Source organism: Arthrobacter sp. ISL-69, from assembly GCF_018613775.1.
In the GTDB taxonomy this organism is placed as follows: Bacteria; Actinomycetota; Actinomycetes; order Actinomycetales; family Micrococcaceae; genus Arthrobacter.
On the sequence record NZ_JAGGPO010000049.1, the window covers coordinates 1 to 54,313 of the forward strand.

At 62.8% G+C, this 54,313-nt stretch carries 51 protein-coding genes, 1 tRNA gene and 7 pseudogenes; 35 read left to right on the forward strand and 24 right to left on the reverse strand.

Annotated features, from left to right (window positions below):
- Window positions 1-183: 183 nt before the first annotated feature.
- Window positions 184-618, reverse strand: a complete 435-nt coding sequence (locus J7I79_RS22585) for a DUF559 domain-containing protein (RefSeq protein WP_214957250.1) — start codon at window positions 616-618, stop codon at window positions 184-186.
- 216 nt (window positions 619-834) lie between these two features.
- On the opposite strand from J7I79_RS22585, the gene J7I79_RS22590 reads away from it, so the two are divergent.
- On the forward strand, window positions 835-1,299 hold the full coding sequence (locus J7I79_RS22590) for a hypothetical protein (RefSeq protein WP_214957252.1): 465 nt from the start codon (window positions 835-837) through the stop codon (window positions 1,297-1,299).
- A 409-nt stretch (window positions 1,300-1,708) separates the two neighbouring features.
- On the opposite strand, the gene J7I79_RS22595 is transcribed toward J7I79_RS22590, so the two are convergent.
- Window positions 1,709-2,500, reverse strand: coding sequence for a ZIP family metal transporter (locus J7I79_RS22595; RefSeq protein WP_214957329.1), 792 nt, complete (start codon window positions 2,498-2,500; stop codon window positions 1,709-1,711).
- 907 nt (window positions 2,501-3,407) lie between these two features.
- On the opposite strand from J7I79_RS22595, the gene J7I79_RS25030 reads away from it, so the two are divergent.
- The 3 genes from J7I79_RS25030 to J7I79_RS25035 all read left to right on the forward strand — a co-directional run bounded on the left by J7I79_RS25030 (window position 3,408) and on the right by J7I79_RS25035 (window position 5,561).
- The gene (locus tag J7I79_RS25030; protein WP_396020240.1) at window positions 3,408-3,704 is read left to right on the forward strand and encodes a hypothetical protein; all 297 of its coding nucleotides are present in this window, start codon (window positions 3,408-3,410) and stop codon (window positions 3,702-3,704) included.
- Between the two features lie 1,174 nt (window positions 3,705-4,878).
- Window positions 4,879-5,034, forward strand: a complete 156-nt coding sequence (locus J7I79_RS22605; protein ID WP_214957253.1) for a hypothetical protein — start codon at window positions 4,879-4,881, stop codon at window positions 5,032-5,034.
- A 212-nt stretch (window positions 5,035-5,246) separates the two neighbouring features.
- Window positions 5,247-5,561: a DUF6308 family protein gene (locus J7I79_RS25035; protein WP_396020241.1), complete on the forward strand. Its 315-nt coding sequence runs from the start codon at window positions 5,247-5,249 to the stop codon at window positions 5,559-5,561.
- A 153-nt stretch (window positions 5,562-5,714) separates the two neighbouring features.
- Here J7I79_RS25035 and J7I79_RS22610 read toward each other — a convergent pair.
- Window positions 5,715-5,791 (reverse strand) — tRNA-Met (locus J7I79_RS22610).
- Between the two features lie 427 nt (window positions 5,792-6,218).
- On the opposite strand from J7I79_RS22610, the gene J7I79_RS22615 reads away from it, so the two are divergent.
- A complete protein-coding gene (locus tag J7I79_RS22615; protein ID WP_251043176.1) occupies window positions 6,219-6,674 on the forward strand; it encodes a glyoxalase in 456 nt (151 codons plus the stop codon).
- A gap of 147 nt (window positions 6,675-6,821) precedes the next feature.
- On the opposite strand, the gene J7I79_RS22620 is transcribed toward J7I79_RS22615, so the two are convergent.
- From J7I79_RS22620 to J7I79_RS22645, 6 genes are all read right to left on the reverse strand, one after another.
- Window positions 6,822-7,481, reverse strand: coding sequence for a PAS and ANTAR domain-containing protein (locus J7I79_RS22620; RefSeq protein WP_214957255.1), 660 nt, complete (start codon window positions 7,479-7,481; stop codon window positions 6,822-6,824).
- 380 nt (window positions 7,482-7,861) lie between these two features.
- Window positions 7,862-8,287: a hypothetical protein gene (locus tag J7I79_RS22625; RefSeq protein ID WP_251043177.1), complete on the reverse strand. Its 426-nt coding sequence runs from the start codon at window positions 8,285-8,287 to the stop codon at window positions 7,862-7,864.
- Between the two features lie 742 nt (window positions 8,288-9,029).
- Window positions 9,030-9,371 (reverse strand): DUF2630 family protein, encoded by a 342-nt coding sequence (locus tag J7I79_RS22630; RefSeq protein ID WP_214957259.1) that lies wholly within the window; start codon window positions 9,369-9,371, stop codon window positions 9,030-9,032.
- Window positions 9,372-9,821: 450 nt separating this feature from the next.
- Entirely contained in the window at window positions 9,822-10,241 is a 420-nt protein-coding gene (locus tag J7I79_RS22635) for a hypothetical protein (protein ID WP_214957261.1), read from the reverse strand.
- Between the two features lie 81 nt (window positions 10,242-10,322).
- Entirely contained in the window at window positions 10,323-11,393 is a 1,071-nt protein-coding gene (locus tag J7I79_RS22640) for a glycosyltransferase family 4 protein (protein WP_214957262.1), read from the reverse strand.
- 509 nt (window positions 11,394-11,902) lie between these two features.
- Entirely contained in the window at window positions 11,903-12,214 is a 312-nt protein-coding gene (locus tag J7I79_RS22645; RefSeq protein WP_214957264.1) for a MerR family transcriptional regulator, read from the reverse strand.
- A 138-nt stretch (window positions 12,215-12,352) separates the two neighbouring features.
- On the opposite strand from J7I79_RS22645, the gene J7I79_RS22650 reads away from it, so the two are divergent.
- The 4 genes from J7I79_RS22650 to J7I79_RS22665 all read left to right on the forward strand — a co-directional run bounded on the left by J7I79_RS22650 (window position 12,353) and on the right by J7I79_RS22665 (window position 14,540).
- Window positions 12,353-12,778 carry an Hsp20/alpha crystallin family protein gene (locus tag J7I79_RS22650; RefSeq protein ID WP_214957266.1) on the forward strand — a complete coding sequence of 142 codons (426 nt, stop codon included), beginning with the start codon at window positions 12,353-12,355 and terminating at the stop codon, window positions 12,776-12,778.
- Between the two features lie 110 nt (window positions 12,779-12,888).
- A complete protein-coding gene (locus tag J7I79_RS22655; protein WP_214957268.1) occupies window positions 12,889-13,266 on the forward strand; it encodes a hypothetical protein in 378 nt (125 codons plus the stop codon).
- 66 nt (window positions 13,267-13,332) lie between these two features.
- Window positions 13,333-13,590: a hypothetical protein gene (locus tag J7I79_RS22660; RefSeq protein ID WP_214957269.1), complete on the forward strand. Its 258-nt coding sequence runs from the start codon at window positions 13,333-13,335 to the stop codon at window positions 13,588-13,590.
- A gap of 689 nt (window positions 13,591-14,279) precedes the next feature.
- On the forward strand, window positions 14,280-14,540 hold the full coding sequence (locus tag J7I79_RS22665) for a hypothetical protein (protein WP_214957271.1): 261 nt from the start codon (window positions 14,280-14,282) through the stop codon (window positions 14,538-14,540).
- A gap of 325 nt (window positions 14,541-14,865) precedes the next feature.
- Here J7I79_RS22665 and J7I79_RS22670 read toward each other — a convergent pair whose 3' ends face one another.
- Window positions 14,866-15,129, reverse strand: a complete 264-nt coding sequence (locus J7I79_RS22670; RefSeq protein WP_214957273.1) for a GlsB/YeaQ/YmgE family stress response membrane protein — start codon at window positions 15,127-15,129, stop codon at window positions 14,866-14,868.
- A 243-nt stretch (window positions 15,130-15,372) separates the two neighbouring features.
- Here J7I79_RS22670 and J7I79_RS22675 point away from each other — a divergent pair, with 243 nt between their 5' ends.
- Window positions 15,373-15,720 carry a helix-turn-helix domain-containing protein gene (locus tag J7I79_RS22675; protein WP_214957275.1) on the forward strand — a complete coding sequence of 116 codons (348 nt, stop codon included), beginning with the start codon at window positions 15,373-15,375 and terminating at the stop codon, window positions 15,718-15,720.
- Window positions 15,721-15,844: 124 nt separating this feature from the next.
- On the opposite strand, the gene J7I79_RS22680 is transcribed toward J7I79_RS22675, so the two are convergent.
- Entirely contained in the window at window positions 15,845-16,249 is a 405-nt protein-coding gene (locus J7I79_RS22680; RefSeq protein ID WP_214957277.1) for a VOC family protein, read from the reverse strand.
- Window positions 16,250-17,633: 1,384 nt separating this feature from the next.
- Here J7I79_RS22680 and J7I79_RS22685 point away from each other — a divergent pair.
- Window positions 17,634-17,822, forward strand: a complete 189-nt coding sequence (locus J7I79_RS22685; protein ID WP_251043178.1) for a hypothetical protein — start codon at window positions 17,634-17,636, stop codon at window positions 17,820-17,822.
- A gap of 307 nt (window positions 17,823-18,129) precedes the next feature.
- Here J7I79_RS22685 and J7I79_RS22690 read toward each other — a convergent pair whose 3' ends face one another.
- Together J7I79_RS22690 and J7I79_RS22695 are read right to left on the reverse strand one after the other, a co-directional pair.
- A complete protein-coding gene (locus J7I79_RS22690) occupies window positions 18,130-18,645 on the reverse strand; it encodes a hypothetical protein (protein ID WP_214957279.1) in 516 nt (171 codons plus the stop codon).
- Window positions 18,642-19,916 carry a serine/threonine-protein kinase gene (locus tag J7I79_RS22695; protein ID WP_214957281.1) on the reverse strand — a complete coding sequence of 425 codons (1,275 nt, stop codon included), beginning with the start codon at window positions 19,914-19,916 and terminating at the stop codon, window positions 18,642-18,644. Before J7I79_RS22695 ends, J7I79_RS22690 begins: the two co-directional genes overlap by 4 nt.
- A 449-nt stretch (window positions 19,917-20,365) precedes the next feature.
- On the opposite strand from J7I79_RS22695, the gene J7I79_RS22700 reads away from it, so the two are divergent.
- The 4 genes and pseudogenes from J7I79_RS22700 to J7I79_RS24820 form a co-directional block, all read left to right on the forward strand.
- Window positions 20,366-20,602, forward strand: coding sequence for a hypothetical protein (locus J7I79_RS22700; protein ID WP_214957282.1), 237 nt, complete (start codon window positions 20,366-20,368; stop codon window positions 20,600-20,602).
- 200 nt (window positions 20,603-20,802) lie between these two features.
- Entirely contained in the window at window positions 20,803-21,033 is a 231-nt protein-coding gene (locus J7I79_RS22705; RefSeq protein WP_214957285.1) for a hypothetical protein, read from the forward strand.
- Window positions 21,034-21,505: 472 nt separating this feature from the next.
- On the forward strand, window positions 21,506-21,871 hold the full coding sequence (locus J7I79_RS22710) for an Lsr2 family protein (RefSeq protein WP_285291503.1): 366 nt from the start codon (window positions 21,506-21,508) through the stop codon (window positions 21,869-21,871).
- A gap of 652 nt (window positions 21,872-22,523) precedes the next feature.
- Window positions 22,524-22,695 (forward strand): annotated as a pseudogene (locus J7I79_RS24820) (helix-turn-helix domain-containing protein); the annotation flags it as partial.
- 177 nt (window positions 22,696-22,872) lie between these two features.
- Here J7I79_RS24820 and J7I79_RS22715 read toward each other — a convergent pair.
- Complete coding sequence (locus J7I79_RS22715; protein ID WP_214957286.1) at window positions 22,873-23,907, reverse strand: AAA family ATPase; 1,035 nt, start codon at window positions 23,905-23,907, stop codon at window positions 22,873-22,875.
- 96 nt (window positions 23,908-24,003) lie between these two features.
- Between J7I79_RS22715 and J7I79_RS24440 the strand changes: the two genes are divergently transcribed.
- Window positions 24,004-24,183, forward strand: coding sequence for a DUF2188 domain-containing protein (locus J7I79_RS24440; protein ID WP_251043179.1), 180 nt, complete (start codon window positions 24,004-24,006; stop codon window positions 24,181-24,183).
- A 406-nt stretch (window positions 24,184-24,589) separates the two neighbouring features.
- Here the strand turns inward: J7I79_RS24440 and J7I79_RS25040 are convergent.
- Window positions 24,590-25,507 (reverse strand): annotated as a pseudogene (locus J7I79_RS25040) (helix-turn-helix transcriptional regulator).
- Between the two features lie 263 nt (window positions 25,508-25,770).
- Window positions 25,771-26,544: an SDR family NAD(P)-dependent oxidoreductase gene (locus J7I79_RS22730; RefSeq protein WP_214957290.1), complete on the reverse strand. Its 774-nt coding sequence runs from the start codon at window positions 26,542-26,544 to the stop codon at window positions 25,771-25,773.
- Window positions 26,545-26,802: 258 nt separating this feature from the next.
- On the opposite strand from J7I79_RS22730, the gene J7I79_RS22735 reads away from it, so the two are divergent.
- The 4 genes from J7I79_RS22735 (at window position 26,803) to J7I79_RS22750 (ending at window position 30,863) form a co-directional block, all read left to right on the forward strand.
- Window positions 26,803-28,140 carry an MFS transporter gene (locus J7I79_RS22735; RefSeq protein WP_214957292.1) on the forward strand — a complete coding sequence of 446 codons (1,338 nt, stop codon included), beginning with the start codon at window positions 26,803-26,805 and terminating at the stop codon, window positions 28,138-28,140.
- Window positions 28,141-28,176: 36 nt separating this feature from the next.
- Entirely contained in the window at window positions 28,177-29,067 is an 891-nt protein-coding gene (locus J7I79_RS22740; RefSeq protein ID WP_214957294.1) for a transketolase, read from the forward strand.
- 1 nt (window position 29,068) lies between these two features.
- Window positions 29,069-30,085, forward strand: coding sequence for a transketolase family protein (locus tag J7I79_RS22745; protein ID WP_214957296.1), 1,017 nt, complete (start codon window positions 29,069-29,071; stop codon window positions 30,083-30,085).
- 118 nt (window positions 30,086-30,203) lie between these two features.
- Window positions 30,204-30,863, forward strand: coding sequence for a GntR family transcriptional regulator (locus J7I79_RS22750; RefSeq protein WP_214957298.1), 660 nt, complete (start codon window positions 30,204-30,206; stop codon window positions 30,861-30,863).
- Window positions 30,864-30,911: 48 nt separating this feature from the next.
- Here the strand turns inward: J7I79_RS22750 and J7I79_RS22755 are convergent.
- Window positions 30,912-31,195, reverse strand: a pseudogene (locus tag J7I79_RS22755) (class II fructose-bisphosphate aldolase); the annotation flags it as partial.
- Between the two features lie 126 nt (window positions 31,196-31,321).
- On the opposite strand from J7I79_RS22755, the gene J7I79_RS22760 reads away from it, so the two are divergent.
- Window positions 31,322-31,543: a molybdenum cofactor biosynthesis protein MoaE gene (locus tag J7I79_RS22760; RefSeq protein ID WP_214957300.1), complete on the forward strand. Its 222-nt coding sequence runs from the start codon at window positions 31,322-31,324 to the stop codon at window positions 31,541-31,543.
- A 622-nt stretch (window positions 31,544-32,165) separates the two neighbouring features.
- On the opposite strand, the gene J7I79_RS22765 is transcribed toward J7I79_RS22760, so the two are convergent.
- Both J7I79_RS22765 and J7I79_RS22770 read right to left on the reverse strand, forming a co-directional pair.
- Complete coding sequence (locus J7I79_RS22765) at window positions 32,166-32,804, reverse strand: LysE family translocator (RefSeq protein ID WP_214957302.1); 639 nt, start codon at window positions 32,802-32,804, stop codon at window positions 32,166-32,168.
- Window positions 32,805-34,068: 1,264 nt separating this feature from the next.
- On the reverse strand, window positions 34,069-34,938 hold the full coding sequence (locus J7I79_RS22770; RefSeq protein WP_214957304.1) for an amidohydrolase: 870 nt from the start codon (window positions 34,936-34,938) through the stop codon (window positions 34,069-34,071).
- 75 nt (window positions 34,939-35,013) lie between these two features.
- On the opposite strand from J7I79_RS22770, the gene J7I79_RS22775 reads away from it, so the two are divergent.
- The 4 genes and pseudogenes from J7I79_RS22775 to J7I79_RS22790 all read left to right on the forward strand — a co-directional run bounded on the left by J7I79_RS22775 (window position 35,014) and on the right by J7I79_RS22790 (window position 40,244).
- Complete coding sequence (locus tag J7I79_RS22775) at window positions 35,014-35,760, forward strand: GntR family transcriptional regulator (RefSeq protein ID WP_214957306.1); 747 nt, start codon at window positions 35,014-35,016, stop codon at window positions 35,758-35,760.
- A gap of 3 nt (window positions 35,761-35,763) precedes the next feature.
- A complete protein-coding gene (locus J7I79_RS22780; RefSeq protein ID WP_214957308.1) occupies window positions 35,764-37,035 on the forward strand; it encodes an SLC13 family permease in 1,272 nt (423 codons plus the stop codon).
- Window positions 37,036-38,673: 1,638 nt separating this feature from the next.
- Window positions 38,674-38,962, forward strand: a pseudogene (locus tag J7I79_RS22785) (AAA family ATPase); the annotation flags it as partial.
- Between the two features lie 16 nt (window positions 38,963-38,978).
- Window positions 38,979-40,244, forward strand: coding sequence for a low temperature requirement protein A (locus J7I79_RS22790; RefSeq protein WP_214957310.1), 1,266 nt, complete (start codon window positions 38,979-38,981; stop codon window positions 40,242-40,244).
- Window positions 40,245-41,732: 1,488 nt separating this feature from the next.
- Here the strand turns inward: J7I79_RS22790 and J7I79_RS24445 are convergent.
- The 4 genes and pseudogenes from J7I79_RS24445 to J7I79_RS24460 form a co-directional block, all read right to left on the reverse strand.
- Entirely contained in the window at window positions 41,733-42,197 is a 465-nt protein-coding gene (locus J7I79_RS24445) for a transposase (protein ID WP_311380653.1), read from the reverse strand.
- 106 nt (window positions 42,198-42,303) lie between these two features.
- Window positions 42,304-42,441: pseudogene (locus tag J7I79_RS24830) on the reverse strand (IS110 family transposase); the annotation flags it as partial.
- A complete protein-coding gene (locus tag J7I79_RS24455; protein ID WP_251043180.1) occupies window positions 42,438-42,668 on the reverse strand; it encodes a hypothetical protein in 231 nt (76 codons plus the stop codon). The pseudogene J7I79_RS24830 and the gene J7I79_RS24455, both read right to left, overlap by 4 nt.
- Before the next feature lie 452 nt (window positions 42,669-43,120).
- Window positions 43,121-43,328 (reverse strand): annotated as a pseudogene (locus tag J7I79_RS24460) (RpiB/LacA/LacB family sugar-phosphate isomerase); the annotation flags it as partial.
- 194 nt (window positions 43,329-43,522) lie between these two features.
- Between J7I79_RS24460 and J7I79_RS22800 the strand changes: the two are divergent.
- From J7I79_RS22800 to J7I79_RS22840, 9 genes are all read left to right on the forward strand, one after another.
- Window positions 43,523-44,401: a transketolase gene (locus J7I79_RS22800; protein WP_214957312.1), complete on the forward strand. Its 879-nt coding sequence runs from the start codon at window positions 43,523-43,525 to the stop codon at window positions 44,399-44,401.
- Window positions 44,398-45,366 carry a transketolase family protein gene (locus J7I79_RS22805; protein ID WP_214957314.1) on the forward strand — a complete coding sequence of 323 codons (969 nt, stop codon included), beginning with the start codon at window positions 44,398-44,400 and terminating at the stop codon, window positions 45,364-45,366. Before J7I79_RS22800 ends, J7I79_RS22805 begins: the two co-directional genes overlap by 4 nt.
- Window positions 45,359-46,909: an FGGY family carbohydrate kinase gene (locus tag J7I79_RS22810; RefSeq protein WP_214957316.1), complete on the forward strand. Its 1,551-nt coding sequence runs from the start codon at window positions 45,359-45,361 to the stop codon at window positions 46,907-46,909. Before J7I79_RS22805 ends, J7I79_RS22810 begins: the two co-directional genes overlap by 8 nt.
- A gap of 3 nt (window positions 46,910-46,912) precedes the next feature.
- Complete coding sequence (locus tag J7I79_RS22815; RefSeq protein WP_214957317.1) at window positions 46,913-47,722, forward strand: SDR family NAD(P)-dependent oxidoreductase; 810 nt, start codon at window positions 46,913-46,915, stop codon at window positions 47,720-47,722.
- 93 nt (window positions 47,723-47,815) lie between these two features.
- Window positions 47,816-48,766 carry an ABC transporter permease gene (locus tag J7I79_RS22820; protein WP_214957319.1) on the forward strand — a complete coding sequence of 317 codons (951 nt, stop codon included), beginning with the start codon at window positions 47,816-47,818 and terminating at the stop codon, window positions 48,764-48,766.
- 61 nt (window positions 48,767-48,827) lie between these two features.
- The gene (locus tag J7I79_RS22825) at window positions 48,828-49,784 is read left to right on the forward strand and encodes a sugar ABC transporter substrate-binding protein (protein ID WP_214957321.1); all 957 of its coding nucleotides are present in this window, start codon (window positions 48,828-48,830) and stop codon (window positions 49,782-49,784) included.
- Between the two features lie 70 nt (window positions 49,785-49,854).
- Window positions 49,855-51,342 carry a sugar ABC transporter ATP-binding protein gene (locus tag J7I79_RS22830; protein WP_214957323.1) on the forward strand — a complete coding sequence of 496 codons (1,488 nt, stop codon included), beginning with the start codon at window positions 49,855-49,857 and terminating at the stop codon, window positions 51,340-51,342.
- Window positions 51,343-51,401: 59 nt separating this feature from the next.
- Window positions 51,402-52,382 (forward strand): sugar-binding transcriptional regulator, encoded by a 981-nt coding sequence (locus J7I79_RS22835; RefSeq protein ID WP_311380654.1) that lies wholly within the window; start codon window positions 51,402-51,404, stop codon window positions 52,380-52,382.
- A gap of 19 nt (window positions 52,383-52,401) precedes the next feature.
- Entirely contained in the window at window positions 52,402-53,172 is a 771-nt protein-coding gene (locus tag J7I79_RS22840; protein ID WP_214957325.1) for an SDR family oxidoreductase, read from the forward strand.
- 23 nt (window positions 53,173-53,195) lie between these two features.
- On the opposite strand, the gene ribB is transcribed toward J7I79_RS22840, so the two are convergent.
- Complete coding sequence (gene ribB, locus J7I79_RS22845; protein ID WP_214957327.1) at window positions 53,196-53,801, reverse strand: 3,4-dihydroxy-2-butanone-4-phosphate synthase; 606 nt, start codon at window positions 53,799-53,801, stop codon at window positions 53,196-53,198.
- Window positions 53,802-53,979: 178 nt separating this feature from the next.
- Here ribB and J7I79_RS22850 point away from each other — a divergent pair.
- Window positions 53,980-54,313 (forward strand): annotated as a pseudogene (locus tag J7I79_RS22850) (transketolase); the annotation flags it as partial.

The window sequence follows — 54,313 nt, forward strand, 5'->3', positions numbered from 1 at the left end:
GAGCACCACCAGTAACACCTGGTCGTCGGACAGCTTGAGACGGCCGGAGCACCACCAGTAACACCTGGTCGTCGGACAGCTTGAGACGGCCGGAGCACCACCAGTAACACGGGGCGGGCAAGTTGAGAGCATCCTTATGCATTCCTTGCCCGCCCCGACCGTTCGGGTCTGCTGCCCGGCCTCTCAGCGCATGCGCTCGGCGAGCTGGTCGAAGAACTCGGCGACCATTTTGTCTGCACCGTCCTTCATCAACTCGGCCCCGCCAAATCGGTAGACCTCGTAGCCGGCGAGCCTGAGCCGTCGGTCCTCGGAGACCATCTCGCTGTAGAGGGCTGGGCTCGCGGTATGGCCGTTCGCGTAGTGCTGCTTCCCGTCGACCTCGAGGACCACGCGATGTCTGCTGGAGAACAGGATGAGGAAGTCCATCCGCTGCCGTGCCAACGGGCTGCCGCTCTGGCCAGCAGATCGACGAGCCGACTGGGGCGCGGGGTCGAAGTGCAGGTAGACCTGTGGGATCAGAGCCGGGATGTCGAACTGGCCGTCCATGTAGCGTTCCGCGTAGGCGTCGAAGACGCGGAGCTCAACCTTGTTGTTAAACCCCCAAGCAGCTCCAGACAACACCGATCTGCGCCAAGTGCGCACCACACTCGGTTGCACCATCACGGCCGCAGCCCGCGAACTTGGCCAATGGCCCTCCAAAATTTCCCTCCTGGAACGGGGCCTCCTCCGCAACGACACTCTGGCCACGCACTACCGCCAATGGTTGACCGAGCAACAGAAAAAGCCCGGTTTGACGCTATAGAAGAAGTAGCATGCCCCGGTTAGGCTGTCCGCATGGGGGAAAATGGGAGTGAAATCTGTTTCGAAAGTGGCAAAGCAACGATGTGGCTTGGCGCTGATGGGATCCTGCACTTGGTCTGGACCAGGAACTCAACGCTCCTGCTCGAGGACGCCGTGGAAGCCATCAAGACCGGCGAGGTGCTAAGCGGAGGACGTAGTCTCCCGCTGCTTGTGGAGATCAACGGTAACCACCTGACACCAGAACTCAGGGAACACACGCTGAAACACGGGACCGCTTCCGCAGTCGCCACCGTCGGCGTGACAAGCACCGATCGGGTACAGGCTGCCTGGATGCGCCGGAACAGCAGCATCCCCCAAGCCTATTTCACCCGCCGTGAAGACGCCGTGGAATGGATCGCCGCGCTCCCACACGAGGGCAGCCCCGGAGCATCAAGATCGTTAAGACTTCCGGACTCAACCGGAAGTGCCACCGCCATGCGCAGCCTCGAACCCTGCTAAAGCCGAAGCCACGAGCCCCGTGGCGGAAGGCCACCAGCCAGGCCCTGACCCCGCCACCCCACACAACCGAATAGGTGCCCGCGGCGCCAGCCAGAGGCCGCGGCCAGTGTCAGAGGGACCCGCGGAGGTCAATGCCCACACATTCAGCAAAAACCCCTCTGACGAGGGGTCATGCGTGCCCGAGGTGGGACTCGAACTGCATTCCAGACCCTGCGAATCCACCCCTCCCCCAGAAACATCGCCAATCCGAGCCAGTCCGGCGCCAGTACGAGCCAGTCCTGAGCCCAAGGTGTGCACATTGTGCACACCGCACATTGACAGTCCGGACGGGGCTGCACCATCTGAAATAGACTGCTTTTCCATCAGCCGGTCCCGGCCCCGTTGCCGCACGAAACGTCGCTAGGACCTCTTACGCCAGGGACAACACAAATGAGAGCACGAAACCCGCCGCCGTGCTCAAGGCCACTGCCGGTCCCCCATGTTCGAACGCCTCCGGCATCAGAGTGTCAGCCAGAGCGGCGATCACTGCTCCGGCCGCGAAGGCCAGCGGCAACGAGATTGTCTGTGGGCTGCTGCCGGAGAGCGGGCCGGCACCGACTACTACGGCAATGACCAGCACCACCGAGCACAGACCCCACAGCCGTATGATGGCGGACGTGGACATGCCTTGGCTGCGCATTGAGGCTGCTCCGACGAGGGCCTCGGGCAGGTTGGAGACGAAGATCGCGGCCAGCAGCGCTAAGCCGCCGGTACCCTCGCCCAAGGAGACGCCGAGCGCGAGATTCTCGGGTACTCCATCAAGCGTGGCGGCGGCCAGCAGAGCCAGACCCGCCGCACCCCGGGTGGACGCCGCCGACGGCGCACGTCCCGTCGCGGCGGCGTCGGTGTCGAGCTTGGGACTGCCCCGGTATTCATCCGCGGGAACGGGGTGCGAACCGGCTTGGGCCCAGCGGTCGAGCAGGGCACTCAACACCGTGAACACCACCGCACCGATGAACAGACCGAACGCGGCGAGCCAAATCCCGCCGCGCTCGAAGGCATCCTCGAATAACTCGAAAGTCAGGGCGGTAATCAGGGCGCCCGCAGCGAAAGACAGAATGATTGCCAGAACGCGCTTTGGCAACTCGAAACGCACACCCACCAAAGCCCCCAGCACTAAAGCACTGGAAGTCACGACACCGAAGAGCAGCGACATCCCCACATCGACATTATGGATGGCTACCGGAATCGAAGACAACAGCGAAACAAAACCTACGGATATCGGACTTTCTCGTGTACTTGAGCCTCACAACGCACCTAACCGCGGCGCAGTCCCAGAGCGGTGGCGGTGTGCCGTCGAACGCGTGCTCGCCCCACGGACGCGGTACTCTAAATCGCAGACCAATTCAGGTGGATGAATGAAAGCCAAGGGCCGTAAAGGCATATTCGGAGCCGACCTGAAGATCCCCTTCGTACGCCAAACCACTGCCCCGGCTGCGACAGGAATCGGTGCACAACCATGCGATCCAATCTGGTCTGCGCTGCTTGCGAATCAGCGGTGGTATTGCTCCGTCAAGGCGGGCCAGGGCACGAGGGCCGGGATGGAACCCCGTGGCATTGCAGCAACCGGAATTGTCCCTACAGCACAAAGCGCACGAAGCCGGCCCTTGACTGGTACCGACGCACCTCGCTAGGTAGAGATTAACCGCGCCGACCCGGCCCAGCACACCATATGGGTACTGTCGATTTCCTGACTTGCACGTTCTCGACAGTCTTCGCGGTGATAAACCAGTTACATCTGTGATCGTCGGGGATTCCATGCCCCCTCGATGCAGGCTGCTACCGGACCCTGGAACCGGCCGGAGGGCTCGGAGTCGACCTCATCGGTCCGGCGCCTGCTGTTCCTAGGCCGCTGATGGCCAAGAAAATGGCCACCCACTCGGGCTACCAGGTTCTAAACTGCGCCTATGCCAGATATGGACGGTGGCCCACCGGGCGCCTGTTGTCGACCGCCTCGCGGCTCGTTGAGCACGCGTGGAACGAGAAGCTGGGCGATATCGGGTTAACCCATGCCGGGGTGATCGCACTGGACGTCTTGGCGGCTAACGGCCCCATGACCCAGTCTTCACTTGCGCAGATCGTCAGGGTGCAGGCCCCAGACCATCGGCAAGACCCTCATGCGCCTGGAGGCGTACGGGTACGTCCGCCGCCAGCGCAGCCGGGCCGACCGCCGCAGCCAGATCGCGTCCATCACCGATGCCGGCACGTCTGCGAGGGAAGAGGCCCGCGATCTTGAACGCTCAGTCCTGGCCAGCGCGGCGGTCGATACCGACGCACTGCGGAGAGAACTGCAGTCCATCGTTCTTGTCCTTTCTGCCCGGGCGGAAGAGACCAGATCGACGACACTGGCGCCCGGAAGCCAGTAGCACTCCCCTCGACGCCTAGCTCCAGTTTGGGCCTCCGGTCCACTCCTGCCCGATGTATCCAACAATCAGGCCCACGTCATTCAGCACGGGCAAGAGGCACCAATGTCACTGGTGGTGCGAAGACCCGCCGGCAAGTGGCAACAGGCAGGAATTCGGGTAACAGGCAATCTTCTGCCGGTCAGGCTGCAGCGTCGGCTCGAACCGTAGCCCTTGTCCCGGGGCTTTTGAGGGAGCACGATGACAGATGACAGGGACGTCCTGCAGACTATCCCAACCGGCGGGAGGACTGATGACCCGGACCAGCGATGTCGCGCCGGTGCCGCAACGGTTGAATGCCGTGAGGGCTCTGGGCGCCGGTGCCCCTCGCGGGCGCAACAGGGACCTCTGCCCCTGAACATGGTCGCGTACCTGTACATGGTCTGGCGGGCCCGGCCGGCCAGCAGCACTCCCGAAGCGACCGTAGAGAAACTGGCCGACCTCACAGGCCTCTCGATCCCGGGCAGCGAGGACGAACGCATGACCCGCATCTCAGGGCTAGGACCTTGGACTCGTGGCCGGTACCGGCGTCGGTGCCGCGCTCGGGTTGGCCCGCGCCGCCGGTTACCGGCCCGGTCTGATCGGCACTTTCCTGACCGCCACGGCCGGCGCCCTTGTCGTCGACAACGGTCCCATGACTGCGCTCGGCGTGACCGATCGTCGCGCCTGGTCGGGCGCAGACTGGCTCAGCGACACTTCCCGCACATGGCCTACGGCATCGCGGCCGCGGCCGCGGCCGCCCTTCTGGCCATGGACCCGCCACCCAGCCGCCGGACCTGACAAGGTACGGCACGACCCCGACAGCGTCGGCTCTCATGAAGTTCCATCCTGGCCGTCAAAGGCACTGCAAGGCACCGGACGCTGCCAGCGCTCGCATTCCCCGCGCAAATACCGGCCAATCCCCGCTCCGTCACACCAACCAGGCTTGAGGCGATCGTCAGAGCAGAGCAAAGCCCGGTGGACTCCATCAATCGTCGCGTCGGTCCTGAATCAACCTTCCATATCCAGGGATAGGGCATTTTCCAATTTTCGGACCAAGGGCCGTGATTGTTGTCTACAAAAGCGTTCTAATGTTGATGATGTGACCGTATAATGACGCTAGCAATGCAAGTCACCTAATTTATGAAAGGACCAACGGATGAAGAAGATTGCCGCAACACTTTTGCTCGGCGGCGTTCTGGCTGTTGCAGGGTTCGCCGCACCAGCCAACGCCGACCCGAAGTCAGACACAACTGTCAGCACCTCCAGCAAGACCGTAACCACGCAGTCCTCCATCGGTTGGTGGCCTAACTAGTTCGGCGAGCAGGCTGCCCCCGGATTTCAGAACCGGGGGCAGTTCCATTTAAGGCAGATGAACTTCTCGAAAGGGAGAAACTGTTGACACCGCCAACTGATTAGTTCGGAGGAGGAATCCTGGAACTGCCGGAAATCCTGAGCGACGAGCGTGTCGAAGATGCCGCCCTGCTCCTTAGACGCCACTACCTCGTCCCAGGCGGCAAGACCGGGATGCTCAGCATCGGCAGTTATTTCGATGAGTGGGCCGGCCGAGGCGACACTCCAGACGTGAGAGACAAGATCACGGACAGCGATCTTGTAGCGGTGTCCATGTTCTCCATCACCTTCCCGGCCAAGGCTGCCGTTGGCCTTCGAAAGCCCGACGTCGTCTTAAACACCCCCCACGGCCAAGCTGCTCGAGCTTTTCGCCGCCCCCGCCGCGACGCTGCTCTCACACATCCAAAGCAACGAGGTCCCGCAACAGATCAGCGAAAACCTGCAGGCGGCCCTGGAAGCCGGGACATGGCCGTGCCTGCGAGATCCTGATGCCAGTCCACGGGGGCGGGAACGAACAGGCCCTGGCTGAACTGATGCAGCAGGCACGCCGGAGAGGTTTATCGGGTCTGAGCGGTCAACCGGGTTTCGCTGTCATTGCACTGTCTGCACGGCCGGCGAAACTGTCGGTCGGGGTCTTTCACATGGTCGCGGGGACAGGATTTGAACCTGTGACCTCTGGGTTATGAGCCCAGCGAGCTACCGAACTGCTCCACCGCGCGTCGCTGGATCAACACTGCCGGCAAAGTGGTGAGCGACTGTCCCGAAAGCGCGGGTTGCGGGGCTGAGGAAACAGGCAACTAAGAAGACGTCACGCCCCAGCTGGGATCACCCACGCCAGCTCACCCCTTGGACAGAGCCCCAGGACCGGATAGCCAGAGCCTGTCTCCTAGATGGCACAGCCAGGTGAGGATGGCGCTAGTCGTGACGGCGGCTCGGTAGGTGATCAGGATTCGTGCGGCAGTGACCGCTGGGCCGTGATTAGTGTGACTGACATGGGAGCCATCGAATTCGTCACGATCGAGGTCGCCGACACCACCGCGGCTGAGGCCTTCTACACCGCCGCCTTCGAGGTGGGCAGCAGGGTGCGGGTGCGGGCATCGCAGGCGCCGACGACCGGCTTCCGCGGGTTTCACCACGTCATCTATCGTGACCCAGCCGTCCACCGTCAACAGCCTCATCGACAGCACCCTCAATTCCGGCGCAACAGTGCTCAAGCCGGCAGCGAAGTCGCTGTGGGGATACGGCGGCGTCGTCCGGGCCCCGCACGGCACGATCTGGACGGTCGCGTCCTCGTCGAAGAAGGACACCGGTCCGGCCAGCCGGCAGATCGATGTGATCGTGCTCCAGCTCGGCGTCACAGATGTGGCCGCAAGCAAGCAGTTCTATCTCGACCACGGCCTGACCGCGGCCAAGAGTTACGGAAGCAGATACGTCGAGTTCAACACCGGTACCATCAAGCTGACGCTCGACAAACGTGGCGCCCTCGCTAAGACCGCCGGCGTTTCACCGGACGGCACCGGGTCGCGCCGGCTCGTGATCGGCAGCGACGCAGGCGCCTTCACCGACTCAGACGGATTCGTCTTGGAACCACCGCTGGACTGAGCTGCACGTTGCGAGCCGGTGCTAGAGCAGGATCCGCTCCCACTGCTCGCCCGTGAACACCCGACCCCGCGAATCCGACTTCACCACAGACTGCTGCGCGCACCACAGAATGCTGCGCGCACCACTGAAGTTATAGCAGACACTGCTCTAGGCCATAGGGGCATTGCGTCTCTGTATGTGGCTACCCTGCATGGCTCGGACGACGGAATCCAGGACGCCGGGACTGTGCGGGCTGTCCGCCACATGCACGAGGTCAGCCGCCACCCGGGCCAGCTTTACGTTGGTGCGGCTGCTGTGGTTCATCAGGATTCTCATGGCCTCGTTGGAGCCGATCAGGAGCCGGCCCATCAGAATGCCCTGCGCCTGGCCGATTACCGTCCGGCTCGCAGTGGCTCCGGCGATGGCCTCCCTGGCAGCCTGCTCAGTTTCCTGGTGGACGGTGGCCGTGAGATCAATCATCACCCCATCCAACGCCGTCACCCGCCCGGCAGCGTCAAGGATTCCTTCCCCGCAGGTCAGCACCCGCCGGACGCGGCTCCGGGAATCAATGATGCGGTGGTAGAGGCAGAAGTAGCCACCTTCCCGCGATATCTGCCTGATGATTTCAGCGGCAGGGTCACGGTCATCGGGGTGCTTATGGGCCAGCAAAAGCTCCACGCTGGGCACAACCTCGCCGGGGCTGAAACCATGCAGACGGAACAACGCCTCCGACCACACAAACGTGTTGGTGGTTATGTTAAGGTGGAAAGTTCCGGCAAGGCACTCACCGGCTCCCAGAGCACTGGAATACGTCAGAGGGCTGGCCATGATTGAGTGTAACGGGCATCCGTGCCCACCGGACACCAACCAGGAACCCCAGTCACAGAATGTGCGAGCCCGCCCGCTCTGGGGCCCGCGGCGACCGTCCGGGACTCGTCGACTCGATGGCCATATCAGAGCGTTGTACCGTCTAATTGCCATGGCCCGCCTATCCCCCATTAGGCGGGCGTTCGTCTACTACTATGACCACTGATGCCGCGCGCCGAGCAGGCAGGCAATAGCCACTGCCCGCCTAACCGAAACATCCAGGGGTCATCAGTTGCTGCAGAGACTCGCGAAATAGCGTCGCAGAAGCGACTGAATGCGCGGATCCTGATGCAGGATGCCTGGCCGGCGTGCTGCATGGCTGCGTACCCGACGAGCCACTTTTACGGGGTGCTGCGAGGGGTGTTCCCGGACTTGCGCCTCCGATCCAGCACGAGAGCGACTGCGATGCCGAACATCCAGACGTCCTTTGCCAGCGCTGTCCCCTTCTGACTGGGGCGGATGCCATCTGGCTCGGTCATTCCGGGAGTCCTCCGATACATGGTCAACATGGATCCGGAGAAGATCCCGAGACCGACTCCGACCAAACGGCTGGGCAGGAAAGGTGCCAGTAGTGCCGCACCGAGGGTCATTTCCGAATAGCTGAGCATCTTGCCGAACGTTTCGGGTCTGATCCGGCTGACTGGCGGAATAACCCTGGCCGCCATTGCCTGGAGCCCTGCCGCACTGTCCTTGTCCAGATTGCGCTTGGCGTAGCCGGCATTCAGGATGAAAGCCCCGGTCGTCAGGCGAAGGGGAATGTGGCTCATTCTTCTCATGTTTGATCCCTCCATAAGGCTCGGTCCCCCTTCACCTGAGCCTAGTTTCACTCCCGCTGCCCCGCCAGACCGCCGTTCGCCACGAGTATTCCGTTGCATACCGACTGGCTCAGCTGGCGTTTTGTCGAACTCCTACAACGTCTCGAACCCGCCCCGCATCCTTGGGACCGGGATACCCTGTGGGACGCTCCCGGACCACCATGTTGCCCGGGAGTAGCATGGAAATGTGGGCGAGGAGGTACCGGTGCCGCTCTCGGAAGAAGAACGCAAGCGGATGGCCGAGCTGGAGCTATGAATGATCCTGAGTTGGCGCGGGAACTGAAATCGGAAAGGTCCATTTTCGGCCCACAATGTCTTCGGTAGCCGCCGGTCTGATCGTGTTAGTCGGCATGCTGCTGATATTGGTCGGGATCTCGACGGTACAGCCCGGCAAATTCTTTCAGTTACTCTGTCAGCGGTTTGGCTTTTGGTCAGAGCCCGGCACCGTGTCCGTCACCGGGTTCCTGGGCTTCGGGGGAATCCGTCTTCTCCGGGAACGACTGGTTCTCCCCCACCTCACCGGGGTGTGCCGGTGGCCTTTCCCCGGGTTTTCGTTCTTTAGTTTGTCGTCCGGGTTTGCACCGTGGGTGGTGTTGCGGCGGGCGGCCGTGCGATCTCCTTCCAGAGTGAGACGGGACACGTTTGGTCAATCCGGAGCCACTTCAGCGCCGACCGCTGCCGCCGTTGAAGGGGGTCAAAGGACAGGCAGGCTTCCGGGTCCCCCTGCCTCCGGAGGGCTGGGAACCGGCCGTGCGGCGCCCGGACAATGTGGCTTCTGGAGCTGACCTTCGTCGTCATGGGCATGGCCTGGCGCGTCTTCGAAAGGGTTGGTCCGGGCCGGGGCTCCTGCCCTGCGGCGGCGCAGCAGGGCCCAGCATTTGTCCAGGTCCTCTTCCAGATCCCGAAGTCTGACCCGGCGCTCCGCGTACGCCTCGTCCGCGTTGTGCGGCCACGATGCCGCGGATTCTTCACGGAGCCGGTGTTCCTCAGTGACCAGCGCCTGAATGCGGTCAAAGATGTCCTGGTTATTATCCATCTACCATTTCCTCCCCGCTTTGGGGACTCGCCCGGCCCGGAACGGAGCGTCAGTGCCCCTGATGTAGGATTGGAACGCTCATTGTGCGCATGAACACCGAATACCGGAAGATCAGGCCAGCGGCGCTGTCCCGGCAGATCCTAGCCCTCACCGGCCGGCTCGAACCCTCGCCACCGCCAACAACCAGCGCCCGTCAAACCCCCAGTCAACGAGGACTGGAACCGCCGACCCAACCGGAGGTTTTCCAATGATGCAACGTATGCTCCTTCGCGGAGGTATTGACATGAGGCAACAGGGGCATCGGGGAGCCTTTTCGGTCTGATGATCCGGATCGCGAGATAGGGGCAGACTCCTGACCGGCGGGATTCACGGCAGTGCCCCGTGGCAAGAAAATCGCCGGTTGAAACGGCAGCGCCGGCTTTGGTAGGGCGGAGCGAACCTCGCCGATGGTCAGGTGTCTTCCGCCGGTTTGACGCTGGTCTCGTCCCGGGGATTCGACTCTCCGGTGGGGCGTTGCGCCAGGGAGTCGTCCGTGCCGGTGTGTGTCCGTCCGGGTTCTTCGCCTTCCTCGCGGATGACGTCCTCTCCTCTGCGCGCCGTGCTTTCGCCGACCCCCTCGGGTGCCTGGTCCGTGGCGCTGTGTTTATCCGGGACCTCCGGGGAGGCGGGGCTCTCGGGGTTCTCCAGTGGCGATTCGCTGCCGAATGCCCGTGCGGTACCTGTCGCAGGTTTCCCCCCGCCTACAGTCCTGCCGTCGTATGGCGGCACTTCGCTGGTACCGATATCGATCTCGCCGCCCGGATCCGGATTAACTCCGCGGGTATAGTCCCCGCCGGCCCGATCGTCTTTAGGTGGTCGTGTCGCTTTCATTGCATCCTCCTAGTGATGGGTGTCCCGTCTTCCATGCCGGTACGGTCATCGTCCGGCGTTCATGAGGAACCTGCCTCCCTGTCAAAGCGGTGCAGCACTCTCCTTCGTCGCTGCTGCAAACGGGGTCGGAGCCGGGCTGCCGATGATCACTTCCTTGTAGAGCTGAAGATGTTCGGAGACCATTCGTCGACTGCTGAAGCGTGTCTCGGCCGCGCGGCGGCATGCACGCCGGTCCAGCCGTCCGGCCATAGTCAGGGCTGCCGCCACTTCGCGGAGTCCGCTGCCCAGGAAGCCGGTGGCCCCGTCGTCGATGATTTCCGGGGCGGAGCCCCGGCGGGTGGCGACGACAGGGGTCCCGGCGGCCAGTGCCTCGATCATGACCATGCCGAAGGGCTCCGGCCACTGTATGGGATTGAGCAAGGCGACAGCACCTCCAAGGAGCGCGTACTTCTCCGCAGTGTTCAGCTCGCCCAGAAATTCCACATCGGGGCCAAGGAGCGGCTCGATAACGGCGCGGAAGTACTCGTGCTCGTCCCGGCTGCACATTTTCGCCCCAATCCGCAACGGCATGCGGGCCAGCCGTGCTGCCCTGATGGCCTGGAGAAGACCCTTGTCCGGATGCATCCGACCCAGAAAGCACGTGTAGCCTCCCTCGCCCTGTCCGACGGGAACCTCGGCGGTGTCGATGCCGTGGTGGATGACGCGGCTGATCCTGACGCCGGGGGCGGAGTTGGCCTGATGGTGTGAAATAGCGATCAGCGAGCAGTCAGCCGTCATCGCCTGGTAGAACCCCTGCGCTGCTCCGGCGAGGGGGCCATGGGCGGTAGCGACAAGAGGCGTATTTGTTGGCCGGTGCCGGTACAGCGGACCGGCCAGCGTATGGTCGTGGACGATATCTACACCGTGCATCGCCTCATAGGCGAAGACAACGTGCCGAAGCTCATCCGCGCACAACCCCGTCCGGCCCGGATCCCCCGCAGCCACCCCGGGAACCTGCCGGACGGGGCAAGTGCTGCCAGCTGCGGCGGCCAGAAGAACCTCGTGCCCGGCAGCGGTCAGCCCCCGGGCCAGCACATCAACGACGGCCTCGATGCCGCCATAGGACGGCGGCGGGACCTGTATCCACGGGGGGGCGATCAGGCCGATACGCATCCTGGCCCACCAGCCGAGATGGTCATACCCTGATGGAGACGCAGCCCTCGCAGGTCACCGGCCTCCCGGGCCGGACCGGCGGGCTCATGATCGGGCTTATTAACGGCTGCCATCAGCTTCCTCCTTCTGGCGAGAACTGCTGCATAAGCTGGCGCGAACAACGGTGTTGCGCCGAAAATTCAACCGCTCCAACTAACATACTAAGCCTACTGATTATTTGCGTCCAGACCCTCCTCAAGCCCCGGGGGCAGCTCCTGCTCTCCAACTTCCGGCTCGGCCAATGAGGCGCACCAAAAAAAGCCTTCCTGAAGAGGCCGCGTGGACCCTTGGTGGCGCCGAGCCTAGGCAACTGGAAACGGAGCCGCGCAACCACGGCAGAAACCTCAAACTGAGCACCGGCCCGTAGCCGCGGCTACGGAAGAGCTAGCGTCCGGAAGGTCCCTTCCCCGTTCCGCCCGTCATCGTGGCGGTCAAACGGCAAGCTTGGGAAATTCCCTCCGTGGCGGACTTCAGGGAGGGGATGAGTGCTTTCGCCGGGCCTTGGCTGCGGCGAGTTCGCGTTCCAGGTGCCGGTTGGTGGCTTCCAGTTCGAGGACTGCCCGGATGCCGGCGAGGTTCAGCCCGTCTTGGAGGAGCGTGCTGATCCGCCGCAGAGTCGCCAGATCCTGTTCGCTGTATAGACGGGTTCCGCCAAGCGTCCTACCCGGCTCCAGCAGGCCCTTGCGCTCGTACAGGCGTAGGTTCTGCTGCCCCATCCCTACCAGTTCAGCCGCCACGGAGATGGCGTAAACCCCCGAAGCGTTGCCGATGTCCGGCTCCATTGGACCCTCCTCAAAAACTCCAACAACCCTCTTGCAACAGTGTCCCACGGGTGCTATAAAAAATCTATCTCAACCACAACAGATAATCCGGTTGGTGAAACTCGAGTCCTACACGATCTGTAAGGAGTGAGGAAGACCATGTTGATGCGAAGCGACCCGTTCCGTGAGCTCGACCGGCTTACCCAGCAGGTCCTCGGCACCACGGCCAGGCCGGCCGCGATGCCGATGGACGCCTGGCAGGAAGGGGAAGAATTCGTTGTTGCTTTCGACCTGCCCGGAGTGGAGGTCGATTCGGTGGACATCGACGTCGAACGTAATGTCCTGACGGTCAGGGCCGAACGCAAAAGCCCGACGGGCGAGAACACCGAGCTCATTGCCGCAGAGCGTCCCCGCGGCGTTTTCAGCCGCCAGCTCATCCTAGGTGACGCCCTCGACGCCGACGCGGTGAAAGCCGGTTACGACGCCGGAGTGCTGACGCTGCGGATCCCGATGGCCGAAAAGGCGAAACCCCGCCGGATCCAGGTCGAAACGAAGAAGAACCAGCGCCAGGAAATCAGCGCCTGACCTGGAGATACCTCGCGCAGGGATGGTCCGGATTCCTCTCGGCTCCCGGACCATCCCGCAGCGGGACGGAGCGCCCGTCCACCGACGCCCATCGCGGGAAGGAGTAGTTCATGAGCGCCTGGCGCCCGTACGACAGCCAGCTGTTGCCGGCATTCTTCGAACGGTTCGAACAACGCTGGGGTAAGGGAACTGCGGCCTTTCTGGACCCCGAAGTCCACGAGCAGCCCCTGCCGCGGGCCCAATGGATCAACCCCGACACCGGTGCGGCCCTCGCCGTAGTCCCCATCTGGACCGAAGACCCGCGCCACCGTTCCTTCGGGGTCTTCTACCTCCCTCCGAACGGGGACATCTGGGTGCTGCGGCCCGGGCTCACCGCCTACACCGAAAGCGGCAAGGCAAACACTCACGAGCAAATCTCCCTCCGCAATGACGCCTTCAGAAAAGCCGTCAGCCACGCGAAGGAATTCATCTACGGCCCCCAGCCCTAAAGGGCATCGGGATTCCACATCGCCCCGGATCCGGGGCATCGGATAACTGGCAGGAAGGGAACTGACATGACCTCAACCCACTTTGACCGGTTCCTCCTCGAATCCCTCACCACCGGGAGGGAAACCGACGCCGGTCTGTGCAAAGACGAGTTGTACGGCCTCTACACCAGCTGGTGCCTGCTAAATCAGGCCAACCCCGAGCCGGCCCGATCACTCTGGGCGGCACTCAAAGAACACCGGATCAACCCCAAGCACAACCGTTTGGCCATGACCGGGACCGCCGCCACCGACTACATTCTCGCCAGCTCCCCCAACCTGGCCTGAGAGAGCGCTGGTGCCGAACGGTTCCACAGCCACGGGTGATCCGGCGGGTTTGGCCCCTCGCGCAGGGGATCTGATTTCAGTCAGGCCTAAAGCTCCTCGTGTCGCTTGCGACCGTGCCCGTACGTTGGGTGTTATCCATCGGCCGCGTGGGCTCAGCGGAGACAGCGCGGCCATTATAGATGGTCCCGTTGGATTTTCATGGGTGCCTTCGCGGGCCGTCGCCTTTCAGCGGATGAGTTGCCCCGACACAGGACGGGGCAACTCGTCTCGTGGGCCGATCCTGCTGCGTTCGCAGGGAACGTAGGATGGTTCCGTCACGGGTGCCCAGCAGGGCAACGCCTTCAGTGATGTGCAGCGCCTGTCCGCGGGCGTGGGAGTGCCACGCGGAACGGGATCCGGGTGCAGCGGACGCGGCTGACCAGCGTGCGCTGATCGGCTTCCCTGGGCACGGCAATCATGTCCGCGCAGACGTCCCCGGTGAACCAATCCGGGGAGCCCTTGGTCGTTGCTGGTTTGGGTTCGATGTTCAGGGAGTGCTCCGATCTGTTTCGCTCAGGCCCATCTCCGTGGAGCCGGTTCCGGTTTCCTGCTCGTGGCTGGCGGCCCAGCTGGCGAGAAGCCGGAGGCGCTCTTCGGAGGGCGAGCCCGGCTCCGCTGTGTAGATGAGGAAGGACAAATCCGGTTCGGTCGTGAGTTCGATGCCGGCCCCCGACGCGCTGCTCTTCGACTTCTCCGACAGTGAATGGCACTTCGGCCTGCAGGGCGCAGTGGAAATGGCCAACGCCTACCCCGCCGCTGACCTGCTACTCCATCACTGGGGCTCCGTCGACGCTCCCGATTTCCCGCCTTTCAACGGCAACCCGGCCGACCTGTACGGCACGGTCGTGAACCCAGAACGAATACGAGTTCTTGCTCCCGGGGAATCGTTCCGACTCACGCCTTCATCGTGAACCCCGGAATAGCCCCGACCAAGCACTCTCCGTCGCACGCCATGAAAGGGGCCTGTTGTCGGCCTTCTCGGGGATCGAGATGGCCCAGTGTTACGCCCTTTCGAGCACAGAGAAATCCTATGTCCGAAGTAATCAGTATCCGGCATGCCGGCTCCGGGCCGCGGACGGCGCCGCGGACCGGGATAAGTCGGTGGTTCCGGCTGCAAGCCGATAGCCGAAGTCGGGCGTAACGACGGGTCCAAAAGCCCGGCCTAATCCCATGGGAAGATTCCACCGACGCCGGGGATCAACGATGCTGGCGGCGAGACTTGCCGGCTCGTCGGGTTTAGACGCGGCTCCTGCGGGTCACGGCCCCAAAGATTGCCAGCACGATCACTGCGCCCAGAATCGACAGCAGCCAGGTCCTGAGGTCAAAGAAGTCACCGAGCCCGCCGCCGAAGATCAGTGAGCCGATCCATCCGCCGAGGATCGCTCCCACGACGCCCAGTACCAGGGTGACCAGCCAGCCGCCGCCCTGCCTGCCTGGAAGTATGGCTTTGGCGATGGCTCCCGCAATCAGGCCGAGCAGGAGAAATCCGAGAAATCCCATGACGCACTTCCTTCCGAAAGGACCATCGGCGCCGCAATGACGCCATGTGCATGATTCAATCAGCATACTTAGCATCTGGCAAGGATCCGGTTTACGATGAAGAACTGAGCCGCGTGCTTGGTGAACTGGACGGTGCAGCCCGAATGCGGTCCGCAGCTCTTCTGTCCGTCCGCCATAGAGGGCACTCAATGCGTTTGCGGCAATCTGACCGGCTAAAAGGATTCAACCTGGGGGATCGTGGAGATGAACGACGCCAAGGCATTGAAGGTAATCGGAGCCCTCGTCCGGGAACATCGTCTCCGGCTGGGTCACTCCCAGCAGGACTTCGCCGCCCGTATAGGCGTGCGGGCGCCAACGATCCGGTTCTTTGAAAAGGGCTATCGGTGGCCCGGGGATGAAGTGCGCAACAAAATCGAAGCGGGCCTGGGCTGGCGGCCCGGTTCCATCATGAAATTCCGGGATCACGCTCACTCCGCGCCGGGCTTGGATTCCGCCTGGAACACTCTGCGCAGCATCGTGGCGCCTTCGTCGTCGGGAACTGACTCAAACCCTAGTGATGGCCAAGCGGTGACTCCCGAATGCTCGAGCTGAGTGCCCGCCGTCACCGGGGAACAGCAGGGATCTGGCTGAACAATGACCTGTTTGCTCAGCCTCCTCTGGTGGAATCAAATCCCACGCTGGGTCGGGTTTCCGTTCTGGCTAGGCCACGGGCCGCCTAGGACGCAGGCGCATCCAGGTGTGCATCCCTGACGTCAGAGGGCGTGGCTCCCTGGATAACCCAGCGGTTCCCATCCGGGTCAGCGAAGTAAGCGAACAGCACGCCGCCCATGTCCTGGATTTCACTGATGTCGGCCCCGCGGTGCAGTAGCTCAGAGCGCACAGCACTCAGATCGGATACGACGAGCTGCAGCCCTTCGAGGCTGCCCGGGATCATACCGGTCATCCCGGTGCCGATCACGATGGATGCAGCCGAACCAGGCGGAGTCAGTTGCACGACCCTCATCCCGGGGATGTGCTCAACGTCGTGGTCGAGGACAAAGCCCAGTTTCTCGGTATAGAACGATTTCGACCGGGCGACATCGGCAACAGGTACTGGCACAACTTCAAGGCGCATCTCCATGCGTCTCACAGTACCGCCGTACCGCGACGCAGCAACGCCCGACACAGATGGTGGGCAGCACCAAACGAGAGCCACCGCCCTCGTTAATGGGCGGCGCTCCAGTCAAACGGCGGTTGACCGAGGGCCGGCCATCCTGCCGAGCTACGCCTTAGGGTTTGCCTGCAAGAGGACAACGCCTCCGCCCCGGAGCCCAGGTCCTCCCCCGGAAAATGCTTGTAGCCCCGCGGCGCCTGCTGAATCCAAGGTCCTTGCGTCTATGGACGCACAAACTATGAGGATCTGCGCCTGCCGGACGGTCTCAGAGCCCGCAACGCACACGCCAGCATCTGGGCCCCTGCGGCAAGGCCCAACAAAATCATGAAGGAAACGGCTTGGCCGACAAAGATCAGAAAGGCGAAGCCCAGTGTGCGGACGAACGTACGGCCGAAGGAAACGGTGGATATATCCAGCATCAGTAATCGCGCAGATTCATGTGGCCTCCACGCTGACTCGCGCCCTGCGACCATCCTCCCACTTCGACACCGCACCTGAAGGGCACCACGCCATGACAGCCGGCCCGCCGGGGCCGGCGGGCCGCGGACCGCCTCCATGCCAGCCCCTTGACCGACGGTCGGTGGGGAGCCAGTTCCCGATCACGCCGAAGGAACCCGTTAGGTGCGGGCACCTTTCCCCGCCCAGCCGGCCCCCGGCAATGCTCCCCCGGCGGCCCCAACTCTCGCGCGGATCTAATGACCGGCCACGCCGTCTGCGTTCTCCGACGGGATGAACCGGCAAGGTCCACCGTGCCTCCCCGGGCAAGGTGCAGGTGCGGCCTGTGGCCAGATGGACGTTACCGAAGCGCCCCGCGTTGGGCGGGTCTGCCCGGAAGTGAAGATTGTTCGCGTCCAGCCGTGACCGACCCGGTTCCTGGGTCGGAACGGGAGGGAAGGAATTGGTTCGTGGCCGCTCATCTCTCTGCCCTCCCTCTCGGGTTTTGACGATGACAACTTAGACCCGTACCTGAGCGGAAATTTTTGGTCTCCGCCCGGTCCGGCTGCCAAAGGCATAGCCGAGATGAACGCCATGGGTCCCCGGGGAACGTCCAGCCTGTCTCTAGACAGCGGGCCTGTCGGTGACGGTCGAAACCTGAGCCACTGGACGCCAAGCCCACGAAATGGCTCACTTTTCGACCAGCGCTGACAGGGCCCTGATCTCTTGAGATTAGTAACAGTCCCACATCTCTGTGGGTGGGGACCCTTGGCCGCCGGGTGCACGGCGGCAAAGACAGCCGCTGTAGCCGAACGGCGGCACACTGATGCACCCGCGGGAAAGAGTCCGAAATGGCCACCTCGAACTTTGACCGATTCCTTCTAGATGCCACCGTCCCGGATGAAACGCCTACCCCTTGGGGCCGGACTGTCTCTACGACCTGTACACCAGCTGGCGCCTGTTGCACAGCATCACCGCCGTCGGAGACATTACCTTCCGATCCGCGAGGCAGGACCGCGGCATCGATCTGGGCAGCAGCCGGCGGCGGATGACCGGGCCGGCCGTCGCAGACTATATCCTCGCCAGCTACCCTGCGACCGCCTGACCGCATGGGCGCCGGGCGGTCCGGACCGGGATGCCACTTGAGCGTCACTCGGTGAAGTGTGTCGGGATGCACAAAATGCAGGGAGCCGACGCTCAGTTCTGGGAGTACCGGTCGTTTACGGGAGGGTCGGTAGGGATTCCATGAAATCGTTGAACCAAACGAGGTCGGCCAGAATGTTCGCCCCCGTGATGCCGGATGCCGGTGCCGTAGGCGTCCAGGTGAATCGCACCAGGACTCTGGTGTTGCCGGCATCCGCGGGCCACGTCAGCCGTTCTTGCCTTTGCCTTTACCCTCGCTGCCTTTTCCCTCACTGCTCTTTTCCTCGGTGCTTTTTCCCTGCTCCGACGCGGGGACCCTGAGCCGGCAAAGGAGCGGGCGCACGGCTTTCCTGGGCGGTTTTCCCCGCGGCTTCCGCCTCTGCCTTGGCCTTCTCCGCCTCGGCGGAAGCCGCTTCTTCCCCGGCTGATTTCGCCGCCGCCGCGGTCGCAGCGGCTTCAATGGCCACTCTCAGATCGGCCCGGACAGCGGTAATGATGGTCAGGATCCTCTGGCGTCGCTCCTCGGAAACGCGGCCATCGCTGGAGGCTAACGCCAGCTCCGCCTCCAGACTGTCCAGCGCCTGGAGCGCCGTTATGTGATCGTTGGCGGCGGCGGCCTGGCTCACGCCCAGGACCCGTTCCTGGAGCTGGCGGGCGGCATCGCGCTGCAGGCCGGTCTCGGCCGGACCACAGCCGGCCAGCGACACCGCCAGCGCCAGCGCGGTGGCTACCTGGAACAATCCCCGGGCCCGGGAGAGCCTGCCCGTGGAGCGTAAAAGTGTCATGGTTCCACGCTCTTCTGAAGCTCCTGGAGGTGCCCACCCAGTGTGCCGGTGACTGTGGGGTAAGGCACGACGTCGGAGGTCAACTGCGGGGACTGACTCGCCATTAGTGCCGCAGCCCAGCCCGCCAGGGCAAGAAGGATCAGGATGACCACCAATGCGAGCCGCCTGCTGCGGCGTCGGGCGCGGGATGGACGCGGCGGTGTCCTGCGCATTTCCGGGAGCCTACTGAGCTGTCCGCTTGTGCTTATCAGCCGTGGCTGAACGGCGTAATTCGTGGATTCCTCAGTGTTGGGATCTTCGTAGGCCGGCTTTGCGGTGGACAGATCCGCCACGGGCGGCCCGGCTGTGATGGAGGGCGGGCTGACGGGCATGGCCGGGAGTCCTTGCATGGCTTCCGGTGCGAGTTCGCCCGGAGCCGATACCGGGGAGACAAGGGCCTGCCGCAGTGCTACCTCAACATCCGCAGATGCCGGTCGTTCCAGCGGGTCGATGGACGTCATGGACCTGATCAGGTCCGCCCACGCGGCCGGAAGGTCCTCCGGAATTTCTGGAGCGCGGTACAGCCTGGCCACCGCGGATTCCACCGCACTGCCGGGGTACTCCATGGTCTGCTTGACACACTCGAGCAGGACCAGCCCCAGTGAATAGACGTCGGTGGCCGGGGTCAGCGGGGAGCCCATGGCCTGTTCCGGGCTCAGGTACGCCGCGGTCCCCACCATGGCACCGGTGGCTGTCAGGCGTGTCCCGTCAGCGATCCTGGCAATCCCGAAGTCTGTGAGCTTGGCCCTTACCGGCTCCCCCGCGCGTACCTGCACCAGCAGAACATTGGCAGGTTTGACGTCGCGGTGGATGATGCCGAGGCTGTGGACATAGGCCAACGCGTCCGCGATCCCGGCTCCGATCACGGCCAGTTGGTCCAACGAGACCGTGCTGTGCCTGATCCGGGTCCGCAGATCCTGTCCCTCGACCAGTTCCATGGTCAGGAAGGGACGGGGCTCCTCGGGAACGCGCGTATCGATGCCGGCATCGAAAAGCGTCACGAGGCCGGGATGATTCAGTGTCGCCAGCAGCCGGATTTCAGCTTCCTGGCGTTTGAGCTCCTCCGCGTCGGGTGCCTGGGGTGCGAACAGCTTCAGGGCCACGTCTCGGCCCAGATTCTCATCCCGCGCGCAGTAGACGGACGACATACCGCCACGACCGATCACCTCACCGAGCCGATAACGTCCGCCAACCAATTCATACCTGATAGTGCTCGGCGATTCCGCCACCATGACCGCTCCTCCCGGTGCGCTGCGACACTCTAAACACCGAATCAAGCAGTCGACACGCTGAAATCGAAGCAACCACCGCCTCACCCGATGGTCCCGCAAGTTCCAGCATCGTCTGCCGTCAGCATTAATCATAAGCCTACTTAGCAATAGTATCGATCGGCCGGAGGTTAGACAGCGGGAGGCATCCCGGCACGCCACAAAAAGTCGATACCTTCGGCATGAGGCGGGAAAGGCGTCATGTTGGCCCTCCAGCCCTCCGCCCGCGGCGGGACCGGCGCGGGGTCACCGGCGCCCCTGCCTGTAGACAGCCGGGTGGACCGGGCGTACATTCGAGTGAGAATCGGGGAGGTTGTTCGAATCCCCGTCCCTTTCGGTCATTCTGCGCGGCCGGGAGTGTAGCTGCTGTTGCCGTACGGCGGCGCTGACGCAGACGTTGAAACGAGCCTAGAATGACCAGGCACTTCCAGCTTTTCCTTGACGACGCCACGATCTCTGCACACGGTACGGACACCCCGGGCACCAACTGCTTCTACGGACCCGGCGTGGGCCGGTGCCTTTTGCAGGGCCTGCATACGGAGTTCCGTGCCGGTTTACGACGCTACGGGGTCGGTGTCCGGCACAGCCTCCCGCGGATGACCGGACCCGCCGCCGGCTACCTCACCTCCAGCTCTCCGGCCGTGGCCTGAAGATGACTGTCAGTTCCAGCGGCCGCAGCCCGGGAAGCACTCCCCTGCCGCACCCGCTACCGTTGTGCTGCCCCGGATGCCTGACCGATACCGGCCTGGTCATCAGGTCCATCGACTCGCTCCCGGCATCCTCAAAAGATCTGGTGGAAGTAACGTACAGCTGTTCACGCTGCCGGCTCCCCCGGACACATCCAGCCCTTGTGACGGACGTCGCCCGGATACTCAACCGCCCCGGGAAGACACCGGACGTCCTCGTCTTCGGCGACCACTACATTCACTGTGGCCAGCCCATGACACGCGTCGGCTCCGACCTCCGTAACCTCCGCGCCGACACGTACAGCGACAAGAACCCGGACACCACGCTGAGCGTCTACCTCGCCACCCGTGTTCTCCGCTGCGGCTGCGGCTTCCAAGTCGAACTGCCCGCATGACCGCGACCGCCAAACCGGACCCCTAACATTTCTGGTGACTACAGCGCCTCAGCCCGGCACCGTCGTCGAACGGATAAAGCCTTGTTGCCCTGCCTCACGCCGCTCGTGCACCAGGACCATGCCACCGTCCAAGGGCTGTTCCCGTCCCACCCCATGACCAAACGGCAGCCGGTCATGGGTGATCAGAACACACTCGCGCTGAACCTCACCTTTCTAGGGACGCTCGGCGTGGCCGGCGTACTGGTCCCGGGCCAGACACTCCTTTGCGGCGCACTTCTCTCGCGGCATCCATGTTTGCGTGCATAACGTGCGTCAGCACACCGCCGTAGGCGCAGCGGCGTTGTGGGGTGGGCGACAAAGGACCTGCCACTGTGCGCGCAGACCAGCTATCCGCCTGGTGGGCACGACTTGCTTGACCATCACATCGAATAGTGACAATTAGTGAAAACAATTCACCGAATAAGCAACCACGATGCCCGATTTCTTCTCAGCCATGAGTGATAGCCTATTCGGCATGGCAAAACGAGTAATAACAACACTTGAAGATGATCTCGACGGTTCGGAAGCGAGTGAGACGATCACTTTCTCTCTCGACGGCGCTGAATATGAGATTGATCTCAATGATTCCAACGCCAATGAACTACGTGCGGCAATGAACAAATACGTATCCGTTGCACGCCGATCGGCCGGGCGGCCCAGGTCGGCACGGCGGTCCGGGGCGCCCGGCAGTAACGACACCAAGGCCGTCCGCGCATGGGCGTTGGAGAACGGCTTTCCTGTCAGCACCCGAGGCCGGCTCCAGGCTGACGTGTTGGCGCGACATGCAGCTGCACACTAACGAAGTTCTGCCAAGAATCACTGCCCTAAGTGTGTCCGTTTAAACAGAGCGGCCTTGCGCGTCATAATGCAAACAAACAGAATCCGGACCGGACGCTTATCTGCTTTCAGTCCTGATTCCGTATTCACTTGAAATGGCATTAGGCAAAGGCAAGCGATGGGACGATTCGGCCGGATCTAAGGTCGTCTCTCTGCCAGTTTCCCGGGAAACTGCAGAAACACATCAAGCTGCGACGGGGCAGACTAGCGAGGATCTGATGTTCCGGCACGGCCACCCACCCACCATGCTGGACCACTCCTGACCCCGCTCGTGGCGGTCCGCCAATGTCAGGGATGTGGGTGTAGGTGTGGGGCTGGTCCCGGTCGCCGAGCACAATGGCGGGTTTTCCGGCAAGGGCTGCGGGGAAGACCCGGTCGCCGGGGTTGGATTGCGCACGTCCGCGGGGGCCGAAGCAGTCCGAAGCGCGGCCGATGGCGACCTGGACGCGGCCGGCGGTGAGCCGCGAGGAGCTCTTGCGACATCCTGGCCGCCCTGAGCTGCCCTTATTTGGTGTGGGCGTTGTTAGCGCGGTCTTCCGTCAGCGGATGCCCGTCGGGTCGTCCGTACATGTAGTCGTTTTCATTGCTGACCAGGCGGGCACCGCTGCTTTCAGGGCAGGGTCGGTGGCCGCAAACGAATCATGACTGACGTCAAGATCCGCTCCTCGCGGAAACTGCTCAGCCAAGGGACTCCACCAAAAAGAAGTAGCCGCCAGCCTCGGCGTCTCAGTACCAGCGCTGTACCGCTGGGTCCCAGCAACCACCACCGCGGCAGCCAGCGCTTAGCGCGGGTTTGGTGCACGGGACTTCTGACAACCCGATGTCAACAGTCCCCTGCACTCGCCCCTTGCTTCCGCGGGATCCAGTGCAGACGACTTCTGAAACTGACAGGTAGCTGAAAATGACACTTTTTCCCGCTCGGGGGCGGGACGGGCATTCGCCTGACAGCCGCCGCAGATCCGGTCAGACCAGCCAGCGCCACCAGCGTGACTGCTCCGGTTCCGGCGTCGGTTCCGGCTCCGGCTCCTCGCCCAAGGCCAGCGCGGCCTCGACGATGTCGTCCGCGGTGAGCGTCATGACGGCCTCACGATCGAGCGCGTCGAGACTTCGTTCCTCGTCGAGCGACAGCCGCAGCGCCTGGCGGTTGAGCGCCTGCTCGAACAGCGTGCGGGCGAACCGTGCGTTACCGGAGTCCTCGCCCGCGTGGAGCCCGGTGAGGATGCGGCGCAGCATCTGGTCCGCACCCGGCTCCAACGTGTACTCGTGCTGGGCCAGCATCTGGTGGAAGATCGTCTGGAGTGCGTCGACGGAGTAGTCGGGGAACGTGATCTCGCGGGCGAACCGGGAGCGCAGTCCGGGGTTCGAGAGCAGGAAGGACTCCATCAGCCGCGGGTACCCGGCCACGATCACGACCAGGCGGTGGCGGTGGTCCTCCATCCGCTTGAGCAGGACCTCGATCGCCTCGGGGCCGAAGTCCATCCGGCCGTCCTCCGGGGCCAGCGCGTAGGCCTCGTCGATGAACAGGACGCCGTCCAGCGCACGCCGGATCACCCGGTCCGTCTTGATGGCGGTCGCGCCGACGTACTGCCCCACCAGGCCCGAACGGTCGACCTCGACCAGGTGGCCTTTCTGCAGCAGACCGACCGCGCGGTACATCTCGGCCAGGAGCCGCGCCACGGTGGTCTTGCCCGTGCCCGGGTTTCCGAGGAACACCAGATGCTGTGATGTGGCCACCTCAGGCAGGCCGTGCGTCTTACGGCGGGCCTGGACCTGGAGCAGCGCGACGAGGGCCCGCACCTGTTCCTTCACGGTCTCCAGTCCGACCAGAGCGTCGAGCTCGGCCTGCACCTCGGCCAGCGGCCGGGCCGGCCCAGGCCTCGCACCGATGAGATCGCCGACCAGGTCGTCGACGCGCTCCGAACCGGGCAGCTTGAGCTGATCGGCCAGATGGCCGATGGTTTCGCGCAGCTCGTCGAACGGATTGCGGCTGGCAGCCATGCATCCACTGTAGTACTCGATTCCCGACCGGGGTGGGATTGGCCTCACCAGTATCAACTCTCTTTTGGTCGTAGTCACGCGTTCAGGCAGTCTCCGTTGGATAATGCGGGCACTGGCCGTGCTTTCGGTGCTGACTACGGCACCAAGGATGAGGCAGACGCTGCAGGTCGGGACGCTGCCCAGGCCGACAAGGTGGAGCACGTCATCAAGAACCAGGACGGGAAGATCGGCTCCAAGAACCGCTACGGCAATGATCCCCGGAATGTCCCGGGCTGATCCGGCAGTTCACGGCATCGCGCAGCGGTGTCGGTGAAACAAGAAGGGCCGGCTATTGGGCGGTTTCCAACCATCGTCGCAACAGGTTCGGTTCGAAGGTAACAGAGTCTCTGTTAGGCCATTGAAGGGGACCTGCGCGGCTCAGGGCAGCGACGAATTCGACGTGAAAGTTTCTTCCACTAAGACGTCTTCCGCGCGAACGGCCGCCACCAGCAGCCGGGAGGTGTGGCTTCCTGCCTAGGAAAAATCCCTCCCATTCTCGGCCTTCACGCGAAGAGCGAGTCTCTATACGCAAAGCAGATGCCGCTGATCATCGTCCTTGGGCACGGCAATCGGGTCCACTCAGACGTCCCCCCGGTGAACCAGTCCGGGGAGCCTTTGGTCGTTGATGGTTTGGGTTCGATGTTCAGGGAGTGCTCCGATTTGTTTCGCCCAGGCCCGTCTCAGTCGCGGTTGCGGTTGCGGTTTCCTTTTCGTGGCTGGCGGCCCAGCTGGCGAGAAGCCGCAGGCGTTCTTCGGAGGCGAGCCTGGCTCTGCTGTGTAGATGAGGAAGGACAAATCCGGTTCCGTGGTGAGTTCGAGGCCTTCGTAGGTAAGAGTGAGGTCCCCGACGACAGTGTGGTGGAAGGCCTTTTCCCCGGTTCCGTGCCGGCGCACGTTGTGGGCCCCCCAGCGGGCGCGGAACGCGTCGCTGCGCGTGGACAGTTCCCCGATCAGGTCCTGCAGATCCTTGTTATGCGGGTCCCGGCCGGCCTCGGTGCGCATGCCCGCGACCGCGACGTCGGCCGCTGCCTCCCAGTCCGGGTGGAAGATCCGGGCGCGTTCAGGGTCGAGGAAGGTGAACCGGGCCAGGTTTCCCAATCCGGGTGCGGCGAACACGTCCGCCCAGAACGCTTTGCCGAGCGGGTTCACGGCCAGGATGTCCATCCTGCCGTTACGCACGAATGCCGGTCCGGCAGTGACCGCGTCCAGGGCCCGCTGCAATCCCGGCCGAATTGTGGCGGACCTGGCCGTAGGGCGCCTGGGCTTGGCCCAACGGCGCACTGGAGGCGCGCGCGAGGTCGAACAGGTGCGCTCGTTCGGCGTCATCGAGCTGCAGCGCACCGGCGATGGAGTGCAGGACGGCCTCCGAGGCCCCGGAGATGTTGCCGCGTTCGAGCTTGTAGTAGTACTCGACGCTCACGTCGGCAAGCACCGCAACCTCGGCCCGGCGCAACCCGGCTACGCGCCGATGGGCTCCGCCTTCCGGAAGCCCTGCCTGTCCCGGCAGTGAAGAGTGCCCGGCCTTGGTTGCAGTCGGGCGCCAGCCACAGGGCTGAAGAATGAGGCATGGCGTCATCTACCAACCCGGAGCGGACGATTGAAAAATCCTTGAGAATCTCTACCGGGACACCGATGAGGCGGCTCCACTCGTGACAGCGGTACGCGTCGGCATCGCCGGCCAACCTTGCTCCAGACACGGTATCGGTGCTCTGACTTACTGGCCGATCTGACGTATCAGTGATTAGCCACGGCTTCCCCGCAAAATCCGAGGAATCGTTGAGGTCTCTTTGCATGGCCGGCTCTCCTATGCGCGCCCAGCGGCTGTTAGTGGAGGTGGCTTCCGCCGTTGATGTCCACGGTGGTGCCGGTGAGGTAGGCCGAGTCCTCGGAGGACAGGAAGGTGATCACGGCTGCTACTTCTTCGGTGGTGGCGTTGCGGCCCAGGGGGATGCCGGCGTTGATGGCGGCTTCCTGCTCGTCCGTGCTACCCACGCGGATGTTGGTGTCCACGGCGCCCGGCGTGATGGCGTTGACGGTTACGCCGGTGGCGCCGATTTCGCGTGCGAGTGCTTTGGTGAAGCCCAGGATGGCGGCCTTGGCGGCGGAGTAGGGGACCTTGCCGAAGACGCCGCCGCCGCGCTGGGCGGACACGGAGGACATGTTCACGATCCGGCCCCAGCCGCTGGCGATCATGTCCGGCAGGAACGCCTTGGTGACCAGGTAGGTGCCGGTGGCGTTGACGTCCATGACCTTGTGCCAGAGCTCGAGGGTGGTTTCCAGGAACGGCACCGGGGAGGTGATGCCGGCGATGTTTGCCAGGGCCCCGACTGGCGGCAAGTTGCCGGCGGTGACCTCGGCAGCGACGGCGGACTGGGCTGCCGTGACGGAGGCTTCGTTGGCGACGTCGATCTCGTGGCCGAAGGCGGGGACGTTGAATTCGTTGCCGATGTCCGCGGCGACCTTGGCTGACTTCTCGCCGTCGAGGTCCAGGATCACTACGGCCCACCCGAGGTTGGCGTAACGGCGGGCGGTGGTGACGCCGATGCCCCGTTCCGAGGTTGCTCCGGTAAGGACGGCGGTGCGCTGGATGGCGGTCATGATGCTCCTTGATTACTGGTACTAAGGGTTGCTACAAAGGCCACAAGAGGGACTGATCAACGAGTTTTACTGGAAATCAGCGTTGATCCCCCATGGCAGGTGATGTGAATCACTGTAGATCTAATTAGTGTTAACAGTCAACCTCCAACATTGACTGTTGACATTACGGATGACCCGGGTCACACTATTTCCATCAAGTGTTAACCGTCGACAGTGTCGGTGCGGAAGTGCCGTTCACTCTTGAAAGGGATTCAGATAATGAGCAAAGAAGCTCTCAGCATGAGGGGTCCGGTGCACGGCACCAAGGACGCAAGGCGGGTGGCCGTCGGATCCGGCGTCGGCGCTGTCATTGAGACGTACGACTTCATTGGCTTTGGCACCGCGGCGGCGCTGTACTTCGGTACGGCATTCTTCCCCACCGGCGATCCCGTCACCGGCACTCTCGCAGCTTTCGCCACCTTGGGCGTCGGCTTCGCAGCCCGCCCGATCGGTGGCATCATCGGCGGGCACCTCGGCGACAAGGTGGGCCGCAAGCCCGTCCTCGTGGCCTCCTTGATCCTTATGGGCGTGGCAACGTTCATGATCGGCCTGCTCCCCACCTACGAACAGGTTGGCCTGCTCGCTCCAGCCCTGCTGGTCTTCGTCCGGGTGGTCCAGGGCCTGGCCTTCGGTGCGGAGTGGGGGGGCGCCATCCTGATGAGCTACGAGCACGCGCCCTGGAAGTCCAAGGGCAAGTACACCGGCATCGTCCAGGCCGGCTTCCCCGTTGGCCTGCTCCTGGCAAACCTCGTCTTCCTCGTCAGCGTGAACCTCGGCGGCGAACTTGCCTGGCGCGTTCCCTTCCTGGCCAGCATCGTCCTCGTCGCCGTCGGCCTGATCATCCGCGCCAAAGTCCCCGAGTCCCCGGTCTTCGACGAAGTCAAGGAAAGCGGCGCCATCGTCAAATCCCCCATCGTCGAGGTCATCAAGACCGACTGGCGCAACATCGTCAAGGGAATTGGCCTGCGCATCGCGGAGACCGCCGGCTACGCAGTGTCCATCACCTACATGATTTCCTACCTCCACACCCAGCATCTAGCTGACAAGACCCAGACCCTCGTAGCCCTCTGCATCGCCTCCGCCATCGGTATTTTCGCCACCCAGGCCTGGGCCCGCCTGACCGACAGGATCGGCCGACGGCCCCTGTATATCTGGTCTACGGCCTTTGCCTTGCTGTTCGGCATCCCAATGTTCCTGCTGGTGAACACCGGAATGTTTATCGCCATCATCGCCACCGTCGCCATCTCCTACGCCGTCTGCCAGAACTCCCTCGCCGGCGCCCAGGGCGCTTGGTTCCCCGAACTGTTCCAGGCCAAGACCCGCTCCTCCGGGGCCTCGCTGGCCTACCAGATCTCCGCCATGGTCTCCGGCTTCACCCCCTTTATCACCACCCTGCTCTTCGTAAGCCTTGGCTGGATGGGCCCCGCCCTCCTCTTCAGCTTCTACGCCCTGATCGGCCTCTGGGCCGCCGTTGCCACCCGGGAAACCTGGGGCAAGCGCGAACGCGAGCTGGCAGATGAGGCCACTAAAAGCACACCCAACACGGTGAGCGTCTAAATGACCGCCACACACGAAACCAATATGGAGTCAGTTATGTCAGTAGAAGCCGTCCAGGACCGCGCAGCCCAAAACGAGGTGATGAAGGAGCGGGTCGAAAAGATCAGCGCCGCGGCGTACCGTATTCGGCACCACGCCCTGAACATGGGCGAGGTCCAGGGGCAGGGCTACGTGGGCCAGGCCCTTGGTGCAGCTGACATGCTCGCCACCGTCTACGGCGACCAGCTCCGCTTCCGCGCCGAGGATCCGCACTGGGAAGCGCGGGACCGGTTTCTGCTCTCCACCGGGCATTACGCCATCGGCCACTACGCGGCCCTGGCCGAGGCCGGGATCGTCCCGGTTGAGGAACTGGAGACGTACGGTTCTGATGATTCGCGGCTCCCGATGTCCGGGATGTCCACCTATACGCCCGGCATGGAGATCTCCGGCGGCTCCCTCGGGCACGGCCTGCCCATCGCCGTCGGCATGGCCCTGGGCCTCCGCTACCAGGGCTCCAACGCCCGTGTCTATAACTTCCTTTCTGACGGCGAACTGGATGAGGGCTCCACGTGGGAGGCAGCCATGGGCGCGCACCATCACCAGCTGGGCAACCTGACCGCGATGGTGGACATCAACGCCCTGCAGGCCGACGGAAAAACGGACACGGTGCTCCGCACCGAGCCGGTCACCGACAAGTGGGAATCGTTCGGCTGGTACACCCAGCGGGTGGACGGGAACGACGTCGGCGCGCTGCTGGCAGCGTTCGACAACGCAGCCGCCCAAGCCGCCGCCGTCGGACATCCCTCCGTGATCCTGTGCGACACCCAGGTGGGCCGCGGCGTACCGCTGCTCGAACAACGGGAGAAGGCGCACTTCATGCGCATCGAGGAACACGAATGGCAGACCTGCCGCGAGCAGCTGACCGCAGGATACGAAGGGACCGCTTAGCATGAGCACCACAACAACGACGGCGGCCGTGGCCGCACCGAAGCCGAAGCTCAAGACCTCGGCGATGATCGCGTCCTTCGCCGATCCCGGCCAAAAGACCGCATCCGCCCCGTTCGGGCACGCCCTGGTGAAGGCCGCGCAGGAAAACGACAAAATCGTCGGGCTCACCGCAGACCTTGGCAAGTACACCGACATGCACATCTTCGCCAAGGCCTTCCCGGAGCGGTTCTTCCAGATGGGCATGGCTGAGCAGCTGCTCTTCGGCGCCGCGGCAGGCCTGGCCGAGACCGGGCTGGTGCCCTTCGCGTCCACCTACTCGGTGTTCGCCGCCCGGCGTGCCTACGACTTCCTGTGCTTGGACGCCGCCGAGCCGAACCTGAACGTCAACATCGTGGGCGGACTGCCAGGCCTGACCACCGGCTACGGACCCAGCCACCAGGCCACCGAGGACATGGCGATCTTCCGCGGCATGCCCAACCTGACCATCGTTGACCCGTGCGACTCCATCGACCTCGAACAGGCGGTGTCCCAGCTCGCCGCCAGCGACGGACCCACCTACCTGCGGCTGCTCCGCGGCAACGTCCCCACCGTGCTCGACGAATACGACTACACCTTCGAACTCGGCAAGGCCAAGGTGCTGCGCGGCGGCAACGACGTTGTCTTCATCTCCAGCGGCCTCATGACCATGCGTGCCCTGCAGGCAGCCAAGGTATTGGCGGCACACAACGTGGACGTCGCCGTCGTCCACACCCCCACCATCAAACCGTTCGACGCCGCAACGGTACTGGCAGAAATCAACACCGACCGGCTGGCCGTGACCCTGGAGAACCACTCCGTCATCGGCGGCCTGTTCGAAACGGTCGCCTCCGCCGTCGTCACCGCCGGCTTGGGCAAACGCGTAGTTCCCGTGGCGCTGCCGGACCAGTTCCTCGACGCCGGCGCCCTGCCCACCCTCCACGAACGTTACGGCCTGGCCGTGGACCGCATCGTCGCCACGGTCCTCGCCGAACTCGGCTAATCCCCTTGCAGCACAACAGAAAGCACGGCACCGGTCCCCGCCGGTGCCGTGCTTCCTGCCGTAGTAGTATCGGAACACCACTGTAAACAGTCGACTTATGACATTGAGGACGGAAGCCATGGCAGGACTGACAGCCCCACTACTGGGACTGGAAAAGAAAAGCCTACGCGAACAGGCCCTTTCCGCATTGCGGACCGCAATTACCAGCGGTGAACTCGAACCCGGGCGGCATCTGGTGGAGACCGAACTGTCGGAAATGCTGCAGATCAGCCGGGGCACGCTCCGCGAAGCACTGCGCCAGCTGGAACAGGAAGGCCTGCTCTCCGCCGGGTCCCGCGGCCGGCTCTCGGTCCGGCATCTGGACACGAAGGAAATCCGCGACATCTTCGCAGTACGGGCAGCCCTTGAATCACTCGCCGCCAGGACATTGTGCGAGCTTCCCGATCGCGTTCACGTTATCGAGTCCCTTCACCACAAAATTGATGATATGGAGGCGGCTCAGGACAACTCGTTGGAGGAACGGATTGAATCCGACATGGAATTCCACCGGACTCTCTGCCGGCTGACCCGCAACGAAACCCTCCTTCACTCCTGGACCTCACTCGAAGGATCCATCCGGATGTCCATCATGTTCGCCGGCAGGGAAAAGGGCGTGAAGAACATGAGCGTCAACCGCCACCGCGACATCGTTGCCGCCATCGAAACCGGCGACTCCGTCCTGGCCCGCAAAACCATCCTCGAACACATGGACACCGCAGCTGACAACCTGGTGGCATAAACCCCTCACCTGGCATGAAGAGATGAAAGCTGCCCGACGCGCTAGTCACTCGGTATGCAGCGCGATGTTCATACCGCAGTTCTTGGCCACTTCGCGGGCGAAAGCTGCGAAGCCCAGCGAACCGGCTACCATGTCCCTGGTGGAGGCGCCGGACCAAAACGCAGCACCGCCGGTGGAAACCTGGATGATGTCGTCGGACTCAGCGTCGGCGAAGCCGCGCAGCGCAGCGTTCAGTGTCTGCGAGAACGTGACGTTAACGGTAGGAATGCGAAGCCGCCCGCCTTTGCGCGGTCGATCATCTCGGAGTAAGTCTCTGGGGCTGCAATGGGCATGCTGACCCCTATGCTGGGTCGGTGAAGCGCTCGGCGGCGTGTGCGCTGGACCTTTTCGCCGTCCGCCGGGTTCGCTGATGTCGACCGGCTGCTGACGGCTGGGTCAGTCCAGTAGGCACAGCTGCTGTGGGGTGTCGATGTCTTTGCCAACCACGAAAGAGGGCTGGCTGTGTCGCGCTGCACTACTCGGCACAGCCTCACGCAGGTCGAATCATCGCCGAGGTAGCCGAAGAAGTTGCGATAAAATACGACCATGTGAGCATCTGGGTTGTACACCGCGTGGGCTCGTTGCGGATAGGAGACTCAGCGTTGATGGCCGCCGTAGCCTCGGCCCAGTGGGCCGGGTGATGCCCGCCGGTCAAGACCGGACTCCACAGCGGCAGACACGTACCAGTCTCTGTCCTCCTGGGTCGGGAGCCTTTCGAGCAACCGAATGGTTCATCATCATGTTCAGCAGCCCGTTCCGGGACCGCCCATACTGGACGGCCGCCGCGGCATACCAGTCCCGCCCCTCCGGTGTGGCGGCTTTGTCCAGAATCGACCCTGGACCCTGGCGTCTGCGACCCGGGTCTTCAGGGCCTCCAGCAGGTCCGCGTAGTCTGCCGGCAGGTCGATTTCTGAAGACGTCATGCCTCAACCCTACCGATCGGCAAATGTGCCACAGGCCGTGGCACATTTGTCGCAGAACTCCGCTACGGAGCAGCGTCACACGGAGGCTACCACGCTACATATCCCCGTTATCGGCGTTCGAAAATGGGCGGGGAGCGCGGTAAAGGGATGGAATTTCGGTCTTCTCGCTTAGTCCTGCTGACCGAGCCGGCCGACCAAGCCGCCGGGAGCACGAGTGCAACTCCCAGTCACAACCGCTCTGGCCCAAGCACAGATTGCCTGCCAGCGCCCGCGCCATCTCCCGACAAACCGCAGGCTGAAGGGGACGGTTTCGCCTAACAAGCCGGACGCATCGATGCTTTCAGTGTCGGTTACCTGAAACGGCGACAGAAACTCCGACTCCAATGATTGACAGTCCGCCCATGCGCCCGATCGTGGTCATTCGTCCCGGGGATCCCGCCAGCCAGATGCGGGCACGCCCGGCAGCCAACGCCCAGGTCGTGTCCGTCAGGAGCCCGATCACCAGGGGAACGATGCCAAGAAGCAGAATCTGGGCGGATGCGTTGCCCGCGGCGGGATCGATAAATTGAGGTACGACGGCGGTGAACAACACGAAGCTCTTGGGATTGGTGAGCCCGACGATCGTGCCCGTACGAATGGCCGCCCACGGCGACTCAACCAACGGTCCGGTGCCCGCGGTTGCCGACACCGGACGGGCATGCCGGATGGCCTGAATCCCAAGCCACAGCAAATAGGCGATGCCTGCCCACTTGATGGCCTGAAACAGTACCTCGGAACGTTCAAGAAGCGGTCCGAGCCCAAGAGCGACGGTAACCCCAACGAGGTAGCAACCAACGGCGTTGCCAATGACACTGGCCAAAGCGTTCGCGCGTCCGTAGCTCATCGCCCGGCCAACGACGAACATCACACTGGGACCGGGCACCGCAATGAGCACCACACAGGCCAAAGCCATAGCGCCCGCTTGACTGAGAGTTATCATGCCAGCAATTCTACGGGCGAGCTTGCGGCTGGAAGCTGCTGTGCTGGTCATCCGTCGAGCGACCGCTGATGCCAGGTATCGGCCGATATGGCCAGGCATGCCCTGGGCCTCGTTTTGTAGCTAAACCTACTACCGGGGAGATTTACGCATTACAAGGAAGACCTCTAGCCACTAAGGGCACGGGGAGTACTGCCCGCGAGTTGACGAAAGGCTTCTTATCGGCTTGCGGAGGAGCCTCGGGGTCGCGCGCTCGTGCTCGCGCCGGCTCGCGTACCTGGCAGCGCCCCTCCAGTGAGACCACGTCGGCGCCTCACCATTCAGTCATGTAGTCATCCAGCACACAGGCAATGAATGGATGTGACGACCCAGTTACTTAGCGGTATCACTGGACATCTCGCTCCAAATCCACAAAATTTATGTCGTGGAGGCCAGAGCAAACCATGAAAAGTAAATAGCCCCAACCCGGCCGCCGCACTTCAAGAAGGAGGAATCCGGCAACAGCAACTGCCACCAAAAAAGGCCCCCAAAGGGGGCCGTTTGCGTGAACATTTGTGCACACTCAGAGGGCCACAAGCCCCTGACCAGGGAAAACACGTGCCCGAGGTGGGTCGAACCGGACTCCAGGCCTTGCAAACACTGGGAACTCCAGAAAACATCGCCAATCCGGCCCAGTCCGGCCGATGTACGACCCGGTCCGACGGTCAGGGTGTGGACACTGTCCACACCTTCTTTTTGCCCAATTCGTCGGACCGTCCAGAGAACACGCCCCTCCGGGCACGGCAGTTCATTCTTTGTGCCAGATTGCGAACCGCTCTGAATTCCCTCGCTCTCGAGCAGGTGTTCGATCCAATTCGTCAGCTACTTCCTGCGGTTGACGCTGACGGCGGTGCAGGCAGCTATCGCCAACTACGTCTGGTTCCCATCTGCTTTGACGGAGAGTACCCCGTCATCGACTGGTTCGATGAGTGGCGCGTTGAGGACCACGAATAGTCGGAAGAGCGTTTTTACGAAACCCTGAGAGACCCGTCGAGGGACCCGGGCAATGGTGAGACACATTGGAGCTGGCACGTGACGGCTCCTTGTGGCGGCGGGCGTCCGGGGTGTGGGGTGTGGCGTTGAGCGGTGGTTCGCCGCTGATGAGCGGCTGCTGTGATTTGTCCAGGGCTGCGGACCGCCTTACTTACTTCTAGAAGGTTCCTGTCCCTTCCTATGCTGAGTGGGACGGGGGTCTTGCCGGGCGGTGGGTTCCGCCCGGCAAGGGGTCTTAGGCAGCCTCTGTGTCAGTGGACTTGCCGCTGTCGATGACTCCGGGGCTTGGTAATCGGATGGCAGGCCAGTCAAGGAGGGAAGCAGGGTTTGTGGTTAATATGCTCTGAAGAAGATCGTCCCCCGCCAGAGCTTGCGCCCACGCCAAAACTTCCGTGAATGTTTGTTCTTCGTGCCGGGTGAACGGCCAGTCACTGCCGAAGACGAGCCTGTCTGCGCAGCCTCGTTCCAAGAGCTCGGCGAACATCATTTCGGCCTGCTGGCGAGAGGACCGGTACGGGCCAGAGACTTTGACCCAGACATGCTTGAGGGAGGCGAGCTCAAGGACAGTTTGGATGGACTCGGGATACTCCGGTTGCGGAAGTCCGAGGTGGTCTATGACCAGTTTTCCGGGCCAGGTTCGAATGGCGGGAGCGAGATGGAGCCATTGCTGCCCGGAAGCCTGGATTTCCAAGTGCCATCCATGCTTTGCCATCGCGGCAGCTGCGGCTTGCCATTCCAGAGAGAAGAGGTCGGGAAGTGGCTGGCCGATGAGATTCAGCCGGACTCCCCGGATCCCTGCCCCGTCCAGGCTTTCCACTCTCTCGTCGGAAAGTTCGGAGCGGACGTCTCCGGCGGAGACGACGATGACCCCCCGAAGTCTTTCGGGCGCGGCTGCGAGGGCAGATAGGAGATAGCTGTTATCTGATCCCAGGAAGCTCGGCTGTACCAGAACAGCCCGGTCCACACCATTGGCCGTCATCACAGCGAGGTACTGATCCAGGGTGGCCGCATAATCCGGCACGTACCGCGCACCGGCCACCGGGGTAAGTGCGGGCTCAAAAATGTGCGCGTGGGTGTCAATCGAGGCGGGGGGCAGTCCAGGCATGTAGTCACTATAACTGAAACAACTAAACCTTTATAGGACTAGACCTATAAAGGAATTCATTCTAGGCTGTGAGGCATGACACAAGCTTCCAGCTCCCCGGCTTTAGCCCAGACTGATCAGCGACTGCCGCTGCACGCCCGAGTGAAAGATGACCTGATCCGCCGCGTCCGGGCCAACGAATGGGCCAGCACCACACCCTTGCCCCCCGAGTCCGCGCTGGCTGAAGAGTACGGCATCTCAGTGGGAACGCTGCGTCGCGTCCTTGCAGAGCTCGCCGCTGACGCGATCCTGGAACGCCACCAGGGCCGTGGCACCTATGTTCGCCGGGCTACATTCCAGCACTCCCTGTTCCGTTTCTTCCGGATGCACGGAGGGACCGGACAAACTCCCGGCAGCCGCATTCTTGAACGGAACACGCAGGACGCGCCCGCCCACGTGGCCGCAGCTTTGAACGTTCAGGAACGTTCCCTGGTCCTGCACCTGCATCGCCTTCGTTTGTGGCAGGACTCCCCCTTCCTGGTTGAAGACATCTGGGTTCCGCTGCCGCAGTTTCAGCCGATCGCGGACGTCGACCTGAATGAGCTCGGCAGCCTGCTTTATCCGGAATACGAAAAGCGGATCGGCCTGATCATCGGTTCGGCAACCGAGGAACTCTCCGTCACCCAGGCAACAACTAGGCAGGCCGCGCTTCTGAACTGCCAGTCCGCGGACCCGCTCGTCAAAATTAACCGCATCGCACGCACCCACACCGGCGACGTCGCCGAGTACCGCGAGTCCTACGGGCTGGCATCATCATTCCGATACCAAGTGGAGATCAACTAAGCCATGCAAGAACTCGTGGCCGTTTCCGGCCTTGTCCTCATCTTCGGCCTCTCAATGTGGCGCAATATCAACATGGGCGCCGTGGCCTTGGTTGTCGCGTTCTTGCTGGGCGTCCTTTACTTCGGCCAGACAGCATCTGAGATCGCCTCCGGATTCCCAGGCAGCCTCCTGATCACCCTTTTGGGCGTAACCTACCTCTTTGGCATGGCCCGGGCCAACGGCACCATCGACCAAATCGTCGGAGGTGCTGTGGGAGCCGTGCGGGGACGGGTTGCCCTTGTCCCCTGGGTCTTCTTCATCCTCGCCGCCATCATCACCGGCTCAGGCGCACTATCGGCGGCCACCAACGCCATCCTCATCCCCGTTGGCCTTGCGTTCGCCCAGCGCTACCGGATCAACCCTCTATTGGTGGGCCTGTGCATCATCAACGGCACTAACGCCGGCGGGTTCTCCCCCATCGCCGTCTACTACAACATCGTCGAAGGCGTCCTGGACAAGGTCGGAGTCTCAGTTGACCCCGGTCAGCTCTTCCTCTGGACCTTCATCGCCAACGTCGTCATCAACATCGTGGCATTCATCCTGCTCGGAGGACCCGAACTGATGCGCCGCGGACGTGAGGTCGAGACCGCGGATGCCACCACCTCCTACCTCGGCGGGGGTACCGGAACCATCGTGAAAACCGCCACTTGGACGGGACAGAAAATAGTCACAGTGACGCTCATGGTCAGCATTCTCGTGGGCGCTCTGGGCTTCAAGCTCGACGTCGGATTCCTCGCACTCGCGGCCGCCGTGATTCTTTCGGCCCTGTATCCGAAGCACTCCAAAGAGGCGCTCGGACACATCGGCTGGAACGTTATCCTCCTGATCGGCGGAATCGTCACCTACATCAGCATGCTGGAAACAGCCGGCGTTATCAAAGAACTGGCCAACTCCGTCGCGGGCATCGGCACACCCCTTCTTGCCGCGCTCATGATGCTGGTCGTCGCAGGCGTCGTTTCGGCCTTCGCGTCCACTAACGCTATGTTCGTTGTGCTCGTCCCACTGGCAGCCCCGCTGCTCATCACAGGGTCCGTCGGTGTTCTGGGCTTCGTGATCGCGCTCTGCATCGCCGCCACGGCTGTCGATTCCAGCCCCTTCTCGACCGGCGGCGCGCTGGTCGTCGCCAACACCGAGGAAGAAAAACGCGAAAAGACCTTCCGCGGCATGATGATCTGGGGAATGTCCATGATCGTCGCAGCACCCCTGCTGGCCTGGCTCCTGTTCGTCGTGATCTAACCCCTATAACCTAACGAAGAAGGCGGGCTGAGTTCTCAGCCCGCCTTCTTCGACGGTTCTGGGCCCGCCCAATCGCGGTGTGAGAACTAGTACTCTGCGCCGCCCTCGGCTGCGATTGTTGGGCGCAGTCAGGCGGTGACGAAGTCTGTGGTGTTCACGAGGAACGTGCCCAGTGCGAGCAAGAGGACGACGAAGGGCAGTTTCGTGCGTCTCCCCATTGGTGGCTGAACTTGTCTTCCTACCTGCAGCCTTCGTCAGTACGTTCGGAATCCTTGTCAGCGCGACGGCCACAAATCGATTCAACGCCCGGCTGCCAATCCAGGTAGGCCTTCTGTCGATGGTGGTCGGGCTAGCAGGCGCCCCGCGCTCGTGCGGTTCGCGCGGGCCAGGTCGGTGTTGGCGGGAACGGCGACGCCAGCGTCGGGGACTTGGCGGAGCACCTCGTCGAGGATGTCCGTGTGCGTCCGCTCGTAGTCGCCGTGCCTGTGGATCTCCTCGACCAATCCGGAATAGCTCAGGGGCTGCTGCCCCCGGCAACACTGATGTTACCCAAGTTTGAACCGTTCAAACTAGTCCATCATGCAGGACCGAGTTCTCCTTTCATTGGCAGTGCTGCCCCGGCCATTTGCCTATGACGAATGGTTCATCCAGAGCCGCCTCAGCTCCAGGAAATGGGCCGACTGTCAGTATCTGCCTGCGTCGGCCAGAGTTTGTGCAGGCGACTTCGGAAAATGACAAATCTGTGGAGGTTTGCCGAGAGGCGGTCAGAAAAGGTCGATATTGACGCGAAAGTGACTCCGCCGGCGCCGAGCGGCTCAGTTTTCGACCTTCGCTGACACCGGTGGTGAGATTCCCATACAAGTCGGCCCCTCGACGCCCGGATAGATTGCCCGCTGCATCGTGTCCTTGCAGTAGACCAATCTGCAGTAAACCCAAGAATCTCCTGTGACTGCACTGAGTCATGCCGCACGCCTCAGAGAACCCCCTGAACCACCAGAAGCATCTTCGCTGTTTGTCATTCTGATCCCCATCATCGCTGGGCGGGTCCTCCGCGCAAGCAGAGCGCTACGCGCCGCTCACGGTCCAAAATTTCATTCGGCGCTCCTTCGTCGCTTATTTCCTCGCGAAATTTTGGACGGCTCCCGGTTCCACAAGTTGCACCACGGACCCTCAACCCCAGCGGTGACTCCGTTATCAGAACGACGCCGAAATCTGACAGACACACCCGGTGCCCGCCAGCTGCTGAAGGAGAAGGAACATGGAACCGCTCACCATCAAGACAACTTAAGCGGTGACTAGCAGCAGACCCCCAACCACGCCCTGAAGTCCACAAAGAAGGCAACAGGCAACGGGGGGAGCTAGTCCGTCTCCCCCAGCCCAATCAGGTCATGTTACCCAGCCCCTCAATGACCATGAAGGAGTACAAGCCACACCGTTCCCCGAACCTGAGGAGAGCCACCCGGCCACACAACCGGCCTCCCAACAAAAATAGGCCCCGAAGGGCCCATCAAAAGTAGTTTTGTCCAGACTCAGAAGCCCAATGGGCCCCTGACCTGTGGAAACACTGTGCCCAAGGTGGGACTCGAACCGGACTCCAGCCCCGTACAAACACTGGGAACCCTTCCTGGAAATCGATGAGCGGGAGCGGTGGATGACGTCGACGTCGAACTCCTCGCGGACCGCGCGGAAGGCTTCTCTACCGCGGACATCAAGTACGCGTCCCGGAGTGCTTCCCAGCGGACGCTGGAAAGCAGTGGATACGACGGCGGGCTCCCCGTCCGATGGCGGCGCCCCTGTCCGGGAAGCCGCACGAAAGGGCCCCGCCACGCAGGACTACCTTGACGCAATCGGGGAGACGCGGACCACGGTCAGCAAAGCGGTCTACACTGAATTTCTGGAGGACATCGACTCCCTCGGCCGCGTATAGCAGGAGGCGCCGTTTTATGGGCACGAATCCTCTGGGGCATGCCCTCATCCGGATGGGCGGCCGGGATCCCGGGGAGAAGCACCGGACAGCCACTCCGCTGGAGCTTTTCTTCGATCTCACCTTTGTGATTGCCTTCGGCGTAGCGGGCGGCCAGTTCGCCCACGAGATCGCTGAGGGGCACTTCGCCGCCGGACTCCTTGGTTTTGGCTTCACCATGTTCTGCGTTATCTGGGCGTGGATCAACTTCAGCTGGTTCGCCAGCGCATACGACACCGATGACTGGATTTTCCGCGTCTCCACGATGGTGCAGATGCTGGGCGTCCTGATCCTGACCATGGGTATTGAGCCGATGTTCCATTCCCTCGTGGAGGGCCATCATGTGGACACCGTGTTGATTGTTGCGGGCTATGTGATCATGCGGCTGGCCCTGGTATCCCAATGGTTGCGGGCCGCCAGGCAGGACCCACCGAGGCGGCAGACCTGCCTCAACTTTGCGAAATACCTTGTGGTCGCCCAGATCGGCTGGGTAATAGTGATGATCGTCCCGGCGGACATCCTGACCACTTTCCTGATGATTGTCCCGCTCTTCGTGCTCGAGTCGGCCGCGCCTGTACTGGCCGAGCGGAGGATCAGGACCCCCTGGCACGCTCATCACATCGCGGAACGCTACGGCCTCTTGGCAATCATCGCTTTGGGTGAATGCCTTTTCGGCGTCGTTGAAACCTTACGTGCGATTGTTGGCAACCACGGCTGGACCCCGGACGCTGCAGTGGTGGGCTTTGCCGGGACCGCCATTGCCTTCGGTATGTGGTGGACCTACTTCCTTCTGCCGACGGGCCAATCCCTGCATCTGCAAAGGAACCGTTCCTTCAAATTCGGCTACGGCCACATGCCCATTTTTGCTGCCATTGCAGCCACCGGAGCAGGCCTGCATGTCGCCGCCTACTTTATCGACCACGAAGCGCACATCAGTGCCGCCGTTGCCATAGCCAGCATCGCCATTCCGGTGGCAGTTTTCAAGATCACGGTGACATGGCTATACAGCGCCATGCTGGGCCTTGACCGGATGATCGTAGGGGTGGCGGCTGTGGTGGTGCTTCTGCTGGGCCTCAGCGTCGGACTGGCCGCCCTTGGGGTGGCCCTACCCCTATGTATGCTGGTGATTTGTGCCGCATTGGCGGTATCAGTCGTCGTCGAAGAACATCCGCGGGCCAAGGCTGCCCACCGCAGGCAACTAGCGCTCCAGCGCCTGCGATCACGGCTATCGGCTGCCGGGACCTGAGCGCAGGTGGTGAACAACCAGCCAACTCCCCTCAGAAGCCCAAGATGGCTGAGAAGACCACCGGCGCCTGGCCGATTTTCGGCGCCAACTGGGCCCTGCCGCCTTGTTCGGCACAAGCGCCGGGCACGGGCACTCGTTTCGGTAGGCCGGGCAGTCGTGGCCAAGCCACCGGAACAGCTCGGATCATCCGAGCACCGGACGAGTTCAGGCTGCTGCGAGTCCACTTCTCTATGAGACGCTCGGCCTCTGCAGCACGCCGCGGGCTGACGGCGGGAGGCTGCTCAAGGGTGAGCCGCTCTAGCCACTTACCCTGACTCACGGCGAGCGATGCGGTTCGCACTCCAACGCGTGGAGCCGTCCCGTGCAGGAATGCATTCCTAAACCTGATCACCGTATTCACAGCACTCGTCTCGGTTCCCTCAGGAAAGCCCTCAACGCCTCCGACCTCGTCGATCGGTCTGCCGGTGGACACAATCCCGTTTTCGGCGGGGGCTCAACCAACACGCGACCCGCAACTGCGCGCTGAACTAATGCAACTCCAGGAATCCCGGCGACCGGGGACCACCACGCCCAAGCCGGAAGCAGAGAACTCACGAGGGCCCCTATTCCTGACCCAAACCGTCGGAGCACGCGGGCCGGCGCTTACGACTGTCGTGGCCGGCGGCGGCTCTGCAAGGGCGTCGGTCCGATCCGATGTGCTGTCTGGAAGAACTCCTTCGACGGCCGGTCACGGCGGATGCGGATACGCGTCCAGGCCGATTATCATCATTGCCGGGCTCGCAAGGGCCGGCACGGCTTCGGCGATGACGCCGGAGAACCAGCTTGGCCCCTTGGATCTTGGAGAAACAGCGCAGAGCCGAGCCCGGAAATTCTCGCCGCCGAGGTGAGGTGAGGTTGTCCCTTGTGGCCAATGGCTCACGCTCGGTGGAACGCCAGGATCCTGCTGGCGCCGAGCATGCCGGTTGTTGCGTGGCACTGTTGTACTCGCAGTACTGCTGGTGTCTTGAGACAACGGCCCCTCCTGGCTCGGGCGGAGCTTGGGATTGGGGGCTTGGAAAACACTGAAGAGTCAGAAGAGTCAGCCCACAAGGAATTGATTGGTTCCAAAACGAGTACACACCGTTCACAGCGTAGGGTCGGAGGGGCAAAATTGACCGGCGCTTTCCTGGCTCCCATCCGTTCTCCGAGGCCTGCCAAATCGCTAGTCCGAAAATGCGATGAGTTGCCTTTGGTTGGCGGGCGTGTGGGCGTGTGGGCGTGTGCGGGGGGCGGGGGGCCATCGGTGGATCTTGAGTGTTGGGTGTCAGGGTTGGTGTGGCGGTTGAAGTGCTCAGCGCCGAGGTCATGGAAATTGTGCGTCGGGGTCTTGCAGGAGGTGCCAGATGATGACGAGGATGGAACGTCCGACGGCGACGATGGCTCGTTTCTTGCCCCGACGCCGGGCGAGCCTTCGGTAGCGTTCGCCGACGAAGGTGTTCGTTCGTCCGGCTACGACGGCGGCCTCGCCCGGGCCAGGTAGTGGTTGCCGTGTCCGGAAGAGCCGTTTCCCTTGGTCTTCCCGGCGGAGGTGTTGATGCCCGGGGAGAACTTCGCCCAGGAACACAGGTGTCCCGCGGTGGGGAACCGTGACATGACGACCCCGATTTCGGCGAGGATAACGGCTGCGGCAACGGGGCCGATGCCCGGGATGTTATCCAAGCGTTCCGCCGCCGCTGCGAAAGGGGCCAGCTGGGCCTCGATGTGTTCATCGACCGCGGCGATATCGGCGTCGATGCCGTCGATCCGGGCCAGCATACGGGCGAGCAGGGAGCGGTGGTGGTCATCAAAGCCGCCAGTGAAGGCTTCCTCGAGTTCGCTGATCTTCTTCCGCAGGACCGACCGTGCCAGCTGCGCGAGCACTTTCGGGTTCCGTTCGCCGGCGATGAGCGCGGCCATCATCTCCCGCCCGGACACCCTGAAAATATCCGAGGCGACAACGGAGAGTCTGATGCAGGCGTCCCTCGAGAAGTTTCTCGACCCGGTTCTTCTCCGCCGTCCGTGTCCCGAGCAGATCGATTCGGTAGCGGGTCAGGTCCCGCAGTTGGCGAATCGGGGCGGGCGGGACGAAACTTGGCCGCAGCATCTGCCGTTCGGCGACCTTGCAGAGCCAGAGGGAATCGAGCACTTCGGTCTTCGGCCGCCCGGGCAGATGCTTCACGCCGCGCGCGTTGACCAGCCATGGGTCGAGCCCGTGCGCCTCGAGGAGGTAAACACCGGCTTCCAGTAATCGCTGGTCGCCTCCATCACCACCCGCTCAATACGCAAGTCCACGAGATGGTTGGCCAGCTCCGCCAGCAAATGGGTCATCGTCGAATGCGTGGACACCTCCTGCAACCGCTTCTTCCGGTTCGCCTCCTGGGCTTCGGCCAGCATGGTATTGCTCATCTCTTCACAGAACGCACCCACTGAATACATAAGCGGCCATCCGTGGAGATCACCAGGGAGAACAGAATCTAGTCCTCGTTCTCAGCAAAAGAAACAGTGAAGGGCCCACAGCGTGATCCCCAACGCCCGGCTACCCAACGCTCTTGACGAACCATAGAATCACGGCGTCAACAGGCGGCCACAAGCACATTTTCAGCCCGGAACGGGCGCCCCGCAAGGGACACAAAGGCTACCCAGTACAGCAATGACACCATCGCCAAGATGCTCAATCTCGAGATTGTGAGGCGCTAAACCTCACAGTCCTTTATCCGACGGTTCGGCAGTGGATCCATCCTGCAACGGACGGCAGATCCGCTGCCCTTCCGTCCTTTATTTCGCCGCGCCAACGAGCTCCCCACTCGATGATCTCCCCGTCGATTCATAGCTGGCGATTACATCGATCCGGCGGATGTGTTGTCGGATCCGCCCAACACGATGCCCAGAGAGTGCACGCCCGCAGTTTGGTCCGCGGACACGGCAAGGGCCGCTGATGCAGAACGACCGAGAGTCGTCCAGCGCGTCATAAACCGCGGGTCCGTGGTCCACCATTCCGTATCCCTTGGCCATCAGGTGGCCGACCAAATGGGCGTTTAGCTCCGTGCCGGCGTGGTCAGTTGCCATGTGACCCGCGGAATGACAAGCAATTCAGTCCCGATGGCTCTCCCTTTTCCTTCAATATGAGCGAGCTTTGAGGTGCCACCGCTCCGCCGGCCGACGATGCCGGCTGAGACTCCGGCCTCCAAGTGCATTGACAGTAGAAATGTGGCATGGGTAACATGGTTGCACATACAGTCACTACTGAATGGATATGAATAATGTTAACTGCAGATGCTTCCCAGGCCGCAGCCTGGCGATCCCTCCGCCAGGAAGTTCTGGACGGTGACCCCGCCACCCGCGCCGCAAAGCTGCACGAGCGCGCTCAGGCCACGCGCCGCTCCATCCTGAAAATGATTTCTGATGCCGGCCAGGGCCACATTGGCGGGGACTTCTCCGTCACGGACATCCTGACGGTGCTCTTTGATGCGGTGATGAATATCGATCCGGAGGATCCCCGCAAGGAGGACCGCGATCACTTCATCCTCAGCAAGGGCCACTGCGCGGGCGCGCTGTACTCCACTCTGGCCCACAGCGGTTTCTTCCCCGTCTCAGAACTGGACACGTTCATGGCGCCCCTGTCCGCACTGAACGGGCACCCGAACAGAGTGAAAGTTCCCGGAGTCGAAACCAACACCGGACCGCTGGGTCACGGTCTCCCGGTTGCCGTCGGTACCGCAATCGGCGCCAAACTGCTGAAGAGCGGTTCGCGGGTCTTTGTTGTCACAGGCGACGGTGAAATGCAGGAGGGCAGCAACTGGGAGGCACTGATGTCGGCGTCTCACCAGAAGCTGGACAACCTGACCGTCGTCGTTGACCGCAACCGCCTCCAGCAGGGTGCGAGGACCGAAGAGACGAACGGGCTGGATCCGCTCGATGCCCGCCTTGCCGCTTTCGGCATGGAAGTGCGGGTCGTTGACGGCCACAACTACAACGCCCTCATCGACGCCATGAGTCCATCCACCACAGGCTCCCCCGTGGCTGTCATCGCCAATACCATCAAGGGCAAAGGCGTCTCGTTCATCGAGGACCGAGTCGAATGGCACCACAAAGTACCGTCCAAAGAACAAACCCTTCAGGCTTTTCAGGAGCTGTCATGACGACAACCACCGTGCTGAACGATGCACCCACATTCGACAACCGCCAGGATTTTGCCGACGAACTCATCGCGCTGGCCCGCACCAACGACAAAGTCGTCGCGGTGTGCAACGACTCGGTCGGGTCCAGCAACCTGACCAAATTCCGTGATGAGTTCCCGGACCGCCTGATCAACGTCGGCATCGCCGAGCAGAACATGGTTGGCGTCGGTGCCGGGCTGGCCAACGCGGGCCTCATTCCGTTCGTATGCGCGGCCGGACCTTTCCTGACCGGCCGCTCGCTGGAGCAGATCAAGGCGGACGTAGCGTACAGCCAGCACAACGTCATTCTGTGTGGCATGAGCCCGGGCATGGCCTACGGCGAACTTGGCCCGACTCACCACTCCGTGGAGGACTTCTCCTGGTTGCGTGCGCTGCCGGGCCTGGACATTGTCGTTCCCGCGGATGGAGCACAGACCCGCGCCGCAGTCCGCAATGCAGTGGCCGATCCGCGGCCCACGTACATCCGGGTTGGCCGGTTCAAGGTCCCACACGTGTCCGAGGACAACGTCGGGCTAGAACGCGGAAAGTTCGTCGTCGCGCGGGAAGGAAACGACCTGACCATCATTGCCACCGGAACCGAAGTGTCCAGGGCCCTGTGGGCAGCCGCATCGCTGGCCGCCGAGGGAGTTTCAGCCCGCGTACTCAACGCCGTATACCTGAGCCCGCTCGATGAAGATGCAATCAAGGACGCAGCCCGCCAGACCGGCGCCATCATCACGGCAGAGGAAGCCAACGTCGCAGGCGGCCTGGGCGCCGCCGTAGCAAGCGTCGTAGGCCAGCTGGAGGATCGGGCCCGCGTTCCGATGCGCATCCTGGGCCTGAACCACTTCGCACCCACCGGCAGCACCGCATTCCTGCTGGACCATTTCGGCCTTACCGCAGACCACATTTCGGCCGCAGCACGTGAGGTGCTGCACCGTGACTAACCTGGCCCCTGCCGCTGCCGAGACCGCCGTAGTTGTCGCGGTGGACCAAGGCACGAGTGCTACGAAGGCCCTGGTCATGGACGGCTCGGGCAGAATCATCGCCCGGGCACAGGTCAGTCTCACGCAGCAGCACCCCCGGCCGGGTTGGGTCGAGCAGGATCCCATCGTCATACGCGACAGCGTCCTTAAAGCAGTCACAGACAGCCTCAACGGCCTCGAAAACACGGTCTTGGGACTTGGCGTGAGCACCCAGCGCGAGTCAGCGATGATCTGGGACCGTGAGACCGGACAGCCATTGGGTCCGGTCCTGGGATGGCAGGACCGCCGCACTGCCGAACAGGCCAAAAACCTGATCGGTGACGGTGCAGGCGACCTCGTCCGTCAGTCGACAGGCCTGCCGATCGACCCGATGTTCTCGGCCCTGAAAATCCAGTGGCTGCTCGATGCCGCGGACCCGGACCGTCGCCTCAGCAAGGCGGGCAAAATCGCAGCCGGAACCGTCGATTCCTGGTTACTGAGCTGCCTAACGGGTGAACACAGGATCGAGGCGGGGAATGCAAGCCGCACTCAACTCTTGAACCTGGATTCCGTGGACTGGGACCAGCAACTGCTCGATCTCTTCAATGTCCCGGCCCAGGTCCTCCCGACGGTCGTGGCGTCCAACGCGACTAGTTCCCCCTTGCTCGGGGGGCAGGCTAAGGGTTCCCGGGTCCACGCAGTCATGGGCGACTCGCACTCGGCGCTGTACGCACACGGCGTCCGGGGCCCGGGAACAGTCAAGGCCACTTACGGTACGGGCAGCTCCGTGATGGGTCTGCTCCCGGATGAGGTGCCCCCGGCCGACATGGGCGGCCTCGTCCGGACGCTGGCCTGGCATGACGGCACCCCCCGTTACGCCTTCGAAGGGAACATCCTGGCCACAGGCGCCACCGCTGTTTGGCTGTCCCAGGTGCTCGACTGTGACGTCGCCCATCTGGACTCGCTGGCCCGGACGGTGGGGGACAGCGGCGGGGTCAACATCGTGCCAGCATTCGCAGGACTTGGGGCACCGTGGTGGGACGAACGCGCAGAAGCCACTATCAGTGGATTCAACCTCGGAACGACCTCAGCCCACCTGGCCCGGGCCGCCTTCGAATCAATTGCCCTGCAGGTTGAAGATGTGCTGCGGGCAGCCGAGCAGGCCGTCTCGCCACGCATCAGTTCTGTGCTGGCCGATGGCGGACCGACATCGAACACCTGGCTGATGCAGCTGCAGTCTGATCTGAGCCAACGCACGGTGCTCCGCAGCGCGGTCCCGGATCTTTCAGCACTGGGTGTGGCACATATGGCCGCGATCGAGACGGGACTGTTCAGCCGGGAGGCCGTTGAAAGCCTCCCCCGGAACAGGAACGAGATCATGCCGGTAATGCCCGTCCAAGACGCGGACCGCAGAAGGTCAAGCTGGTCCCGTGCGGTGGCCAAGGCACGCTGGTCCCCTGAAGACACTTTCCCCAACACGCCGGGTCCAATGCACGTCGCATTGGCCCCGGCAGTAACGGAGTGACTAATGAACACAATGATCGGATCTGCAATCTTTCAGGGCCATTTCAAGGGACGCCGTGCCCTGGTTACGGGCGGAGCCAGCGGGATCGGCTACGGCATTGGCCAGGCCTTCGCAGAAGCCGGCGCATCGGTACTCCTTGTTGACCGCAGCCCGCAGGTGAGCGAGGCGGCGGCGACTCTTCGGGCTGCCGGCTTTGACGTCGACCACGCAGTAGCGGATGTCACAGACGAGGCCCAGGTCAAGGCGGCATTCGCTAAGACCGTCGAGCTGTGGGGCGGACTGGACATCCTTGTCAACAATGCCGGGATCATCACGATCGCCAACCTCGAAGACCTCAGCCTGGACGAATTCAACAAAGTCCTCGCCGTCAACACCACCGCCGTTTTCCTTTGCTGCCGGGAAGCGGCTCCCCTGCTGAAGGCCAGCGACCACGGTGTCATTCTCAACGCCTCAAGTGGTCAGGGCCGGCAGGGATTCATTTTCACTCCGCACTATGCAGCCAGCAAGTTTGGCGTCATCGGCCTCAGCCAATCGCTCGCCAAGGAACTCGCACCGTCCGGAGTCCGCGTTAACAGCTACTGCCCCGGCATCGTCAAGACCGAAATGTGGGAATACAACGACCGGGAATGGGGCAGACGCTTAGGTAACTACAAGCCGGGCGAGCTCATCCAGGAATGGATCGACGGCATACCGCTCAAGCGCCCCGCCGAAGCAACGGACGTGGCAAACCTGCTCCTCTTCCTAGCCTCGGACGCGGGCAGCTACATCACCGGACAGGCCATCAACATTGATGGCGGAATGTTCATGAACTAGGGCCAACCTCTACTGCCAACGGAGTCAATCATGAGTCAACAAATAGCCCACCGGCCCGGTGGAGCACCTCAAGAAACGGGCGCAAAGCCGCCAATGTTTTCGCAACTCAGCGCGCGTTTGTTTTCCGGCAGCGGCGGTGCCCTGCTGGGCCTCATCGCCCTGTTTATCATCCTGAGCTTCGCGTCCCCCTTCTTCCTCACCACGCGAAACTTCATCAACATCCTGGACCAAGTGACCGTTCTCGGCATCCTGTCCGTCGGGGCGACCGCCGTCATCATCACCGGCGGCATCGACCTGTCAGTGGGTTCCATCCTCGGGCTCTCCACCATGGTCCTTGGGTGGCTCTCGCATCAGGGGGGCTGGCCGATGTGGAGCGCCATGCTGGCAGCCATCGCGGTCGGTGCGGTCGCCGGTTCGATCAACGGCCTCGGTATTACCTATGCCAACCTGCCACCGTTCATTGCGACCTTGGCAATGATGTCCATCGGGCGCGGAATGGCGAACCTGATCACCGACGGTCAGCAGATCGTGGGATACCCGGAGTGGTTCTTTAATTTCTCCTCCGAGAGGTACCTCGGTTTCTTCTCGGTCACGCTCATGGTCGTTCTGGCCCTGTATCTGGTGGCCTGGGCGTGGCTGAAGTACCGGGCATCCGGACGCTCCATCTACGCCATCGGCGGCGGCACCGAAGTCGCCCGTCTGGCCGGCATCCACGTCAAGAAGGTCACCATCTGGGTCTACGTGGCAGCAGGTGCCCTGGCCGGCCTTGGCGGCATCGTTCTCGCCAGCCGTCTGGACTCCTCCCAGCCGAGCGCAGGAACAGGCTATGAGCTCGATGTCATCGCCGCTGTCGTTATTGGCGGGGCCAGCCTGAGCGGCGGCGTCGGCCGCATCGGCGGGACCGTCATCGGCGTCCTGATCATCGGCGTGCTGCGCAACGGCCTGAACCTCCTGGGCGTCTCGCCGTTCATCCAACAGATCGTCATCGGCCTCGTCATCGCCGTCGCTGTGATGGCAGACGTGCTCCGGCGCAAGCGCGCCTAACGGCCCGCCTCGCCAACCTCAAACCCCTGCAGTACCAACGCAATTATCAATGGAGATGAAAATGTTCAGAAAAATCGCAGTAGCTGCTGTAGCCATAGCGGCAACCTTTTCACTGGCTGCCTGCGGCGGCAGCGCCGGCACGGGCGCAAGCGGCGGCGGTGAGAAGCAGAAGACGATCGGGCTGGCGGTAGCCAACCAGCAGGCCGACTTCTTCAACCAGATCCGCCAGTCCGTGGAAGCGGCCGCCAAGGAACAAAACGTAAAGGTCGTCGTCGCTGACGCGAAGGGCGACTCCAACACGCAGGTCTCTCAGATCCAAGACTTCATCACCCAGCAGGTGGACGCGATCATCTACATCCCCGCCGGAGCAACTGCGGCCACCGTCCCGGTCCGGGCGGCCAAGTCAGCACATATCCCCATTGTCGCTGTAGACCGCAACCCCGAAGGTGCGCCCGGTGACACCTTTATTGCCACCGATAGCGTGGCGGCTGCCAAGACGCTGGGTGAATGGGTCGGAAAGCAGGTCGGCGGTAAGGGAGAGCTCGGTGTCATCCAGGGACAGATCGGAACGACCCCTGAAGTTGCACGCGACACCGGTTTCAAAGACGCCATGACGCAGTTCCCCGGCATCAAGGAAGTCGCCCGCCAGGCCTCCCAGCAGTGGGCGCAGGACGAGGGCTACCAGCTCGCCACGGACATGCTTCAGGCGAATCCAAGCATCAACATCTTCTTCGGCCGAGCAGACGCACTGGCGCTCGGAGCGGCGCAGGCGGTCCGCAACGCCGGGGTCAAGGATGTCACCATTGTAGGCTTTGACGGCGACAAAGCCGGTCTGGAAGCGGTGAAGAACGGGACCCTCGCCGCGACCATCACCCAGCCGACTCAGGGCATGGGCAAGCTCGCCCTGGAATCCGCAATCAAGCTGGCCAGCGGCGAAAAGCTGCCGGCCGAGCAGCTTCAGGAAGGCGTTTTGACCACGAAGGAAAACGTCGCCCCGTTCATCACCACGCACCCCTGACCGTCCCACGGGTGGTGCCCTCCCCGGGCACCACCCGCCCAGGCCGTTTCCCTAGCCAACGGAGCTCAAAATGCCTATTGCGGACACCCGTGGACTTCGCGTCCGCGGCGCCACCAAAGAATACCCCGGCACCATCGCAGTCCAGGACATCGACCTGGACATTAACCCCGGGGAAGTCGTTGCCCTGCTCGGAGAAAACGGGGCAGGAAAATCCACGCTTTCCAGCATCATCGCCGGAGTCACCCAACCGACAACGGGAACCATGACCTGGAACGGAGAGCCTTACGCACCGACGTCACCTGGCGATGCCATCGCCTCCGGTATCGGCCTGATTCACCAGGAGATGCGGCTGCTGCCGGACCTGACCGTTGCCGAGAACGTCATGGTCGGCCGATGGCCCATGCGCAGCGGGTTCCTGGACGCGCGCGCCATGCGCGAAAAGGCCAAGGACCAGTTGAAGCGTCTCGGCTTCAACGGCGCCATGGACAGCAAAGTCCGGGACCTCAGCGTCGCGGGCCAGCAACAAGTGGAAATCGCCAAAGCGCTCATGCTCGACGCCTCACTGCTCATCCTTGATGAACCCACCGCTGCGCTGGGCCAGGCCGAAACTGACGCTCTTTTCGACTGCGTCAGGGCGCTCAAAGCCGAAGGCGTTTCGTTCATCTACGTCAGCCACCGGCTCGCGGAAATAGCACTGATCGCTGACCGGATCGTCGTCCTCAGGGACGGCAAGAAGATCACCGAACACGCCTCTGGCGGAGTTTCCCCCAACCAGTTGGTGGAGGAAATGGTCGGACGCCCGGTCGATCGGCTCTTTCCCGACGTGCCGCCGCCCACGGACGAAATCGTGCTGGAAGTAAAGGACCTCCACGACAAGGCCGGCGACTTCGCGGACGTTTCCTTTACTGTGCGGGCCGGGGAAATCTTCGGCATCGCAGGCATCGTAGGTGCCGGACGCACCGAACTCGTCCGCGCCATAGCCGGCGCCGAGCACCGTCTGGGAACGGTAGTCGTGGATGGAAAAAACCTAAAACCCGACAACCCGATGGCAGCCATCAAAGCAGGCGTCGTACTGATACCCGAGGACCGTAAGCAGCAGGGACTGGTCGTCAGCGACACCATCGAGAACAACATCGCCCTTCCCAATTTGGGGAAGGTCAGCACCTCCGGATGGATCTCACCGGCCAAGGTGCGCAGCTTCGCCGCGACGGTGGCGAAGGGAATCGGGATGAAGGGAAACGTGGCGCTGCCCGTCTCCTCACTCTCCGGCGGCAACCAACAGAAAATCGTGATCGGCAAATGGCTTCAACGCGACCCGCGCCTTGTCATCCTGGATGAACCTACGCGTGGTATCGACGTCGGGGCGCGGGCCTCCATCTACGAAGTCGTCGCCGAACTGGCCCGGAACGGCAACGCCATCATCGTCGTCAGCTCCGACCTCGAGGAAGTCCTAGGCCTCGCCCACCGGGTCATGGTCCTCGCCCGCGGACGGAACCAGGGAATCCTGGATGCCTCCGAGGCGACCCCGTCAAAAGTCATGTCACTGGCGACACTCTAAGAGATAAGGAGGAACGTGAAATAATCGGACCCTTGCCTGACGACAACCGAAGGAACGCCGTGGCCCAGAGAACAAGGACTTTCACCCCCCAGCAACTGGGCCTGATGGTCAAAGCCGCGAGGATGTACCACGAGCAGAACATGAGCCAGGCGGACATTGCCGACAAGCTCAACGTCTCCCAGTCCCGGGTCTCCCGGTGGCTGACCGACGCGGTCCGGGAAGGCATTGTCCGGACCATCGTCGTTGCGCCCGCGGGAACCGAATCAGATCTGGAAGATGCCGTGGCGGCCAAGTACGGCCTGCGGGCAGTGGTCATCGCGGACCTCCAGACCGATGACGAAGGATCAATCATCCGGGGCATCGGCGCGGCAGCGGCAGGATATCTCGAGGTGACCCTCACCGGCGGCAACAGGGTGGGCCTGTCGTCCTGGTCCTCGACGCTTCTGGCAACGGTGGACGCCATGTCCCCACGGAATGTCAAATCCGCAGAAAGCATCGTCCAGGTCATAGGCGGAGTGGGGAACCCCGAAGTGCAGGTGCGGGCGACCCACCTCGCGGACCGCCTGGCAACCGTCACTAAAGGCACCCCCCGGTACCTGCCGGCGCCTGGCATCGTCTCCAGCCGCGGCGGCCGTGACGCCCTGCTTGAGGACCCCTTCGTCGCTGAAGTCGCCGCCGACTGGGACCGGCTGGACACCCTCCTGGTCGGCATCGGAAGCATCGAACCCTCGCCGCTTCTTCGCGAATCAGGCAACTCACTCAACGAATCCAACCTCAAAGCCCTGGCCGCGTCGGGAGCCGTAGGAGATATCTGCCTGAGGTTCTTCGACAGGCACGGCGCGCTCGTCGAATCCGACCTCAACGACAGAGTCCTTGGGATCAGCCCCGAACAGATGCTCAACGTCGACCGGCGCATTGGCATCGCCGGTGGCGCCAGAAAGTACGCAGCGATACGGGCTGCCGTCGAAGGCAACTGGATCAACGTACTCATCACGGACAAGAAAACGGCGCTCAGTCTGGAATCAGACAAAGCGCCCTAAAAACTCTAAGGACAACAAATTGACTTCGAAACTCAGCTTCGCCCTGGACGGGCGGACAGCCCTCGTGACGGGAGGCGGGTCCGGCATCGGCCAGGCCATCGCATTCGGCATCGCGCAGCAAAGCGGCGCCGTCGGGATCGTTGACCTCCCCGGCGAAGGACCGGACGAGACCGTACACCGCATCAAGGAAGCCGGAGGCCGGGCGATCTTCGTCCCGGCTGACGTAACGAAGGCGGACGAACTTGAAGAAGCAGTCGCCAAAATCGAAGCCGATCTGGGTCCGCTCACCCTGGCGGTCAATTCCGCAGGCATAGCCAACGCGGCACCGGCCGAGGAATTGCCCTTGGCCCAGTGGCAGAAGGTCTATGACATCGATGTCACCGGCGTCTTCCTCAGCTGCCAGGCCGAAGGCCGTGCCATGCTCAGGAACGGCGGCGGATCAATCGTCAACATCGCCTCCATGTCAGGAAGCATCGTCAACAGGGGCCTGTTGCAGGCTCACTACAACAGTGCCAAAGCAGCGGTCATCCACCTGAGTAAGTCCCTCGCGATGGAATGGGCCGAGCGCGGTATCCGCGTCAACGCGCTCAGCCCCGGCTACACCATGACCAAGATGAACTCCCGGCCGGAGATGGTCCACCAGATGGGAATCTTCGCCCAGGAAACGCCGATGAAGCGTATCGCTGATCCGTCTGAAATGGCCGGCCCGGCGGTATTCCTCCTCTCGGACGCAGCATCCTTCTGTACCGGCATCGACCTCCTCGTCGACGGCGGCTTCTGCGCCCAATAGGAGCCGCCGGTGGCGGCCCCGGATCAGTTCTCCAGGGCAGCCACCAGCTGGGCGATGCTGATAACAGGAAGCCCCTTTTCCTGGCCGAGTTCCAGCAGCCCGGGAAGCCTCATCATTTCACCGTCATCGGCAACGACCTCAGCGATGACACCGACCGGGGTGAGGCCGGCAAGCTTCAGCAGGTCAACGGCGGCCTCTGTATGGCCCGGACGCTGCCGCACACCCCCATCAACGGCACGAAGGGGAAGCACATGCCCCGGACGGATCAGATGAGCAGGACCGGACGCCGGGTCTGCCAGCACCTGAAGGGTCCGCGCCCTGTCCGTTGCGCTGATGCCGGTCGTGGACTGGCCCGCCGCATCCACCGTGATCGTGTACGCAGTCCGGAGCGAATCCTTGTTGTCCTCGGTCATCAGCGGCAGCTCCAGAGCATCCGCCAATTCGTTGGTCATCGGGGCGCACACGAAGCCGCTGGAAACCCGAATGATCCAAGCCAGCCACTCCGGTGTTGCGTGCTGGGCTGCCATGATGATGTCGCCCTCATTCTCGCGGTCCTCATCGTCGACGGCGATAACGGGCCGTCCCGCCTGGAGGGCCGAAACCGCTTCCTCGATGTCAGCAAGTGCCATGTGTTCATCCTGTCCGATTGTTCCAAAATATAGATTCATACTAATGCAGTAGTGAATAGGGATTCACTACTGCATTACGTCACGGACTTCCCCCGTCTGCCCGGCTGATCCATCCTCCCAGAAACGTCGGGCCTCAGCCTCATCATCATCCCCGCGTCTACACGAGAGCACGAATCACATGTCAATAGAAAACGTTCCGGCAACCCGGCCCACTTCATCCCAAGAACTGTCATGGACCAGTTTGGACCAGCGCGCCGTTGACACGGTCCGTATTTTGGCCGCGGATTCGGTCGAAAAAGTTGGGAACGGCCACCCGGGCACCGCGATGAGCCTCGCCCCGGCTGCGTACCTTCTCTTCCAGAAGCTGATGCGCCATGACCCGCGGAACCCGGATTGGATCGGCCGTGACCGGTTCGTCCTCTCCCCCGGCCACACGTCCCTGACGCTGTACATCCAGCTGTTCCTCTCCGGCTACGGCCTGGAACTGGATGACCTTGAGGCACTGCGGACCT

What these genes read in the sequence shown, in the direction of transcription:
- J7I79_RS22700 (WP_214957282.1), top strand. Translation starts at nt 20,366, where the DNA reads ATGACCAGGCACTTCCAGCTTTTCCTTGACGACGCCACGATCTCTGCA.
- J7I79_RS25035 (WP_396020241.1), top strand. Translation starts at nt 5,247, where the DNA reads ATGCTCAGCATCGGCAGTTATTTCGATGAGTGGGCCGGCCGAGGCGAC.
- J7I79_RS22645 (WP_214957264.1), bottom strand. Translation starts at nt 12,214, where the DNA reads ATGGAGCCGGACATCGGCAACGCTTCGGGGGTTTACGCCATCTCCGTG.
- J7I79_RS22675 (WP_214957275.1), top strand. Translation starts at nt 15,373, where the DNA reads ATGAACGACGCCAAGGCATTGAAGGTAATCGGAGCCCTCGTCCGGGAA.
- J7I79_RS22730 (WP_214957290.1), bottom strand. Translation starts at nt 26,544, where the DNA reads ATGACCGCCATCCAGCGCACCGCCGTCCTTACCGGAGCAACCTCGGAA.
- J7I79_RS22780 (WP_214957308.1), top strand. Translation starts at nt 35,764, where the DNA reads ATGCAAGAACTCGTGGCCGTTTCCGGCCTTGTCCTCATCTTCGGCCTC.
- J7I79_RS22765 (WP_214957302.1), bottom strand. Translation starts at nt 32,804, where the DNA reads ATGATAACTCTCAGTCAAGCGGGCGCTATGGCTTTGGCCTGTGTGGTG.
- J7I79_RS22690 (WP_214957279.1), bottom strand. Translation starts at nt 18,645, where the DNA reads ATGACACTTTTACGCTCCACGGGCAGGCTCTCCCGGGCCCGGGGATTG.
- J7I79_RS22680 (WP_214957277.1), bottom strand. Translation starts at nt 16,249, where the DNA reads ATGGAGATGCGCCTTGAAGTTGTGCCAGTACCTGTTGCCGATGTCGCC.
- J7I79_RS22805 (WP_214957314.1), top strand. Translation starts at nt 44,398, where the DNA reads ATGACGACAACCACCGTGCTGAACGATGCACCCACATTCGACAACCGC.
- J7I79_RS22740 (WP_214957294.1), top strand. Translation starts at nt 28,177, where the DNA reads ATGTCAGTAGAAGCCGTCCAGGACCGCGCAGCCCAAAACGAGGTGATG.
- J7I79_RS22590 (WP_214957252.1), top strand. Translation starts at nt 835, where the DNA reads ATGGGGGAAAATGGGAGTGAAATCTGTTTCGAAAGTGGCAAAGCAACG.
- J7I79_RS22800 (WP_214957312.1), top strand. Translation starts at nt 43,523, where the DNA reads ATGTTAACTGCAGATGCTTCCCAGGCCGCAGCCTGGCGATCCCTCCGC.
- J7I79_RS22710 (WP_285291503.1), top strand. Translation starts at nt 21,506, where the DNA reads ATGCCCGATTTCTTCTCAGCCATGAGTGATAGCCTATTCGGCATGGCA.
- J7I79_RS22640 (WP_214957262.1), bottom strand. Translation starts at nt 11,393, where the DNA reads ATGCGTATCGGCCTGATCGCCCCCCCGTGGATACAGGTCCCGCCGCCG.
- J7I79_RS22695 (WP_214957281.1), bottom strand. Translation starts at nt 19,916, where the DNA reads ATGGTGGCGGAATCGCCGAGCACTATCAGGTATGAATTGGTTGGCGGA.
- J7I79_RS22775 (WP_214957306.1), top strand. Translation starts at nt 35,014, where the DNA reads ATGACACAAGCTTCCAGCTCCCCGGCTTTAGCCCAGACTGATCAGCGA.
- J7I79_RS22715 (WP_214957286.1), bottom strand. Translation starts at nt 23,907, where the DNA reads ATGGCTGCCAGCCGCAATCCGTTCGACGAGCTGCGCGAAACCATCGGC.
- J7I79_RS22655 (WP_214957268.1), top strand. Translation starts at nt 12,889, where the DNA reads ATGAGCGCCTGGCGCCCGTACGACAGCCAGCTGTTGCCGGCATTCTTC.
- ribB (WP_214957327.1), bottom strand. Translation starts at nt 53,801, where the DNA reads ATGGCACTTGCTGACATCGAGGAAGCGGTTTCGGCCCTCCAGGCGGGA.
- J7I79_RS22670 (WP_214957273.1), bottom strand. Translation starts at nt 15,129, where the DNA reads ATGGGATTTCTCGGATTTCTCCTGCTCGGCCTGATTGCGGGAGCCATC.
- J7I79_RS22620 (WP_214957255.1), bottom strand. Translation starts at nt 7,481, where the DNA reads ATGGCCAGCCCTCTGACGTATTCCAGTGCTCTGGGAGCCGGTGAGTGC.
- J7I79_RS22815 (WP_214957317.1), top strand. Translation starts at nt 46,913, where the DNA reads ATGAACACAATGATCGGATCTGCAATCTTTCAGGGCCATTTCAAGGGA.
- J7I79_RS22635 (WP_214957261.1), bottom strand. Translation starts at nt 10,241, where the DNA reads ATGAAAGCGACACGACCACCTAAAGACGATCGGGCCGGCGGGGACTAT.
- J7I79_RS22790 (WP_214957310.1), top strand. Translation starts at nt 38,979, where the DNA reads ATGGGCACGAATCCTCTGGGGCATGCCCTCATCCGGATGGGCGGCCGG.
- J7I79_RS22820 (WP_214957319.1), top strand. Translation starts at nt 47,816, where the DNA reads ATGTTTTCGCAACTCAGCGCGCGTTTGTTTTCCGGCAGCGGCGGTGCC.
- J7I79_RS22745 (WP_214957296.1), top strand. Translation starts at nt 29,069, where the DNA reads ATGAGCACCACAACAACGACGGCGGCCGTGGCCGCACCGAAGCCGAAG.
- J7I79_RS22830 (WP_214957323.1), top strand. Translation starts at nt 49,855, where the DNA reads ATGCCTATTGCGGACACCCGTGGACTTCGCGTCCGCGGCGCCACCAAA.
- J7I79_RS22750 (WP_214957298.1), top strand. Translation starts at nt 30,204, where the DNA reads ATGGCAGGACTGACAGCCCCACTACTGGGACTGGAAAAGAAAAGCCTA.
- J7I79_RS22770 (WP_214957304.1), bottom strand. Translation starts at nt 34,938, where the DNA reads ATGCCTGGACTGCCCCCCGCCTCGATTGACACCCACGCGCACATTTTT.
- J7I79_RS24455 (WP_251043180.1), bottom strand. Translation starts at nt 42,668, where the DNA reads ATGAGCAATACCATGCTGGCCGAAGCCCAGGAGGCGAACCGGAAGAAG.
- J7I79_RS22605 (WP_214957253.1), top strand. Translation starts at nt 4,879, where the DNA reads ATGAAGAAGATTGCCGCAACACTTTTGCTCGGCGGCGTTCTGGCTGTT.
- J7I79_RS22660 (WP_214957269.1), top strand. Translation starts at nt 13,333, where the DNA reads ATGACCTCAACCCACTTTGACCGGTTCCTCCTCGAATCCCTCACCACC.
- J7I79_RS22735 (WP_214957292.1), top strand. Translation starts at nt 26,803, where the DNA reads ATGAGCAAAGAAGCTCTCAGCATGAGGGGTCCGGTGCACGGCACCAAG.
- J7I79_RS22630 (WP_214957259.1), bottom strand. Translation starts at nt 9,371, where the DNA reads ATGGATAATAACCAGGACATCTTTGACCGCATTCAGGCGCTGGTCACT.
- J7I79_RS22625 (WP_251043177.1), bottom strand. Translation starts at nt 8,287, where the DNA reads ATGAGCCACATTCCCCTTCGCCTGACGACCGGGGCTTTCATCCTGAAT.
- J7I79_RS22825 (WP_214957321.1), top strand. Translation starts at nt 48,828, where the DNA reads ATGTTCAGAAAAATCGCAGTAGCTGCTGTAGCCATAGCGGCAACCTTT.
- J7I79_RS22650 (WP_214957266.1), top strand. Translation starts at nt 12,353, where the DNA reads ATGTTGATGCGAAGCGACCCGTTCCGTGAGCTCGACCGGCTTACCCAG.